General features: G+C 55.9%; 58 protein-coding genes and 3 pseudogenes (2 of these 61 cut by a window edge). 33 read left to right on the top strand and 28 right to left on the bottom strand.

Annotated features, from left to right (window positions below; genetic code table 11):
* Window positions 1-398, top strand: the 3' portion of a protein-coding gene (locus WH7805_RS00930) for an HD domain-containing protein (protein WP_006041030.1). It extends 247 nt beyond the left edge of the window; the window shows 398 of its 645 coding nt (coding positions 248-645); its start codon lies beyond the left edge, outside the window; its stop codon occupies window positions 396-398.
* Window positions 399-405: 7 nt separating this feature from the next.
* Here WH7805_RS00930 and WH7805_RS00925 read toward each other — a convergent pair whose 3' ends face one another.
* A complete protein-coding gene (locus WH7805_RS00925; protein WP_038004849.1) occupies window positions 406-705 on the bottom strand; it encodes a hypothetical protein in 300 nt (99 codons plus the stop codon).
* 262 nt (window positions 706-967) lie between these two features.
* On the opposite strand from WH7805_RS00925, the gene WH7805_RS13500 reads away from it, so the two are divergent.
* From WH7805_RS13500 to WH7805_RS00905, 4 genes are all read left to right on the top strand, one after another.
* Window positions 968-1,468 carry a hypothetical protein gene (locus WH7805_RS13500; protein ID WP_006041028.1) on the top strand — a complete coding sequence of 167 codons (501 nt, stop codon included), beginning with the start codon at window positions 968-970 and terminating at the stop codon, window positions 1,466-1,468.
* A gap of 124 nt (window positions 1,469-1,592) precedes the next feature.
* Window positions 1,593-2,318, top strand: a complete 726-nt coding sequence (locus WH7805_RS00915) for a C-terminal helicase domain-containing protein (protein ID WP_006041027.1) — start codon at window positions 1,593-1,595, stop codon at window positions 2,316-2,318.
* Between the two features lie 2 nt (window positions 2,319-2,320).
* Window positions 2,321-4,126 carry a DUF262 domain-containing protein gene (locus tag WH7805_RS00910; RefSeq protein WP_006041026.1) on the top strand — a complete coding sequence of 602 codons (1,806 nt, stop codon included), beginning with the start codon at window positions 2,321-2,323 and terminating at the stop codon, window positions 4,124-4,126.
* A gap of 3 nt (window positions 4,127-4,129) precedes the next feature.
* The gene (locus tag WH7805_RS00905) at window positions 4,130-5,437 is read left to right on the top strand and encodes a DEAD/DEAH box helicase (protein ID WP_006041025.1); all 1,308 of its coding nucleotides are present in this window, start codon (window positions 4,130-4,132) and stop codon (window positions 5,435-5,437) included.
* 51 nt (window positions 5,438-5,488) lie between these two features.
* On the opposite strand, the gene rmuC is transcribed toward WH7805_RS00905, so the two are convergent.
* Window positions 5,489-7,087 carry a DNA recombination protein RmuC gene (gene rmuC, locus WH7805_RS00900; RefSeq protein WP_006041024.1) on the bottom strand — a complete coding sequence of 533 codons (1,599 nt, stop codon included), beginning with the start codon at window positions 7,085-7,087 and terminating at the stop codon, window positions 5,489-5,491.
* A gap of 217 nt (window positions 7,088-7,304) precedes the next feature.
* On the opposite strand from rmuC, the gene WH7805_RS13660 reads away from it, so the two are divergent.
* The 6 genes from WH7805_RS13660 (at window position 7,305) to WH7805_RS00870 (ending at window position 11,101) form a co-directional block, all read left to right on the top strand.
* Complete coding sequence (locus tag WH7805_RS13660; protein WP_071933721.1) at window positions 7,305-7,553, top strand: hypothetical protein; 249 nt, start codon at window positions 7,305-7,307, stop codon at window positions 7,551-7,553.
* Between the two features lie 58 nt (window positions 7,554-7,611).
* On the top strand, window positions 7,612-7,920 hold the full coding sequence (locus tag WH7805_RS00890; RefSeq protein WP_006041022.1) for a nucleotidyltransferase family protein: 309 nt from the start codon (window positions 7,612-7,614) through the stop codon (window positions 7,918-7,920).
* The gene (locus WH7805_RS00885) at window positions 7,917-8,249 is read left to right on the top strand and encodes a DUF86 domain-containing protein (protein WP_006041021.1); all 333 of its coding nucleotides are present in this window, start codon (window positions 7,917-7,919) and stop codon (window positions 8,247-8,249) included. The genes WH7805_RS00890 and WH7805_RS00885 overlap by 4 nt, the downstream gene beginning before the upstream one ends.
* A gap of 5 nt (window positions 8,250-8,254) precedes the next feature.
* Entirely contained in the window at window positions 8,255-9,076 is an 822-nt protein-coding gene (locus WH7805_RS00880) for a DUF429 domain-containing protein (RefSeq protein WP_038004841.1), read from the top strand.
* Between the two features lie 51 nt (window positions 9,077-9,127).
* On the top strand, window positions 9,128-9,538 hold the full coding sequence (locus tag WH7805_RS00875; protein ID WP_006041019.1) for a YccF domain-containing protein: 411 nt from the start codon (window positions 9,128-9,130) through the stop codon (window positions 9,536-9,538).
* A 693-nt stretch (window positions 9,539-10,231) separates the two neighbouring features.
* The gene (locus tag WH7805_RS00870) at window positions 10,232-11,101 is read left to right on the top strand and encodes a Coq4 family protein (protein ID WP_232198910.1); all 870 of its coding nucleotides are present in this window, start codon (window positions 10,232-10,234) and stop codon (window positions 11,099-11,101) included.
* 415 nt (window positions 11,102-11,516) lie between these two features.
* On the opposite strand, the pseudogene rimK reads toward WH7805_RS00870, so the two are convergent.
* The 5 genes and pseudogenes from rimK to WH7805_RS00845 all read right to left on the bottom strand — a co-directional run bounded on the left by rimK (window position 11,517) and on the right by WH7805_RS00845 (window position 16,860).
* Window positions 11,517-12,422 (bottom strand): annotated as a pseudogene (gene rimK, locus WH7805_RS14860) (30S ribosomal protein S6--L-glutamate ligase).
* 149 nt (window positions 12,423-12,571) lie between these two features.
* Window positions 12,572-12,973: pseudogene (locus WH7805_RS14850) on the bottom strand (ATP-dependent zinc protease); the annotation flags it as partial.
* Between the two features lie 198 nt (window positions 12,974-13,171).
* Complete coding sequence (locus WH7805_RS14240; RefSeq protein ID WP_232198909.1) at window positions 13,172-14,299, bottom strand: NAD(P)/FAD-dependent oxidoreductase; 1,128 nt, start codon at window positions 14,297-14,299, stop codon at window positions 13,172-13,174.
* A 46-nt stretch (window positions 14,300-14,345) separates the two neighbouring features.
* Window positions 14,346-16,454, bottom strand: coding sequence for a CTQ-dependent glycine oxidase GoxA (gene goxA, locus WH7805_RS00850; RefSeq protein ID WP_232198908.1), 2,109 nt, complete (start codon window positions 16,452-16,454; stop codon window positions 14,346-14,348).
* The gene (locus WH7805_RS00845; protein ID WP_083773550.1) at window positions 16,417-16,860 is read right to left on the bottom strand and encodes a RidA family protein; all 444 of its coding nucleotides are present in this window, start codon (window positions 16,858-16,860) and stop codon (window positions 16,417-16,419) included. The genes goxA and WH7805_RS00845 overlap by 38 nt, the downstream gene beginning before the upstream one ends.
* Before the next feature lie 405 nt (window positions 16,861-17,265).
* Here WH7805_RS00845 and WH7805_RS14235 point away from each other — a divergent pair, with 405 nt between their 5' ends.
* Window positions 17,266-17,448 carry a hypothetical protein gene (locus tag WH7805_RS14235; RefSeq protein WP_156783569.1) on the top strand — a complete coding sequence of 61 codons (183 nt, stop codon included), beginning with the start codon at window positions 17,266-17,268 and terminating at the stop codon, window positions 17,446-17,448.
* Between the two features lie 14 nt (window positions 17,449-17,462).
* On the top strand, window positions 17,463-17,621 hold the full coding sequence (locus WH7805_RS14230; protein ID WP_156783568.1) for a hypothetical protein: 159 nt from the start codon (window positions 17,463-17,465) through the stop codon (window positions 17,619-17,621).
* Window positions 17,622-17,627: 6 nt separating this feature from the next.
* Here WH7805_RS14230 and WH7805_RS00840 read toward each other — a convergent pair whose 3' ends face one another.
* The gene (locus tag WH7805_RS00840) at window positions 17,628-18,068 is read right to left on the bottom strand and encodes a RimK/LysX family protein (RefSeq protein WP_038004160.1); all 441 of its coding nucleotides are present in this window, start codon (window positions 18,066-18,068) and stop codon (window positions 17,628-17,630) included.
* Window positions 18,069-18,207: 139 nt separating this feature from the next.
* On the opposite strand from WH7805_RS00840, the gene WH7805_RS00835 reads away from it, so the two are divergent.
* Window positions 18,208-19,065, top strand: coding sequence for a phosphatase PAP2 family protein (locus tag WH7805_RS00835; RefSeq protein WP_232198907.1), 858 nt, complete (start codon window positions 18,208-18,210; stop codon window positions 19,063-19,065).
* Between the two features lie 45 nt (window positions 19,066-19,110).
* On the opposite strand, the gene WH7805_RS00830 is transcribed toward WH7805_RS00835, so the two are convergent.
* Together WH7805_RS00830 and WH7805_RS13490 are read right to left on the bottom strand one after the other, a co-directional pair.
* Window positions 19,111-19,455: a hypothetical protein gene (locus tag WH7805_RS00830; RefSeq protein WP_006041006.1), complete on the bottom strand. Its 345-nt coding sequence runs from the start codon at window positions 19,453-19,455 to the stop codon at window positions 19,111-19,113.
* A gap of 44 nt (window positions 19,456-19,499) precedes the next feature.
* Window positions 19,500-19,925 carry a cupin domain-containing protein gene (locus tag WH7805_RS13490; RefSeq protein ID WP_006041005.1) on the bottom strand — a complete coding sequence of 142 codons (426 nt, stop codon included), beginning with the start codon at window positions 19,923-19,925 and terminating at the stop codon, window positions 19,500-19,502.
* Window positions 19,926-20,193: 268 nt separating this feature from the next.
* On the opposite strand from WH7805_RS13490, the gene WH7805_RS00815 reads away from it, so the two are divergent.
* Both WH7805_RS00815 and WH7805_RS14845 read left to right on the top strand, forming a co-directional pair.
* The gene (locus WH7805_RS00815) at window positions 20,194-20,637 is read left to right on the top strand and encodes a hypothetical protein (RefSeq protein WP_156783567.1); all 444 of its coding nucleotides are present in this window, start codon (window positions 20,194-20,196) and stop codon (window positions 20,635-20,637) included.
* A gap of 26 nt (window positions 20,638-20,663) precedes the next feature.
* Window positions 20,664-20,804 (top strand): hypothetical protein, encoded by a 141-nt coding sequence (locus WH7805_RS14845; protein WP_232198906.1) that lies wholly within the window; start codon window positions 20,664-20,666, stop codon window positions 20,802-20,804.
* Here the strand turns inward: WH7805_RS14845 and WH7805_RS14840 are convergent.
* A complete protein-coding gene (locus WH7805_RS14840; RefSeq protein ID WP_232198905.1) occupies window positions 20,794-21,162 on the bottom strand; it encodes a hypothetical protein in 369 nt (122 codons plus the stop codon). The genes WH7805_RS14845 and WH7805_RS14840 overlap by 11 nt on opposite strands.
* On the opposite strand from WH7805_RS14840, the gene WH7805_RS13485 reads away from it, so the two are divergent.
* On the top strand, window positions 21,161-21,763 hold the full coding sequence (locus tag WH7805_RS13485) for a hypothetical protein (RefSeq protein WP_232198904.1): 603 nt from the start codon (window positions 21,161-21,163) through the stop codon (window positions 21,761-21,763). The two genes, WH7805_RS14840 and WH7805_RS13485, sit on opposite strands and share 2 nt — an antisense overlap.
* 45 nt (window positions 21,764-21,808) lie before the next feature.
* Here WH7805_RS13485 and WH7805_RS00805 read toward each other — a convergent pair whose 3' ends face one another.
* Window positions 21,809-22,882, bottom strand: a complete 1,074-nt coding sequence (locus tag WH7805_RS00805) for a phosphotransferase (RefSeq protein ID WP_006041002.1) — start codon at window positions 22,880-22,882, stop codon at window positions 21,809-21,811.
* 152 nt (window positions 22,883-23,034) lie between these two features.
* On the opposite strand from WH7805_RS00805, the gene WH7805_RS00800 reads away from it, so the two are divergent.
* Together WH7805_RS00800 and WH7805_RS00795 are read left to right on the top strand one after the other, a co-directional pair.
* Window positions 23,035-23,235, top strand: a complete 201-nt coding sequence (locus tag WH7805_RS00800; protein ID WP_006041000.1) for a hypothetical protein — start codon at window positions 23,035-23,037, stop codon at window positions 23,233-23,235.
* Window positions 23,236-23,257: 22 nt separating this feature from the next.
* Complete coding sequence (locus WH7805_RS00795) at window positions 23,258-23,647, top strand: hypothetical protein (RefSeq protein WP_006040999.1); 390 nt, start codon at window positions 23,258-23,260, stop codon at window positions 23,645-23,647.
* 38 nt (window positions 23,648-23,685) lie between these two features.
* Here the strand turns inward: WH7805_RS00795 and WH7805_RS00790 are convergent, their stop codons facing one another.
* A complete protein-coding gene (locus WH7805_RS00790; RefSeq protein WP_006040998.1) occupies window positions 23,686-24,126 on the bottom strand; it encodes a tellurite resistance TerB family protein in 441 nt (146 codons plus the stop codon).
* Between the two features lie 729 nt (window positions 24,127-24,855).
* On the opposite strand from WH7805_RS00790, the gene WH7805_RS00785 reads away from it, so the two are divergent.
* The 3 genes from WH7805_RS00785 (at window position 24,856) to WH7805_RS00780 (ending at window position 26,114) form a co-directional block, all read left to right on the top strand.
* Complete coding sequence (locus WH7805_RS00785; RefSeq protein WP_232198903.1) at window positions 24,856-25,050, top strand: hypothetical protein; 195 nt, start codon at window positions 24,856-24,858, stop codon at window positions 25,048-25,050.
* 57 nt (window positions 25,051-25,107) lie between these two features.
* Window positions 25,108-25,284, top strand: a complete 177-nt coding sequence (locus WH7805_RS14625) for a hypothetical protein (RefSeq protein WP_006040995.1) — start codon at window positions 25,108-25,110, stop codon at window positions 25,282-25,284.
* 116 nt (window positions 25,285-25,400) lie between these two features.
* A complete protein-coding gene (locus WH7805_RS00780; RefSeq protein WP_006040994.1) occupies window positions 25,401-26,114 on the top strand; it encodes an SDR family oxidoreductase in 714 nt (237 codons plus the stop codon).
* Between the two features lie 49 nt (window positions 26,115-26,163).
* Here WH7805_RS00780 and WH7805_RS00775 read toward each other — a convergent pair whose 3' ends face one another.
* Complete coding sequence (locus WH7805_RS00775) at window positions 26,164-26,568, bottom strand: hypothetical protein (RefSeq protein WP_006040993.1); 405 nt, start codon at window positions 26,566-26,568, stop codon at window positions 26,164-26,166.
* 92 nt (window positions 26,569-26,660) lie between these two features.
* Here WH7805_RS00775 and WH7805_RS00770 point away from each other — a divergent pair, with 92 nt between their 5' ends.
* The 3 genes from WH7805_RS00770 to WH7805_RS13475 all read left to right on the top strand — a co-directional run bounded on the left by WH7805_RS00770 (window position 26,661) and on the right by WH7805_RS13475 (window position 34,328).
* Window positions 26,661-28,841 (top strand): mechanosensitive ion channel family protein, encoded by a 2,181-nt coding sequence (locus WH7805_RS00770; RefSeq protein WP_006040992.1) that lies wholly within the window; start codon window positions 26,661-26,663, stop codon window positions 28,839-28,841.
* Between the two features lie 842 nt (window positions 28,842-29,683).
* Window positions 29,684-30,088, top strand: a complete 405-nt coding sequence (locus tag WH7805_RS13480) for a calcium-binding protein (RefSeq protein WP_006040990.1) — start codon at window positions 29,684-29,686, stop codon at window positions 30,086-30,088.
* Window positions 30,054-34,328, top strand: a complete 4,275-nt coding sequence (locus WH7805_RS13475; protein WP_156783565.1) for a calcium-binding protein — start codon at window positions 30,054-30,056, stop codon at window positions 34,326-34,328. Before WH7805_RS13480 ends, WH7805_RS13475 begins: the two co-directional genes overlap by 35 nt.
* Window positions 34,329-35,032: 704 nt before the next feature.
* Here WH7805_RS13475 and WH7805_RS00750 read toward each other — a convergent pair.
* The 5 genes from WH7805_RS00750 to WH7805_RS00730 all read right to left on the bottom strand — a co-directional run bounded on the left by WH7805_RS00750 (window position 35,033) and on the right by WH7805_RS00730 (window position 39,173).
* Window positions 35,033-36,631, bottom strand: a complete 1,599-nt coding sequence (locus WH7805_RS00750) for a hypothetical protein (RefSeq protein ID WP_006040988.1) — start codon at window positions 36,629-36,631, stop codon at window positions 35,033-35,035.
* A 216-nt stretch (window positions 36,632-36,847) separates the two neighbouring features.
* On the bottom strand, window positions 36,848-37,375 hold the full coding sequence (locus tag WH7805_RS00745; RefSeq protein ID WP_006040987.1) for a hypothetical protein: 528 nt from the start codon (window positions 37,373-37,375) through the stop codon (window positions 36,848-36,850).
* Window positions 37,376-38,192: 817 nt separating this feature from the next.
* Window positions 38,193-38,405: a hypothetical protein gene (locus tag WH7805_RS00740; protein WP_232198902.1), complete on the bottom strand. Its 213-nt coding sequence runs from the start codon at window positions 38,403-38,405 to the stop codon at window positions 38,193-38,195.
* Window positions 38,384-38,914, bottom strand: a complete 531-nt coding sequence (locus WH7805_RS00735) for a thermonuclease family protein (RefSeq protein ID WP_006040984.1) — start codon at window positions 38,912-38,914, stop codon at window positions 38,384-38,386. Before WH7805_RS00735 ends, WH7805_RS00740 begins: the two co-directional genes overlap by 22 nt.
* Before the next feature lie 49 nt (window positions 38,915-38,963).
* The gene (locus WH7805_RS00730; RefSeq protein WP_006040983.1) at window positions 38,964-39,173 is read right to left on the bottom strand and encodes a hypothetical protein; all 210 of its coding nucleotides are present in this window, start codon (window positions 39,171-39,173) and stop codon (window positions 38,964-38,966) included.
* 496 nt (window positions 39,174-39,669) lie between these two features.
* On the opposite strand from WH7805_RS00730, the gene WH7805_RS00725 reads away from it, so the two are divergent.
* Window positions 39,670-43,335, top strand: coding sequence for an S-layer family protein (locus WH7805_RS00725; RefSeq protein WP_006040981.1), 3,666 nt, complete (start codon window positions 39,670-39,672; stop codon window positions 43,333-43,335).
* 157 nt (window positions 43,336-43,492) lie between these two features.
* On the opposite strand, the gene WH7805_RS00720 is transcribed toward WH7805_RS00725, so the two are convergent.
* Entirely contained in the window at window positions 43,493-43,726 is a 234-nt protein-coding gene (locus WH7805_RS00720; protein ID WP_006040980.1) for a hypothetical protein, read from the bottom strand.
* Between WH7805_RS00720 and WH7805_RS14835 the strand changes: the two are divergent.
* Window positions 43,725-44,873, top strand: a pseudogene (locus WH7805_RS14835) (iron-containing alcohol dehydrogenase); the annotation flags it as partial. The gene WH7805_RS00720 and the pseudogene WH7805_RS14835 overlap by 2 nt on opposite strands.
* A gap of 25 nt (window positions 44,874-44,898) precedes the next feature.
* Here the strand turns inward: WH7805_RS14835 and WH7805_RS00710 are convergent.
* The 3 genes from WH7805_RS00710 to WH7805_RS00700 are packed head-to-tail and all read right to left on the bottom strand — an operon-like array spanning window position 44,899 to window position 49,246.
* On the bottom strand, window positions 44,899-46,605 hold the full coding sequence (locus WH7805_RS00710; RefSeq protein WP_038004150.1) for an alpha-keto acid decarboxylase family protein: 1,707 nt from the start codon (window positions 46,603-46,605) through the stop codon (window positions 44,899-44,901).
* A gap of 24 nt (window positions 46,606-46,629) precedes the next feature.
* Window positions 46,630-47,604, bottom strand: coding sequence for an SDR family NAD(P)-dependent oxidoreductase (locus WH7805_RS00705; RefSeq protein ID WP_038004143.1), 975 nt, complete (start codon window positions 47,602-47,604; stop codon window positions 46,630-46,632).
* A gap of 10 nt (window positions 47,605-47,614) precedes the next feature.
* Window positions 47,615-49,246 carry an FAD-dependent oxidoreductase gene (locus WH7805_RS00700; protein ID WP_038004141.1) on the bottom strand — a complete coding sequence of 544 codons (1,632 nt, stop codon included), beginning with the start codon at window positions 49,244-49,246 and terminating at the stop codon, window positions 47,615-47,617.
* Between WH7805_RS00700 and WH7805_RS00695 the strand changes: the two genes are divergently transcribed.
* Entirely contained in the window at window positions 49,208-51,094 is a 1,887-nt protein-coding gene (locus tag WH7805_RS00695; RefSeq protein WP_006040975.1) for a gamma-glutamyltransferase family protein, read from the top strand. The two genes, WH7805_RS00700 and WH7805_RS00695, sit on opposite strands and share 39 nt — an antisense overlap.
* A gap of 76 nt (window positions 51,095-51,170) precedes the next feature.
* On the opposite strand, the gene WH7805_RS00690 is transcribed toward WH7805_RS00695, so the two are convergent.
* Window positions 51,171-51,596 carry a DoxX family protein gene (locus tag WH7805_RS00690; RefSeq protein WP_006040974.1) on the bottom strand — a complete coding sequence of 142 codons (426 nt, stop codon included), beginning with the start codon at window positions 51,594-51,596 and terminating at the stop codon, window positions 51,171-51,173.
* A 122-nt stretch (window positions 51,597-51,718) separates the two neighbouring features.
* Between WH7805_RS00690 and WH7805_RS00685 the strand changes: the two genes are divergently transcribed.
* Window positions 51,719-52,084, top strand: coding sequence for a hypothetical protein (locus WH7805_RS00685; RefSeq protein WP_006040973.1), 366 nt, complete (start codon window positions 51,719-51,721; stop codon window positions 52,082-52,084).
* A gap of 22 nt (window positions 52,085-52,106) precedes the next feature.
* Entirely contained in the window at window positions 52,107-52,496 is a 390-nt protein-coding gene (locus tag WH7805_RS00680; protein ID WP_006040972.1) for a putative quinol monooxygenase, read from the top strand.
* Window positions 52,497-52,502: 6 nt separating this feature from the next.
* On the opposite strand, the gene WH7805_RS00675 is transcribed toward WH7805_RS00680, so the two are convergent.
* On the bottom strand, window positions 52,503-52,769 hold the full coding sequence (locus tag WH7805_RS00675) for a hypothetical protein (RefSeq protein ID WP_011932768.1): 267 nt from the start codon (window positions 52,767-52,769) through the stop codon (window positions 52,503-52,505).
* Between the two features lie 157 nt (window positions 52,770-52,926).
* Between WH7805_RS00675 and WH7805_RS14620 the strand changes: the two genes are divergently transcribed.
* Window positions 52,927-53,091, top strand: a complete 165-nt coding sequence (locus WH7805_RS14620; protein ID WP_006040970.1) for a hypothetical protein — start codon at window positions 52,927-52,929, stop codon at window positions 53,089-53,091.
* 25 nt (window positions 53,092-53,116) lie between these two features.
* Here WH7805_RS14620 and WH7805_RS14220 read toward each other — a convergent pair whose 3' ends face one another.
* From WH7805_RS14220 to WH7805_RS00660, 3 genes are read right to left on the bottom strand one after another with little or no spacing between them, the layout of a single operon-like run.
* On the bottom strand, window positions 53,117-53,305 hold the full coding sequence (locus WH7805_RS14220) for a hypothetical protein (protein WP_006040969.1): 189 nt from the start codon (window positions 53,303-53,305) through the stop codon (window positions 53,117-53,119).
* 34 nt (window positions 53,306-53,339) lie between these two features.
* On the bottom strand, window positions 53,340-54,131 hold the full coding sequence (locus tag WH7805_RS00665) for a J domain-containing protein (protein ID WP_038004136.1): 792 nt from the start codon (window positions 54,129-54,131) through the stop codon (window positions 53,340-53,342).
* A 55-nt stretch (window positions 54,132-54,186) separates the two neighbouring features.
* Entirely contained in the window at window positions 54,187-54,852 is a 666-nt protein-coding gene (locus WH7805_RS00660; RefSeq protein ID WP_038004802.1) for an SDR family oxidoreductase, read from the bottom strand.
* Between the two features lie 89 nt (window positions 54,853-54,941).
* Here WH7805_RS00660 and WH7805_RS00655 point away from each other — a divergent pair, with 89 nt between their 5' ends.
* Entirely contained in the window at window positions 54,942-55,145 is a 204-nt protein-coding gene (locus WH7805_RS00655) for a hypothetical protein (RefSeq protein ID WP_006040966.1), read from the top strand.
* A protein-coding gene (locus WH7805_RS00650) for a PhzF family phenazine biosynthesis protein (RefSeq protein ID WP_006040965.1) crosses the window boundary here: on the top strand, window positions 55,142-55,329 show its start. The gene runs 595 nt beyond the window's last position; only the first 188 of its 783 coding nucleotides appear in the window; it begins with the start codon at window positions 55,142-55,144; its stop codon lies off the right edge, out of view. Before WH7805_RS00655 ends, WH7805_RS00650 begins: the two co-directional genes overlap by 4 nt.

Below are 55,329 nucleotides of genomic sequence, written 5' to 3'. Positions count from 1 at the left end.
TGGACTGCACCGACACCGCGCCCGATGCAGCGCCTGGGGAGAAAGAACCCTGGCTCCTGCGCAAAACCCGTTATCTGGCCTCACTGGAGCACAAACCCCTGGCCTCACTACTGGTGACCGCCGCAGACAAAGCCCACAACGCTGGCGACATGGTGCTGGACGCCCGGTGCGATCCAGGCATGTGGAGCAAATTCAATGCCGGCCTCGATGGTTCCGCCTGGTATTTGATGCGCATGCACCAGGAGCTGGTGGATCGCCTCCCAAACAGCCGCACAGTGGAGCGCCTGGGGGAATCGGTGAACGAAATTCTGCAAAGCCCGCCTTATCAGGCCCTCGTGCCAAAAGGCCACAGCAGCGAAGCATGGGCCAGTCACTATCCCGAGCGCCATGCGCAGTGACCCAGGGTCACTCCAACGCGCCGGCCTCAACCCTGCTTCGAATCACATCCAAGAGACTCCACAGCGACGGCCAATCCGTGGACAGGCCTCCGCTCCAACGATCACTGCGCACCAGCCAAAACAGCAGACAGCGCAGCTCACTAAGGCTCAGATCAGACCAATCACCAGACAGGCGCTCTGAAGGCTCCTCACCACCCAAGAACGCATAGCCATTGAACGTATGCGCGAAGCCAATCAAGCTGCGCCGATTGTCATCAGCAGCCGGAATGCGCTCAGCAATGAGCTCACGGTTTGGAATCTCACGCATAGCCTCACTCGTGATTGGGGAAAGAGGGATGAACTCCTCCTCCAGACTTGCCGAAGAACAGCCAACAAACATCCCTCAGTTGAGGGATGTTTGTCATGCTCACCCGGGGGACAATGAAGAAGCGAGATTTGTTGAGGATGCAGATCGAAGTTTTGACTCGCAACACCTCAAAAAGCTTTCCGCCACCTCGATAACCTCACGACTTTGCGCCAAGAGTATCTCGACGTGAATTCGATCTTAAATCCTTTATCCGATAAAGCCGATGAACAACAGCAAAGTACGCCAGCTCATCCAAGAGTTATTCAAGATCTCCAATCAGCTGGAAGCCGCGTTACCCGGGAGAGGGCTTTTGCCTGCAGGGCAACAACTGGGAAACCTTGGAGAACAGCTGATCGCCGATCGCTTTGGGCTGGAACTCACACCACCGATGCGAAAGGGTATCGATGCCCACACCGCCGACGGCACAAAGGTACAAATCAAAACCACAACGAGCCGAGGGGTTGGCATCCCGCTTGGGCATGGGCAACCTGATGACGACATTTATTTGTTAGCAGGCCTTCTTCAGGCCAACGGCACTTGCGAAGTGATCTTTAATGGCCCCATGGTGCTCGCCTGGAGCATTCGGCAACCCACACCAAAAAGCGGTGGCGTGGCGTTTGTGTCAAGAGGCCCACTCGAACGGTTAGCACGAAAGATTCCACTCGAACTTCAGCTGCAACCAAGCTGCAGCGCATTGGCTTACCAAAAGAAGGCGCTGAATTGAGCTTCGAGGGCAACTCCATCAAAACATCCCTCAATTAGGGGAGACAGGGCCTCCCTGTACTCACCCATTTGGGTGATGTGAGAAACGTGCCAATGCAAAAGAATGAAAGAGCCAACAAACAGCCATGCCCAACCGCCTGATCACACCTAGCCAGCTGTCGCTGTTCAGCATCAGCCCAGTGATCGAGGCGTGGTGGCAGGAGCTGGAAGCACGCAAGCTGTTTGATGGCAGCAAGCCCGCGGTGAGTGATCACTTTCATGAGGGCCGCTTGCATGCCAGCCCCGCAAACAGCGCCAATCGCATCACATGGGGCAAACCCTGCCAAGGCAGGGACGGACAGCTATACCCAAATCAACGCCTGGTGTTCGATCCGGTGGCGCACAGCGGCAACAGCGTCTGCAGCGACGAAGAAATCGACCGCATCGAAGCATTGTTGGATGCCCTGCTGGGGGGCAGCTACAAACACGCCAAAGCTGGAGGCATCGCAGCAGGCACTTTCACGCCAGACAAAATCCTGGTGTCGGCGCCCTACAACGTGCAGGTGAACCGGATGCAGCAACGGCTGAATGGCAAAGCCCGGGTGGGCACGGTGGACAAGTTCCAGGGCCAGGAGGCCCCAGTTGCCATTCTTTCCTTAACGGCGAGCAGCGGTGAGGAGGTCCCACGGGGGCTGAGCTTTCTGCTGGAACCCAACCGTTTGAAAGTGGCGATCAGCCGAGCGCAATGCCTCTCGATCGTGGTGGGTTCACCCAGCCTGGCCAGCGGAATTGCCAACACGGTGGCGGAAGCCGAGCAGATCAATCGGTTGTGCCGCGTGATCGAGAACAACACAGGTGGAGGCAATGAATAACCATGGCGCAGCGCTATTCCGTTACACCACACCCCATCGAAACTTTGCTCACCTGGGTGAAGAGCAAGGAAATTGCGATTCCTGAAATTCAAAGGCCCTTCGTCTGGGAAGCCACCAAAGTTCGAAATCTTCTGGATTCCCTTTATCAGGGCTATCCGGTTGGGTACTTGATCGCCTGGAAAAATCCCACAATCAAGCTGAAAGACGGATCATCTTCAGCGGGAAAACGAATTCTGATTGATGGCCAGCAACGCATCACCGCGATGATGGCAGCGCTACTCGGCATGGAAGTTCTCACCAAGGCCTATGCACGGGTCCGGATCAGGATTGCGTTCAACCCCTTGGCAAAAGAAGACGAGCCCTTTTTCGAGGTCAGCAACCCTGCCATCGCCAAAAACGTTCAGTGGATCCCCGATCTTTCAACACTGTTCCAAGCCGATGCCGACCTTCTTGAAGAAATCGACAGCTATATGGAGCGAAACCCAAGCGCGGACAGAAAGTCTGTCGGCAAAGCACTACAGAATCTGCTCAAAATCACAAGCAATCATGTTGGCCTGATTGAACTTGCAGAAGATCTCGACATCGAAACGGTCACTGAAATCTTCATTCGCGTGAACTCAGCAGGCAAAGAGCTATCGCAGGCTGATTTTGCGATGTCCAAAATCGCCGTCAACGAAAGCTACGGCGGCAACACACTGCGCAAAGCCATTGAATATTTTTGCCATTTGGCCGTTGCCCCGGAATTTCACAGCCAACTTGAGAAGCACGATCCCCTCTTTGCCGCAACACCTTTTTTCCAAAAGATGAGCTGGCTCAAGGATGTGAATGATGACATCTATGACCCCACATATACAGACATGCTGCGGGTGGCCTTCACCTCAGAATTTGGACGCGGCAAGCTGCAAGATCTCGTCGCCTTGCTTTCAGGAAGAAACTTTGCCAGCAAGCAATATGAAGAGGAGATTGCTGAGGAATCATTCCAAAAATTAGAGCAAGGAATCAACAATTTCATCAGCAAAACCCACTTTGAGCGGCTCACGATGATCCTGCGCTCAGCGGGTTTCATCACCAGCGATCTCATCCGCAGCCGCAACGCCGTCAATTTCGCTTACATCCTCTATTTGCGTGGCAGACAAGAGAACTATCCAGCCAATGAACTCGAAAGCCTGGTTCGCCGCTGGTTTGCCATGTCGGTTTTAACAGGGCGCTATTCAGGAAGTCCTGAATCAACCTTTGACTTCGACATTCGCCAAATCACCAGCCAAGGCCTGCTCAGCTTCACTGATGCTGTTCTGGAAAACGAACTTCCCGCCACCTTCTGGTCAGGGATGCTTCCGCAACTGATGGTGACCTCGTCCTCCATCAGCCCTTACTTCATTGCCTATCAAGCTGCTCAGGTGAATGCCGGAGACCAGGGATTCCTGTCGTCGCATATCACCGTGCGCGATTTGATGCAAAACCATGGAGATAAGCATCACTTCTTCCCCCGCAAACACTTACAACGCCAGGGCTTTTCCCGCGGCCAATACAACCAAATCGCCAACTTCGTGATTACGCAAACCGAAATCAATATTGCGATTTCAGATAAAGCGCCCGAGCTCTATCTCGGCCAGATGCTGGAGCAGTGCTCTGGTGGCGCTCAGCTATATGGCGGCATTACCTCGCGGGCCGAGCTTGAGCGCAACCTCGCCATGCATTGCATCCCCGCATCCGTACTGGACACACCGACACTGGATTACGAGGCGTTTCTGGAAGAACGGCGCAAGCTGATGGCACTGAAAATCAAGACCTGGGTGGAGAGCCTTTAACCCATGCCCGAAGCCGTCCTCGCCCCAGGAGCACGCATCGAATGCCGCAGTGCTGAATGGCTGGTGAGCAGCCTTGGCCGCAGCAGCGATGGCCAGCAGGTGGTGGATGTGGTGGGCGTCTCTCCGTTCCTGAGGGAAAAAGAGGCTCGCTTCCTGGTGGATGTTGAGAAAGCCGCCGGCAGCTTCAAGGTGCTGCAGCCCGAAGCCACCGAGCTGGTGAGCGACCCGTCGCCGCAATACCGCGACAGCATGCTGTTCATTGAGGCGCACCTACGCCGCACCATCCCCACAGACGCATCCCTGGCGGTGGGGGATCGCGCTGCCATGGATGCCCTGCCCTATCAGTTGCAACCAGCAGCCAAGGCACTGGCGATGCCTCGCCAACGGCTGCTGATCGCCGACGCTGTGGGCCTGGGCAAAACGCTGGAGTGCGGGATTCTCTGCAGTGAGCTGATCCGGCGCGGGCGGGGCAAGCGCATCCTGGTGGTCACCACCAAGAGCATGTTGGTGCAATTCCAGAAAGAGTTCTGGACGCGCTTCTCGATCCCACTGGTGCGGCTGGATTCAGTGGGCATTCAACGGATCCGCGAGCACATCCCCACCAATCAGAACCCCTTTCATTACTACGACAAGGCGATTGTTTCGGTCGACACCCTCAAGAACGACCGCGATTACCGGTATTACCTCGACAACGCCAACTGGGACATCATCGTGATCGATGAGTGCCAGAACGTGGCCGAGCGCGCCAAGGGGGCGCAGAAGAGCCAACGGGCGAAGTTGGCCGAACGGCTTGCCACCCGCTCGGAAACGTTGATCCTGCTGTCGGCCACACCGCACGACGGCAAGCCGGAAAGCTTCGCGAGCTTGATGAACATGCTCGACCCCACGGCGATCGCCAACCCGAGGGATTACGGCAAAGACGACATCAAGGATCTCTACCTGCGCCGCTTCCGCAAAGACGTGCTGGCGGATTTACGCAGCAACGTGAAAGAGCGCGACACCAAGGATGTGGAGTGCCAGGCCAGCGAGCAGGAAGAGCGGGTGTTCGCGCTGCTCAAAGACCTCAAACTCCCCGACAGCGACCGCAAAGCCAAAGCCGGTCAGCTCTTTAAAACCACCCTGGCCAAGAGCCTGCTCTCCAGCCCCATGGCGGCTCTGGAAACGGTGCGCAACCGGCTGAAGCGACTGGAGGCAGCCGTCACGGAGGCACCGGCGGATACCGCTGCCCTGCAGGAACTCGCCCCCTTACTAGTTGCCATTGATTCCGAGGGGTTCTCGAAATACCAGCGGCTGCTGGGGTTAAGCGCGTAGTGATCAGCTACAGCGGTAAGCCGTCAGCGCTGATCCATTAAGGCCAGAGACTTACTCCCCCGCCTGAATCTCCCGCACCATCTCATCGATCTGATCAGCCACATCAATCTCACCGCTTTGCCCCGCCAGCTCCGCAAAACGCCTGCCCTGGGGCAACAGACGGCTCTGCGCTGAACCCACCGCCGCATTGAAGCTCTTGTTCAAGCGCGTGAGGTTGCTGCCGATGTCGTTGAACTTGTCGATGAAGGTGGAGAAACGCTTGTGCAGCTCCACCGCCTGCGCCTGAATCTCATCGATGTTCTTGGCGATCTCCGCCTGCTGAATCGTCATCGCCAATCCCTTCAAGATCGCCAACAGGCTGGTGGGGAAGGTGAGGATGATGTTCTTGCTGAAGGCGTACTCCAGCAGCTGCGGATCCCGCTCCAGTGCCATCGACAGGGCTCCTTCCACCGGGATGAACAGCACCACCCCATCCACCACCTGGCCCAGGCTGCTGAGCTTGCCGGCGTAATCCTTCTTGCTCAGCAGATCGATGTGGCTGCGCACCTTCTTCAAGTGCTCCGTGAGTGCTGCCTCCCGCTGGGCTTGATCATTGGCCTGCAGGGCATCGAGATAGCTCTCGATCGGTGCCTTGGAATCCACGATCAAACGGCGTGAGCCAGGGATCGTGATCACACAGTCCGGCCGGTAGGCGCCCTCTTCGGTGCCCACATGCACCTGCTCGTCGAAGTCGCAGTAGGCGATCAAGCCCACAAACTCCAGGATCCGGCGCAGGTTCACCTCGCCCCACTGCCCTTTCACATTCGGAGAACGCAGCGCCGAGGTGAGCTGCTGGGCTGCGCCTTGCACGTCTTCACTGCGCTGGCGCAGATCGCGGGTGGTTTCCGCCAGCACCGTGAGCTTGGCGTTGGAATCCTTCTGCAACGCCTCCACCTGCTGGCGTAACTGCAGCACCTCCTTTGCGAACGGCTCACTCACCGTTTCCTTGGTGCTCTTGAGCAAGGCTTCGCGGGAGCCATCCAGCATCTGGCCGCTAAGCGAACGGAACTGGGTGAGCAGATCCGTGCGGGCCTGCTCGAGGAACTGGGTTTGGCTTTCCTGTGACCTCAACATCTCTGAGACCTCAGCGGTCTTTTTGCTCAGTGCCTCCTTGGCTGTGCGGAGTTGCTCGAGGTCTGCGCTCAAGCGTTGTTGAACCTCCCGCAGGCCATCGCGTTCTTCGGTTAGGGCATTGAGCTCTGTGCGGGCTTGGTTTTGTTGAGACTTCAATCTCTCGGCAGCCTCGGCGGCTTGCGTACTCAGGCTCTCCTTCTGAACGCGGGTTTCCTCTAAGGCTGTTGTTGTGATGGCGACGGATGTCTTCAGTTCATCCCTCTCTTTGGTGATGGCAACGAGCTGAGTGCGGCTGACTGCATCTCGTTCACGCGCCTCTTGCAGTTGCGCCTGCTGGTTTCTCAGTTCCTGGTTCTGCGCCTCCAGCTGTCGGCTGAATTGCTCCAGGCCCTGGTCGGCCTTCAGCAGCCGCTCCTCCAGCAAGCGCGCTTCACCAGAACCACCACTGCTGCGTCCCTTGCTAAAAACCCGGCTGAGCATGAAGCCAGCGATCAGCCCGGCCAGCACGCCGGTGATGAACAGAAGGGTTGGGGCCATCGAGCGAGCGGTCTGTTCCCGTCAGATTGCAATGGCTAATTGACTTTGTCCTCCCTCAAGTGAGGGAGGACAAAGGATGGCTTCATCCCCCAAGTGGGGGGACCAATGCTTCAACCCAGGCTTCAAGCTGCAAGTTGCGTTGTCTGATGTCGTCGAAGAGCAATCCCAGGAGACAGCCCGGGCATTCATTCAACAGAGCTGCAGAGAGAGGAGGCCCATGCCCACCGCTAGCGTTGAAAGCAACGACAGCATTGCTGGCAGCAATCGAGCCATGGAAGCGGAGGTGCGCGCGATGCATCGCCATTGGATTGAACCCGTGAAACCAGCAGTAGCCACAGAGGGGCTGGGCTCACGCATTCACAACCATTTCGGCCGCCTCTGGGGCGTTGAGCTTGAGATGCCATCACGGAATGACACCCCCAAAGCCCCTGATCTCACCCGTGAAGCCACATCCACGCTTCCTTGAGCAGCGTGAGCGACAAAACAGCCGATTCACCCGATACTGATGCCAACGCCCTGTCGTGATGAACAGTGCTGCTGCTACGCCAATTCGCCAGCGACTGGAGGCGCTGAAACCTCAGGTTCTCGAGGTGGCCAGACGTTATGGCGCCTCCAACCTGAGGATTTATGGCTCAATCGCCACAGGCCAAGAGCACCCGGCCAGCGATCTCGATCTGCTGGTTGATCTCCCCAAAGGACAGTCTTTACTGGGCTTGATCAGCCTTCGGCAGGAGCTGGAGGATCTCCTGGGCTGTCCAGTGGATCTGACTGAAGCGGAAAACCTTCACCCGCTGATCCGCACTCAGATCCTGGAGCAAGCTCTGGCCCTGTGAACAAGGATCGTCTCTACCTTGAGAGCATTCGCGACTGCCTGGAGCGCATCGCTGATTACACCACTGGTGGAGAGCAGGAATTCTTGGCATCACGACTGATCCAGGACGGTGTGGTCCGGAATCTGGAAGTGATCGGAGAAGCCACTAAAAACCTCAGTACTGAGCTGCTGGAGGCCAACCCTGCAACTCCCTGTAGACAGATTGCAGGCATGCGTGATGTGCTCATTCATGACTACCTGAAAGTGAATCTTTCCCGTGTCTGGCTCACTGTTTCCACCGATCTTCCCGATCTGAGAACAACCGTGACACGGCTCCTCAATCAGGCTTGAAACTGATGGCACCTCGGGTCGTCCTCGGCATCGATGCCGCCTGGACGGCCCACAACCCCAGTGGTGTGGCCCTGGTGCAACGGGCTGCTGAGGGTTGGCAGTGCCTGGCCCTGGCCCCCAGTTATGAGGCGTTTCTTGCCCTAGCCGCCAGCCAACCTTGGGACCAGAACCGGAAAGCCCAGGGCAGTGAACCCGATCCCGAAGCGCTGCTGGCGGCCTGCCAACAACTGGCGGGACAACCCGTGGACTGCGTGTCGGTCGACATGCCCCTGGCAACGACTCCCATCACCAGCCGCCGGGCCGCCGACTCCGCCATTGCCAGCCGCTTCGGGCCGAAGGGTTGCGCCGTGCATAGCCCATCAGCCGAACGTCCCGGTGCCATCGCCGATCAGCTGCGCGAACGCTTCGCCGAGCTCGGCGTTGCCCTGCACACCACAACTACGGCTCGCCAAGGGCCGGCCCTGATCGAGTGTTATCCCCATGTAGCCCTGCTGGCCTTGCTCAATCGCGACTATCGCGTGCCCTACAAGGTGAGCCGCTCGGCTCAGTACTGGAAGGCGGAGCAGCCACCGATTGCTGAGCGGGTCAGGCGCCTGCTCGGGGAGTTCAACGCCATCCACCAAGCCCTCAGCCAGCGCATCAGCGCCATCCCGCTCACCCTGCCCCAGCCCAATGAGGTGACCACGCTCTCGTCACTCAAGCCGATGGAAGACATGCTCGATGCCCTGATCTGCGCCTGGATCGGCATCGAACACCTCGACGGCCGCACCGTTGGCCTGGGGGATGCCACCGCGGCGATCTGGGTGCCGGCAAAGCTGATGGAGTGAGCAGACTATGGAGGAAAGCGGCAGCCCCCTCTCCGCACCCATCAACGAACCATGATCAGCGCCCTGCTCAACATCCTCTGGGTTGTGCTCGGAGGGTTCGTGATGGCCCTGGGCTGGTGGCTGGCGGGCCTGCTGTGCGCAATCACGATCATCGGGCTGCCCTGGGCGCGCTCCTGCTTTGTGATCGGAAGATTTTCGCTCTGGCCGTTCGGGCAGGAAGCTGTGAACCGCAGAGACCTGAGCGGCCGGGGAGATCTGGGCACCGGTCCGCTGGGGTTGCTCGGCAACGTGCTCTGGTTTCTGGTGGCTGGCTGGTGGCTGGCGATCGGCCACCTCAGCTCCGCCCTGGCCTGCTTCATCACCATCGTGGGCATTCCCTTCGGGATCCAGCACATGAAGCTGGCCTTGATCGCCCTGGCGCCGGTGGGGATGACGGTGGTGCCGGCAACTGGATCACGGTGAGCAGCCCTTAGGGCTTTTTCTCTGAGGAGGCGTGGAACCCTCCAACGCATCACCACCGATCCACAAGCAGAGTTGAGAGCGCAGGTTGCGAACGTCCAAAAAAAAGGAGGGGCCCTAATCCCTCCTCGCAAGACGCATTGCTCCCCTTCTCCAAGAGGGAACTCCACCAATGTGATGGAAGAAATACCGACGCGTCGTCACCATCACGACAAAACGACTCTGATGTGAGGCAACCAAGAACGTCGAGGACTCCCTCGGTCCTCCAGCGATGTCGGTGAGAGGTCAGCCCGTCTACGACAGGAACGGAGTGACCTCTCGTATTGCTCGCTTCCGACACCCCTTCAGGATGGATCAGGGGTCATGCCGTAGGCCGTTGCCGGCGTAGGGCGAAGTGTCGGGCCTTTCAAGCTGCTGGGGCCAAGGTTCCAGGAGATGGCGCCGGATCGAGGGCAAGCCCATGGATGGTGCGAAAACTTGTGGAGCAGTGGCTTGAAAAGTCAGGCGACTTCTCGATTGTGCTGCGGTGGAGTGTCGGCTGTCATCAGCGCCTCCGATCTCGATGAACACACTGTCAACGCGCCGCCAGCACTTGGCTACCAGCCTTAACGCTCATTGCCTCCACCCCTGAAACCGGCGAAAGTCAGAACGGCGTGCCTGAAGAAACAGCAGTCAGCGCAGATGTGGCCTTCGCCATTGGCGCCACGACTGACGCCGACCGACTGGTCAAGCCAATCCCTGTTGACTCAGCAAAGTCTTAGAAACAAATCACCCATTCGGGGGAGGAAATCGTCTGGGGTTCCAGCGACATTCATTGCAGAACTTCATCAACTTATGGCTACAGAACAAAAACACTACGCACGCTCATCATTTTCCAAGGGTGTCACAAAGCTAGGGATTTCAATTCTGCAGACAGCAAAGCAGCCTGAAAGAGCATTTCAACACGGCCGATATTTTGGAATTCCAGCCAATACCAAACTGGCAAAAGACACTTTTGAGAGGGCTCTGGCCACCCCAGAAGTGAAGAACCTACTGGCCAACCGGCCTTCACAAACATGGCCAGATCTTGAGCAAATGGCTGCCATGCCCAAAGGGAGTCTTGGATGGTGTGTGCATCGCCGATTGGAGAAGCTTGGGATCTCTTTTTTAGTTGATCAGTCTCAGGTGCCCGAATCCCAAACGGATGAAGAGTTCGTCATAACGAGAGGTACGCGTCTGCACGAAATTCACCACACGATTCTTGGTCTACCGATCACAGTGGCCGGCGAAGCTGCTGCGACGGCGTTTTATGCAAGCACTGGCTCAAGCCCCTTTCATATCGGAATTCTTTCGTCTTGGATGCTGCGTGGTGCCTACGAACCAGGTGAGCGCAGGCTGATCTGGGATGCAATCGGTTTCGGCATTGCAATTGGCCAGGAGGTTCCTGAACTGTTCTCGCCTCGCTGGGAAGAAGGCTGGGAAAGGCCGATCACCGATTGGCAGGATGAACTGGGACTCAGTGAGCTCCTGAGAACCTCTCCATTCCAGGATGAATTTGCAAACATCTATGGATTAAACCTCGAATGATTGAGGTCTGAAGATGCGGGCTCTGCCGTGTGGTGGGCCATGGGAGAGGACATCAATCCTCAACAGGCCCTCTGGCAGATCCCGCCCACGACCATCGCCAACCTCAAGCACCACCATGGCCTGCGCGCTGGCGGTTACAACCAGCCCCACCGCCGACCCACAGCTCTCCACCTTCCCTTGCCAAACCCTCTGGTGAGATTCAAGGGGGCCTCAGGCATCGACACCACCAGGGGAGACCACAACCCCCCGGTGGTATGGCCCTGGCCCCCAGTTACGGCGCTTTTCGCGATAGGCGCCATGAAATCAAACTCATCCAAATCACCAACACCAGCAGTGCCAGCATCGAAGGGCTTTAAAAACAGAGCAACACCAATCTGGTTGAAAGATGGTTGAGACGAATCCAGCAGGATCCAGATCAACAAGCAACCAGAGATTCAGCCAAGCGTGGACGGACCCAGCCGAGTTTTCGCTCGATGTCTTGAATCATCAAGCCGGCCAAATCCTTGCCTGTAGCCGTTTCAATGCCCTCCAAACCAGGGCTTGAATTCACCTCCAACAGCAGAGGGCCTCGCTCGGAGCGAATGATGTCAACTCCGGCGACATCCAATCCGAGGGCACGGGTCGCTGACACTGCCAATTTGCGTTCTTCCGGGCGGATGCGCACGGCCTGGGCCGATCCACCTTGATGAATGTTGGAGCGAAAATCTCCGGCCGCAGCCGTGCGTTCAATGGCGGACACAACTTTGCCGCCGATCACGAAACAACGCAGATCTTTTCCACCTGCTTCCTTGATGAATTCCTGCACCAGAAGGTTGGCGTTCAGGCTTTTCATGGCGTTGATCACACTTTCCGCCGCTTTCTGAGTCTCAGCCAACACAACACCACGCCCCTGGGCCCCCTCCAACAACTTGAGGATCAACGGGGCACCACCCACCATCTTGATCAGGTCTTTGCTGTCGAGAGGTGAGCTGGCAAAGCCGGTCACCGGCATGTTCAGGCCGTGCCGCACAAACAACTGGGAGGCCAGAAGCTTGTCGCGCGAGCGCTTGATCGGTTCTGCGGCATTGAGCACGTGGATACCCATCGCCTCGAACTGCCGTGTGATCGCTCAGCCGTAGAAGGTGACACTGGGGCGTATCCGCGGAATCACCGCATCGATGCGCTCCAGCACATTGCCTCCCCGGTAATGCATCTCAGGGTTCTGTGGATCCAAGCGCATGTAGCACTGCTTGACATTGAGGAACTCCATGCGATGGCCCCGTTCCTCGCCGGCCTCCAGAAGACGGCGGTTGCTGTAGAGCTCCGGGTCCGAGGCCAGCAGGGCATGCGCAGACCATGGCGCTCCGTGCGCAGAGGGGCGTACATCGCCTCGAGCTCGTCCTGGCGGAGATCACCGAGTTGGTGGCTGCCCTCGGGATCCACCAACACACGGCCCACCATGGCTTCACGGCCGAGCAGCATGCGATAGCCCATTGCATCGCGGTTGGTGAGGGTGAGCTCAATCGGCCAGCTCTCTTCACCGAGCACCAGCTGTTCACGAATCACGTAACGGGTTTCGGTGATGCCACTGGTGTTGCGCACACCGCGCTGTTCGAGCACAGGCGACTCATGGCGGATCACCACGGAACGGTCGTTTTGAAGCGGATGCACTTCAAAACTGATCCACCGGGCTTCATCGCGCTGAAACGGCACGATGTTGAAGGCATGCAAGGAGGATGTTGCTGCGGCGGAGTCAACCCTTGCCTTGATTGCCGGCAGCCCAAGCCCTGGCAGAGAGCACCACTCCTCACTGCCGACAATGATTTTTTTGGTCAAGGCCGCGAACGGTCCTATCGAAAGACACAAAATCTTAAGTGGCGTTGAGGTCTTCACTGCAGCTGACAGACCCTCAATCCAGGCGCAGATCAGGCCATCGAGCCTGCCCGGCACTCATGGATCCGGGCCCAGAGCAAGGTGGTGACCGATCACATCGCCACTGATCCTGAAGCCAGAGCCTTCCTCGACCACTGGGCTACCTCGGAGACCAGCTCTCGCTAAAGACTGGGGGGAGCGCTTGGCCTGTATCAACGCTTAGAACGATTGGCTGGGATGGTCTGATTGCTTGTTGCAAAGGCCGTGCAGATGGCAACGCTCACGGCGGGCCGTCCAGAAAGGATGGTCTCTAAATCTGGTTTCCTGCTCGTAAATCTGTTGACGATCGTTCAGGTGATGAATCATGGATCGCTCAATTGCTTTGCGGTAAGCATTGCATCGATTGCTTGACCACTGTTGGTGCAAGTGATCAACACATTCGGCAACTTGTAGGCCACTCCAGATGGCATTAGTTGATCCGTGGGATGAGAGTGGATCAAGACAGATTGCTGCATCACCAGCGAGAAGGAACGCGTGCTCGCTGGTCTGACTGGAAACATGCACGGTTTGTTGCTGGTACTGAACGCTGTGATGGCGAATAATTGGTGCAGAGAATTGGGAGAGATTGAGGTCTTTGATCCAGTGTTTTAAGTGCGTTGTTTCATTAAGTTTTTGTGCGATGTAGTGAGTTGTTTTCACGTCACGAACGATTGATTGCTTCAGGTCTGTTGCAAAGAAGAGTGAAAGCCCGCCGCGCAGGCGTGGTGCTGCGTACCACCATCCCGATGGTGCTGCTTCAAGAAAAGTCGAGTGAATTCTTGGGTTGTCAGTATTGCTCAGTTGCCAGCACAAAACATGAAACCGATCAATTGAGCTGATTTCAGTTTTTGAATCGCGAAGCGCCGATCTAGTACCTGTCGCATCAATGACAAATCGACTTCTAAAGCTTTCTCCATTCCTAAGTTTTCCAGTTAATTCTTCTCTATCTTGTGTGAGTGATCTGATTTTGCTCGACTGTCTGTTGATATTTTCTGTATTCGTGGCCAACTGAAGCTCATGGATCAGTCTTTGCTTGTCAATCAGGATAAGATCTTTTTGATGTGCTCCGTTGAACCTGCCGAGCCGTTGTGTGAGGTGAGTGGACCCCCAGCAGGAGTAATGCGATGATATTGGAATTGCACATTTCTTCAAAATTGGCTCAATTTCGACTAGTTTGTCGAGCGAGAGAAGGCCGGAAAGTTGCACGCTTTCAGGCCAGTGGCTGTCTAATTCCTTGATTGCAGGTGCAATCCACCTCACGTGATGACCAAGTTGGTTGAGACTCAAAACCGCACTGATACCACTCAACCCATTGCCTGCGACGACAATGCTTGACTTAGTGCAAGTCAAGATCTCAGGATTCCTCTTGGTTTCGTCTGTCGTAAGGTGACATCATGTCCATCTGACCCCTAGAAACTTCGACGAAAAAATCTCCTGTCAAAACTGGGTTAAGCTTTTTAGATTGATCCTTGGCAGCGGGTGGTTTCCTGATCACAAATCCCAATCTCTGCCACAGTGTAATAATATTTTCTAAGCCATCCCAATAGCTTTGATTGGCATGATACCCAACACCTGCAACGCTTCTGGACCAGCGAACACGTTGATTGGCGTACATAAAGCGTTCGTCTTCGCTCAAGCTTGTATCGATGGCTCTCAGGTAAAACTCTTCGGGTAAAACATCAATTGGTAACAGTGCAGGCCACCAGGTAGCGGTTGGAAAATCTTCTTCAAAGTCAACTGATTGACAGCTAAACGCATCGCATTGCCAGGGAATGCCCATCCATCTGGTCAGGTCTCCTGGCATTTGTTTGCCGATTGGAGATTCCGTCAAATTTGTAGTGAGCAAGATCTTGGGTGTGAGTTCCGGTCCAAGATCCTGGATGAGTGATGAGCGATTGCCAAGTGCAATGCGGTAGGGCTCTATTTTTGAGTTATAATATTTTTGATATAGGGTCGCATGCCGTAAGTTATAAGTTAATTCGACTCCTGGATGAAAGCCTCCTCCTGAACAGGATTCGAGAACCGCATCTGTGAGCGCTTGAGGCTGTTGATCAAGTGGTATGTCTTCAAAAGACGAGATGATTTCATCTTCTTCATCGAGATAATCTTCGACAAAGTTTCCATCAGCCCACTGTTTCAGTTTCTGTGCCTGAAGGTCCGTGATGCGGAGCATGAAGAGAGGGCTTTCCTTATAATTAACTCCATCTCCAAGCATCCAAGGCAATTGCTTTGCGTTGCCATCGGAAGCCATTTTTTGGCTACTCTGTTCTGAGTTGACCGGTTGCCTGATTTTGGAAAAAATTGATTGGCGTAGCTTTTGGAACTTGCTGTTTTTGCTTGCTAGCTTTTTTAGGTATACCGGGTCTGATAATGGGCCAAGATCTATCCACGCAGAACGTAAAAGAGCAGCTTGTGTTACCCACTTCATCAAATCTAATCGTCTTAAAATAGGATAGATGTCTTGCCTAAATGAGACGAGCTGAGGCTTGCTTTCCCAGCCGTTTTGAACATTAAGATTTTCGATAACATCTTTTAATGTGACGATTGGTGGAATTTCTGGGGCGAAATTAGGTCCTGCACAGGCAACCCAGGCCGAATCTGCTTTGAGTGCAAGGCTGCTGTTTTTTAGCCGAACAGTTGCTTTCACGGGTCCATCGCACCAGTCATCAATCCAGTCGGCGTTGTCCGCAAAACTTGTGATTTTTGCCCCTGATGGGCTTAAGGATTTTCCGTCGCCTGGGTAAACAAGCAATCGGCCTTTTTCGTCTGTCCTTAGTTCTCCGAGAAAGACCTTTGTTTTGCTCTGAAATACCCCTTGAGCTTGATATTTGGATTCACCTCCAGCTAAATTTGTGTTGATGCCATTAATAGATATTTCGCCGCCATCAACGATCAGTTGTTTTTCTCTTTCTTGATTTCCTTGAATTTCTGGATTTCTTTTGGCCCCGGGGATCCCTGGCGCCAAATCCCCGTTGTCCAGGGGATTATGGAATTCGTACCAGCTTGCTTTCGAGTTGGCAAGGTGAACTGACCATTCTATTTCGGCATCTTCTCCAGTAATCTCTTTGATGACTTGGTTGTCTTTGTTGAAGGCGTAGATTCTGAAGCGTTGTACTTGTTTTTTGATTAAGGAGTTCCCTTCTTTGTAGTTATCATTGTCATGTGGTGGGATGCCAGGTATTTCTGGAGAAAGGAATGACTTCGTGCTTCCTCCCACCCTGGCCAGCCCGATCGCTGGATAAATGCGCAGACTTTGAATCGTTTGATCATCAACTCTCTTGGACTTCCGCTCGCCTGAGATTGATGGCCTTGCTTGTAGGAGAGTTCCTGCGACAGTGATCGTGCTCAGACTGAGAAATTCTCGGCGGTTCATTGGTGATCTGAATGGATTGGAATTTGAACGACTGATTGGTTGTGACTTTGGATTATAAAATTGCTGTGCACTCGACTTCAATTGCTGCATTCATCGGAATGGCAGGGACTACGATCGTCGAGCGTGTTGGTGGTGAAGTTGGGAAGTAGCTTGTAAAGACTTTATTCATTTCGGGAAAATAATTAATATCTGATAGAAGTACGACGCACTTTGCGATGTCAGAGCGCTTGCCACCGGCTCGTTCGAGCATCGTGATGACGTGCCTGAAGGCAGCTTCTGCTTCCTCTTTGATTCCACCGGTAACCAGCGTTTTGCCGTTCGGCTCCAGGCCAATAATGCCTCCTACAAAGATCATGTTCCCTGCTCGTGTTGCTCCGGAGTAAGGAGCTGCAGGTGTTAATGGGGATTTGAATGTTTTAACTTCTCCAAGGGCCGGGATGGCCAGTAATCCTGTTCCCGCAAGGGCTGCAGCTGCCAGTCGTGCTGAGAGAAACATGGCGCAATTTAGTTTTTATAGATACATTTTGATTTTGACCTTCTTCCTATGCAAAATCTTTTGTAAATTTTAATGTTTCAGCGCCAATCTCTGTTTTGTGTTGGGTTGTCAATGTTCTTTCCTGATTGGGACTCGTTCTTGCAGAGAACAGCGATCCGTTGCTTCTGTTGTCGATACCGTTTTGCTTCTGGATCAGGCTGCTGGGATCTACCCGAATTTGATTGTCTGCACGACAGGCATGTTGTTGGACCTGTTCTTCAACGGAACTTTTAACAGTAGACAGCGTTCTGTCATTGCGTTCACCTCAGGGTGAAAGCCTCATCGCTGGAGGGGGCAAGGAATCCTTCAGGGTTTTGCTTGCCTCACCGCAGCGTCGTTTTGTCGTGGTGGTCACGACGCGTCGGTATGCCTTCCATCTCAATGGTGAAATTCCTTCTTGGAAAGGGGGGGATGAATGCGTCTTGCGGGGAGGCTGATGCTGTGGCCGAACCCGCGGGCTATCGGCGGATCCGAACGCCCCGTGCTGGCCTCTACCGCTACAGGGTGCTCAACGGTGATGCTGTGGATGTGCGCTTCTGCGTGTTCTGAGTTGCTTCAACGCAATGGCTCAACGCAGCAGCAGCTCCGTGGCCAGGGCACCCAGCGCCGCGCCTTTGAAGAACTGCGCCCAGGTCAACCCGTCGGTGTCCAATCCGAAGGTGCGCATGTGCCGGCGTCGCCTGGATGCGGTGCTCTGGGAGCCAGGATTTTTCTGCTGTTGATGAATCTCACCAGAGGGTTCGGCACGGGAAGGTGGAGAGTTGAGGGTCGGCGGTGAGCAACACCAACCGATTCAATTCAGCCTGGGCAGCCAGCATGCGATCCAATGCATCGCGGTTGGTGAGGGTGAGCTCAATCGGCCAGCTCTCTTCACCGAGCACCAGCTGTTCACGAATCACGTAACGGGTCTCGGTGATGCCACTGGTGTTGCGCACACCGCGCTGTTCGAGCACAGGCGACTCATGGCGGATCACCACGGAACGGTCGTTCTGAAGCGGATGCACTTCAAAACTGATCCACCGGGCTTCATCGCGCTGAAACGGCACGATGTTGAAGGCATGCAAGGAGGATGTTGCTGCGCCGGAGTCAACCCTTGCCTTGATTGCCGGCAGACCAAGCCCTGGCAGGGAGCACCACTCCTCACTGCCGACAATGATTTTTTTGGTCAAGGCCGCGAACGGTCCTATCGAAAGACGCAAAATCTTAAGTGGCGTTGAGGTCTTCATTGCAGCTGACAGACCCTCAATCCAACGGATTGATAGCGGCACGCGTCCTGCATTCCGGCTATCAACCCACAAGATCTCGACGATGACGATGGCCAGGCTTTGCCGCAGCTCAGCTGTGATGACGCTGTTGATCGCCCTGCTGGCGGGGATCCCCGGGCCTGCCAAAGCCGCCACCCCCTGTGAACTCGGGCCCGGATCACCCGCAACGGTGCCGGAGATCAGGCCGGGACTCCTGAAGGGCTATCTCGAGAAGGAGGCGATGGCCAATGCCCTGGCCCTGCTGGATGGTCCACCGCGTGCGGGCAGCGCCGCTGCAGCCCTGGATCAAGCCAAGGCCAACGCCAGCTTTGGGCTGCGCGACTCGCCCCGCTGGACGCTCGCCGCCAGAGATGCCGATCTGCAGTTCCCGGAAGCGGCCATCAGCTTCTCCTGCGCTTTGGGCGTACCGATCAATGCAACGGACACGCCCAGACTGCTGCTGCTGATGCGCCGCAGCATGACGGACCTGGGGCTCGCCACCTACCCCGCCAAGAACCGCTACCAGCGCCAGCGCCCGTTCATGGTCAACAACCAACCCATCTGCACGCCTGCGGATGAACAGGGCTTACGCGGCGACGGCTCCTATCCCTCGGGCCACACCGCGGTGGGCTGGGGGTGGGGATTGATCCTGAGCACGATCGCGCCGGAACGCAGCGACGAGCTGATTGCCAGAGGCCGGGCGTTCGGTGAAAGCCGCAGCATCTGCAACGTGCACTGGCACAGCGATGTGCAGGCCGGTGAGTTGATGGCCTCGGCGACCACCGCCAGGCTTCACGCTGATCCTGTCTTCCAGGCTGATCTCCAGGCAGCACGCCAGGAAGTGGAAGCGCTCAGAGCCAGGCAGGCCCAGCCCAATGGCGACTGCACCCTGGAGGAGGCAGCCTTGGCGAATCGTCCCTAGGGGAAGGCAAACGCGCGCACCATGGGGCCAGGGGCGTCTTGTGCGTCAGGCGAACTTGCGGGGATAAGGGGTGGTCCCGGCCAGTTCAACGTTGATCTCACGGCAGATGTTCAACAAAGCGCCGGTCCCCATGTCGGGGCCGTTGGGGCCATCGATGAAGGCCTGGAATTCAACGTCGCTGATGCCATCACGCACTTCCCAGATGCAGAAGGCAGGCCCTTCAAGACCTGTGGGGTTGAAGCAATGGTTGTAGAAGCCAGCTTCAAGATTGCGGGTCACGGCGTCGTCCCAGCCACCACCGGGAGCCAGGGCCTTTTGAACGGTCTCAAACCATTTCTTTGAGGTTCTGGCACGAAATTCGTGCTGAACATGAAAAAAGCGGGATGCCACTGATTTGTTCTGTAATGGGGATGAATGGGAGGGAGAGCGGTGAATCAACCAGCGATGTTGACGCCTTCCTTGGTCACGATCTCGACCACCTTGGCCATGTCGTTCAGGTCTTTTTCGTTGGCCTTCAGGCTCTTGAACACGGATTCGACACCGCCAGGCTGACCAACCATCACGTAGCGGCAGAAGTCACCGTTGGGTGTAGGGGCGTGAACAACACCAGCCTTGACCTGATAGCAACCACCCGTTCCCACAACGGTGGTCTCACCATTGATGTTGAGGTTGAGCTCCCCCTCCAGCACGAGATAAGTCTCATCCCAGGCGTGGGTGTGAGGGGGCTGGCCAACACCGCCGGGTGTAGCGAATTCGGCAACGCTGTATTTTCCGTCGGTTTGCTCAGTGGTGAGCCGCAATGTGATGGAGTCTCCCAGCACATTGCACACTTCTGGTTCCTGGTTCAGCGGGCCGGGCATGTTGGTCGAGACAAAGCCCTTTGCTTTTAGAGGATTCGCTCGTTCTGCGCTGTACTGCACCGAACACAAGAATCACCAGCACAATGCCCGCCCTGGTCTTCAGCCCTGGTGAGCCATCGGCCTGTCGCTGATCAATCCCTCAACGGCCAGCCAGTGCCCAAGCCGGTGCGTTGGCGCAGAGTCGCAGTGATTCTTGTCGGCGAAACATCTGCACGTTTCAAGTGATTCATCAGCGAGGAAGGCAGCGCGGTGTGCAGGCTCACCAAGGATGATGACCACAAGCCACGGCATCACGCACACGATGAAGCGCATTGCACTGGGGATGAGTTGGGCACTCCTCATCGGCGGGTTGAACAACATCACGGTGAGCAGTGCCGCAAAGGCCATGGCCGCCGAGCCCTGGGTGAACTGCCTCTACAACAACAAAAGCATCGCCTGCCGGCGCACCTTTCTCTGCACCGGTGCCCCCTGCAACCGTTTCAAACTGGAGTGGAAAGACGGCATCCACGACACTTACACACGGGTCAGAGACGGCGCTGCACGCAATGTGGGCTTCTACAAAGACACACGGGGAGGGGAATGGATGCTGAGGGGCTATGCCGGCAGCTTCGGGCTTGTCAATCAAACCAACGGGAACACCATCATCGTTGGCATGACCCTGAAAGAATGCCGCAACAGTTCTGCCCTGGGCGATCTCTGCGGAGCGACGTAAGTACAAAACAATGGGTCAGGGTTGCCATGGCTCAGTCCACCGGGTCCCAGCAACAACCAGTGCACCCTCGGCCCGTGAAAACGGCCATGGTGTCGTATCAACTGCCCCGCCTGAATCTCCCGCACCACCGCCTTTTGCAGATCTCTCAAATCCGCCTCAAAAGTTAACAATGAGGCCTATACAAACCACCAGCCAGACCATCTCAGACGAAATCTGATTTTTTGTTGTTGTTTTGAAAATCAGCGATGTCTGCGCATCGCACCTTGTGCATACTTCAATATAGAGCGATTCCTCAAGGCCTGAAGTATTGGATCTTCCTGAAGTATTGGATCTTTCTGTATTGAGGTGCAGGATCAATGCAAGATCCAGGCGCATGCCTTGGATCCGATCCAACGGGCCGAGAGAGCGATCAATATCACTTGAAAGTGACCTTGAAACAAACAAGACGCACGTCTTGATCAATCGGCTGCAGGCCCTTGCCCATAGGCCCCTGCCCTTCGCCAGCATAAAAAAACCGTCTGCCATGCAGACGTTTGATGATTCCCATAACGTCCTTCACGAACTCCTAGATGGCGTCCTGAATGGTCAGCTAAAAAACCAGCAACAAAGCGGAATCCAACACCGATCATTCGGCAAAGAAGCACAGTCAAGATCGATCAAATGTCCATTAAAATCGCACGCCAGCTTCGTTCAATGGGAGTGGGAGTATCGCTCAGAGGGTGAGACTGAATTCGGAGAGATTCGCGCCGAAGGCACCTTCACAACGAACGACGACCTGGATGGAGATGGCTGGTTTGAAATCGTGTCGATTAGCGGTCAATACAATCATGACACCATCACAGGATTATTCCCTGCAGGTGAATCAATTCCCGGAAATTCACCCTTTGAAGGAGATAATCTAATCCGAGTGAGCGATGGCAACAATCCACAACCTGAGGCGCAGCTTTCAGGACATGGGTTTCAATTTGCCCTCGATGATGGCTCGTTCGTGAATGTCTTTTTCGCATCGTTCCTTGAGACCCCTGGTTATCTTGAGTTTCACAGCAGAGACCCTTTCCCAGAGGGAGCGGTGTTGCCGAATACTGAAATCGACGTGTGGTTTGAAGCGAAACCTGATTTTGCTTGAGCAGCACACTCCGGTGGCACGAGGGTGACCACAGGGCGGGGCCACTCAGCCGAGCGACTCCAGCACCTCGATCGCCTCTAGCTCCAGAACGAGGGCGCAGCATCGCTCAATCCATTCATCGTTCAGCAAAATGGCCCGGGAGCCGATGTTGGGATCCAACTGCCAGTTGTGCAGCAAAAGAACGGAACTCAAGCAACGCAAAGACGCGAGTTGCACGTCAGCCCAGGCATCGCTGAGTGTGTAATCCTTCACGCCATGAGTCGTCAGGCTCTGATGCCAGAGGGCGCAGAGATCACGCAGCCGTCCTCGTCGGGCGGGCATCGGTACGCTCCCGCCGATCAGGTAAGCGAGATCCATCGCAGCCATCGAGCGTGTCGGAGTGCCCCAGTCGAGGACAACAACATCACGCTGCGAGGTGTTGCCAGCAAACAACACATTTTCAACCCGCAGATCCGCGTGAACCAGGGTTACCGGCCGCTGGGCGATGGCCTCGTCGATGGCCTGTGAATGCTCGATCACCAAAGCGATCGCCTTGAGCGCCTCAGGTTCAACACGCAGCTCGTAATCATTCAGGAAGTTGGAATGGAACGCAGACAACGTCTCGGTGCTGCCCTGAAACCAGAACTGATGATCAGGCAACCAGTCATGGTTCAGCAACGTTGAGGAATTCCAGAATTGGGCATGCACCCCGGCAATGGCATCGAGAACCTGCGAACAGGCCTTGGCGTTGACTCCACGAACCTGGTTGCCAACGGCCATCATCGAAAGGTCCTCCAGCAAGAGCCAACGCCCCGCATCGCTGAAGCCATTGCCCGTTGCGTAGGCATGAGGCACCAACGATGCCAGTTGAGGAGCAAACGCTCGATAAAAGCCCACCTCTCTGCGAAAACAATTGAGGTGAAGGGCAATTTCCCGGCAATGCGGGTCATCACTGTCGATCTTGAGAATCAACGCGTCAGGCAGAGCGTCGGAAGGTCCGCGCGGCCGAAGGCGCATCGTGTTGGATGTGAATCCCTGGGGAACTCCCAAAGGCTCAATCTCAAGGGCATCAACACCAAGATTTAATTGCGCGCTGAGCCAATCCGAATCGATTGAAACACCCGATGGAAGAACCGGCATGAATGGGTCGCCTTGAAGAACACTGAACCAGCCCTGATCACAAGAGCTGCGCAGGAAGTTGAACGCTAGCGAACCCTTCAGCCATCAAAAGCAGAAACAAGCTGATGCGGCACGACAGCGTCATTACAGTCATTGCAAACCTCACGCAGCCCATGGCCAAGCTTGCAGAACTCAAGCTCAAACGTGTTCAACAGCTGAATACGGCCGACAGCTCATTCATGATCCGCAAGCACAAAGACGTGCTCAATTGGATGATGCGAACATTTGGGCTGGACACCTACGCGTTGACCTGGGCACAGTTCTTTAAGGGGGTGGGACTTGGAGCCCTGGCCATGTGGCTGTTGCTGCGATGAAACAACTGATCGGTGAACGCTGATGAAGGCGAACGTGCCACTGCTGGCAGCAGTTCTGAGCTGCGCGGTCTTCGGGACAGCGGTCTGCAAGTCCGCCGTCACCCCAGTGCTGGTGTCGCAAACCCAGCAGCAACGCAGTGATCGCGTTGTGGGCGATTGGTCATCCTCCTCGGGTGCCGACATCACTCTTGCCTACACGGGCAAGGCCGAGAGTCTCTGGATCCAGGTCTTCCCCAAACCGGGCCGCGCCGATCCACGTGTGGATTACACAGCCCGGTGGTTGAGCAACGACCTCTTCACCTACACGGATCGGAGTGGGTCCACCATTGAAGGCCGCATTTCAGCGACCGGAACCATGATTGAGCTCAGAGGAGCCGATGGCTGGAGTGGAACCTGGCGACGCAGACGCTGATCCACAACCGAACGATCGTGCCAGCAGGGAGAGGGGCCCTAGACCAGAACGGAAGGAGTGGCCTCGAGCGTGCTGCTTAAGGTGAGGCTGGCATGAAAAATTTCAAACACCGTATCGATGCGCTGCGCTTCAAATTTAGAGATCTCCAATGTCACAGCGAGGTGATCAAGAAAGCGTCGTTCCTCTGGTTCAAAAGGGCCATCGGAACGCATCAGTTCTGAGGCCATCGCATAGGCCGTCATGCACTGCGCTTTGGTGAGACACTTTGCCGCTTCAAGCATCATTTGATGAGCCCCGACAGAGCGCCGTAACTCCAGGAGTTCATCTAACAGAGCAATCATTTCGCCATCAGCCATCCGACAAAAAGGCTCGCGATAATCCAAGGCATGGCGAAAGGCCCGCGTGCCCGCTTTTGTGAAATGACTGTCCCAGGACACAGCTGCAAACCCCACAGCTGCAAATGCCGTCAGAGAATCCATAACCAGGTGATGGAGAACTTTCGTTATGACCTCAGCTCAAGAACCGTTGTTGTGGCAGCCACTACAAGCCTGAAGACTTAAGTGATTATGCCTATCGATCGCAAGTCTCTCAATCACAGCCAACGGTATCCCTGTCATCGAGAGGAGCGCTGATTCCGCTTCAATTGCAACCAAATCGCTTTCTCCAGCGCAGTCAGCTTTGGCGCTGCCTCATTCAGCACGGAAGTGGCACGACTTTTTGCGGTGTGGATGTACTGCGTCGTGCGGTCAAGCTTGTCGAAAGACATAGCCAAAAACGAATGCTCCCCTCAGTGGTAGTCACGATCTGCTTGCAGCCGATGTGTCCACGATGACCGAATGGATGATCAACCCAGCTGGTTCAAGCCTTGGATGACTGCTGAGCAGTGGCCCGCAGCTCATGCGCGAGCAAATCCTTCGCCAAGAGGGTGAGAGCAACACCCATCAGCGCAAGAGCTGAACCCTGATTGCCGTCAGACACAACAGCTACATTCCGGGAAAGCTCCAGATGTTTTTCCCAAGAGAAATGCATCCAGCCCAGTCGTCAGAGCACTTTATAAACCCATCAGCACTTCCGATGTGCGTGATCAGCCGCACACAGAAACCTTCCGTAATGACAGCAATGTATTGAGCTGACCATGTTTTCATGCCATTGGTTGCAAACACTACGTTTTTAATTTGCTGCATCCAAAGTTCTGGATTACGTTCCGCTTGCAAAGCCACAAGCCAATGGAACCGATAGCGTTGACTCTGGGCCAGAAATTTGAAATCGAAAAATTCTCACGCGAAATTGACAACTCCGACGATCTGCAGGCATTGCGCAGTATCGCTAAAGACCTTTTAGTTGCCTGGAAACAGCAGCAAGCCGCCTCAGCCTGGGCTCTGCGTCAGCGCCAGGGTCTCTAAAATTCTGTTCACACCATTCCGATTTCTTCGTTTCTCAGAACATTGAACAACAATCAAATGGTCACCACAATCTCGATGGAAATTGATGCCTTGCGTCTACTTCACCGTGCTGTGGCAGAAGCTTACGCAAACTGGCCCGGTGGCGATCCCAACGAGCAAGCCTGCCTGCTCAACATGAAAACCCAGCTGTATGCAGCCTTGATGGATCATCTCCTCGAATGCGGTTCGATCTGAAAGATTTCAAAAGCAGCACCGGGTTGAAACCAGGCTCCCACGGCAGATGTTGGAAACCTGTCCATGGGCAAATCAATCAAACATTGCCAGTTTGAAGGCTGACCTGGAGAACAGACGTGGCCTCAGAACTCGTGGTGATCACTGGCGCAGGAGCCGGGATTGGTCAGGCACTGGCCCGTGCTTTTTCTGCAGAGGGACATCCCTGCATGCTGATCTCCAGGCACCAGGAGGCTGATCCGCAACTCTCAGACCGGCCGGTTCTTTACCACCAGTTGGATGTCAGCGATGCTGGTGCGCTTGCGGATGCAATCACGGCTGCAGAACGCCAGTACGGGCCGACAGGTTGCCTGATTAACAACGCTGGAATGATCCACATCGGCGGAATCGAGAGCTTGAGACTGGATCAGATTGCAGAAGAGATCAACACAATGATCACCGGGGTGATCAATGGCATTCACCACGTGTTGCCGGGAATGCGTGAACGCAGGAGTGGCACGATCATCAACATCAGCTCGATTGGTGATCGCAAGCCAGCAGCTGGTGCTCCTGTGTATCACGCCTGCAAACATGCCGTGCGCTCACTCGGTGAAAGCATGAACATGTCAGAGGCAGAGCACAATGTGCGAGTGATGAATGTAGCTCCCGGTTTGATTCAAACCAACATTCATCAGAGCATGGGAATCAGCTTCGAGACGTACTGCGAGATGCTCGGCAACCCCACTTTTATCACCCCAGACGAGCTCGCGAAGATCGTGCTGTTCTGTTGGCATCAACCAGCACACATCTGCATCCGTGATATTGCAGTGATGCCCACCGACTGCGCCTTTTAGCACCGTCCATCGATCCAGGGGACGCTGGAACCATCCAACTAACAGGCTGCTACGGAGAATCATCGCGCCTGCGCAACCGTGCCCCATCCCACGACTGAGCAGAAAGGATGGTCCTCAGCTGGTGCAGCACCGCTTGCTTGGTTTCGTTCCAAGCAAGTGGATTGATGGCGATCAGATATTCATGCTGCACTCCAGTTCCTCTGATGCGGGACGCCACGATCACCAGATCGTCGTAACCAAGCGGGAACAAAGCATCCGGCGATGAACCGAGAATGCCTTCCGAAATGAACAAAAGAAAATCAAACAACACCGGGTTGAAATATTCCTCGTCTGCGCGCAGATCACCGCAGGCAACCATCTGCTCCCTGGTTTGCGGCGTGTAAGTCACAAACGAAAAACAAAGTGGGTGACCCGTGGCTTGCAGGTACAAACCCCTGAACCGTTGACGACCCATCAGGAAGCATCTCCATTCATGGATGATCGCTTCAAAAAAATCGTAAAAGAGCAGGCGTTCATTAGGTTGTCAGTGATTAGCGAACCGTTGGCGTGCGAACGAACAAGCGCTTGATGGCCTTCCTGGCCGGTCTGCTGAGCGTCATCATTCTCTCCGGTGTTCCTCTGCGCGCCGCTTCACCGTCATCGGTCTTACAGCCCCTGGGTCTGCGCCACGCGAGTTCCCTTCCGGTGATTCCCCTTGAGGATCAGCCGTTTTATCCCGACCTAGTGCAACGTGCTGAGCTTTGGCGGCATACCCCCCTGGGACAGGTGGTGGGTAATTCACCCAAAGAGACCCTGCTCAACTTCTATGCGGTGATGGCCGATGTCGGCCTTCTGATCGAACGTGTTGAAACCTCCCATCGCAATGACCCCGGGCTGTTCTGGAACCGCCAGGCCCGGGCCGAAATCGAAGAGGTGGAGATGCTCTTCAATGCGGCGGTGGACGCTCTCGATGGCACGTCCTTTGCGCTCGGCGTTCGTCCCTACCTCAAAGACGAAGCAGCCATTCAGTTGAAGCATGTCCTTGATTTCATCTTCAACAGCAGCCGGCAGATCATCTCCATCCCAGACGCCAAGGCCATGAAGGCGCTCAATGACGTGCGCTCCAAAGACACCCAGTCATGGACGCTGCCGGGATCCTCGATCGTTCTCACCAGTGAGCTGGCTGACAAACCGATGAACAGCGATTTTCTGTTCTCGGCCTCAACCGTGGCGAATGTGGCTGGCATGTATGAACAGGTGAAGCAGCAGGTTACTGATCTCGATGATCAGACATTCTTCACCCGAAACTTCTACCAGGATTTTGTCCACACCCCTGGCCGACTGTTTCCGCCCAAGTGGTATCTGAATCTGCCGGCTGGTGTACGCGCAGGCCTGGAGGCGGAGGTGCTGTTCGGGCAAACCCTGTTCCGGCTGGTGCTCTCGATCGTCGCCATCACGCTGCTCCTGCTGCTGATCACGCGTCTTGCCCGCTTGCTGATCCGCTCGTACAAAACAAGATCGAATGATGAGCGACTGATCTGGACCCTCGATTCCCTGGCCTGGAAGCGGGTGGTGTTGGTGTTGCCGATGGTGATGGCGACCAAAGCGGTTGAGGTGTTCATCGACCTCTACCTCAACTTCACTGGCACAGCTCTCGTGGTGCTCACCGTGCTATTCGAAGCGGCCTATTTCAGCCTGTTCGTCCTGCTCGTGTTTCTGTTTCTCGAAGCGCTGGGACGAACCCTCTCTGAAGGCCTGGTGCGGCTTTCCGGGGATCAGGACATCTGGCGGCTGTCGAGAACCAGCAACCGGGTGATGCCCATCTGCCGAATCCTCTCCGGAGTTGTGGCTGTGGCACTGATCTACAAACTGCTGTTGCAGCTTGGTCTCTCACCCAACCTGGTGCTCGCACTCTCCACCGTGCCCGGCCTGGCGATCGGCCTTGGTGCCTCCAAGTTGCTTAGCAATCTGTTTGCCGGGTTGTCACTGCAGACCGACCGACCGTTGAAGGTGGGAGAGTTCTGCGAGATCGGCGACAAGCAGGGCTTCCTCACCAAGATCGGCCTGCGTTCAGTGGAGATCGAAACCGTTACGGGCAAAGTCACGATTCCGAACGCCGTGGCTGAGGACTGCATCGTCAACAACCTCTCCCGCCATCCAGCGGAACCAGGATCTCCGCAACGGCAAGGTCTTGATCTGAGTCTCGAGCTCGACCCCAACGATCCGTTCAGTCCGGATCAGATGACAGATCTGCTGGCATTGGCCAGGGCCTACGTTGCGAACCGGCCGGATCTGATCAACCCCTGCCTCACCATTGAGCTGGAACCTGGCTCACCCCAGCGATTGCGTTGCATCGCCTTGATTCACGTGGAGAACTGGCGTGACTACATCGATCTGCAGGAGTCACTGACGTTGGCCTTCAATCAGCTCATTGACAGAGTCGATCGTTCCCACTTCGTGCTTGGGGTGTCGTACGACAGCACCAATGAACAGCTCGCGGCCGTTCCTGGGATTCTTCGCGAGATCATCGCGCGAACGCCGGGCTTTGAACTCAAAGCCTGCCGGCTTATGGAGATCGCCGAGTTCAGTTACAACTTCAAATGCCATCTGATCTGCCCAACGCTGAACTACAAACAGTTCAAGGATTCGATCGATGCCATCAACAAAGAACTGCTGCGCGAGCTTGCAGCGGCTCAGATCGTGATTCCCTTCCCTACCGCGATCGAGATCCAAAAAGATGAGGTCTGATCAGCAGGTGCGGTACGCCTCGATGAAAACTGGATAACACGGGATCCAGGAGTGAATCGGGGACGGCAACAGCGCTGTTGGGGGGGGGCAGACGTTCGCTTCAGCAAGCTGATCGCGGATCTGAACCAGGACATTGAGCAGCTCAGCACATCAAGGATCCAGAGAGATGGACGCAGCATCGAGAAAGCCGCTGGCTTCTCTAGAAACAACAGCAGGTGGCTCCATGGCATCGACGTTATTGCCATCTCGCCAGTTCTTGCTCAATCAACGACAGCGGTGCCGCTTTGCCAAAGAAGAAGGCTGACCTCGCAGACGAACAACGCAGCACAAGAACCATAAAAGCGATAATTCTGCTTGCGTAAGCCGTGGCGTTGCAGATCCAAAGCCGATGAAATCCATGCCTCAAGAGTTGTTTAAAACAAAACATCTCAAGCTGCGTTCAAGCACTGGCTCGATTCGTTCGTGTCGCACCTCAAAACTGGTACATTTCAACTGACCGCCTGACAGGCACAATCAATTCACTTTGACCTTACTGGCCTGATGAGACCCAAAGACGAATGGGCGTCAAACGAAAACATACCTAGACGGTAGCAAAAGCGGCATAAAGCAAGATTCACACCGACCACTCAGCGAATACTATACATTTATGAAGGAAAATATTAAAAGATAATCAAACCAGGTAATCCATAAAGCAGAAACCTTCACAATGTTCTCATTTAATACTCATCAAAAAATTTTTATAAAATCTTGACCAATAATAATTAGGTAGCTAAGCTAACGGGACCTTCTACTGCATTGCAGTAAAGGATCCGGACCCTTTTTGTTCTTCAGAATTTTCCCAAATGGCCCTTGTAGTTGGAACTACTGGCAACGACGACATCAATGCCGCATTCGCACCACCTACCACGCCCAATGCCGATCAAGTCTTTGGTCTAGAAGGTGACGACTCCATCGCAAGCCTGGGTGGAGATGACACAATCGACCCCGGTACTGGCGACGATACTGTTGATGCCGGTACAGGGAATGACACCATTATTGGCGGACAAGGAGATGACCTCCTCTTTGGCGGTAGCAACATCAACACACTTACCTATGAGGGAAGTGCTCTTGCCGTAACGCTATTCACGCAAGGCCGTATTGAAAAAGAGTTTACAAACAGTTCTCTCACAAGTGCTTCTGCCGGAACCGATCAATTAGTTCCATTGACGGGATTTGGCGCGTTTACCCCCCCCCTTCACTACAGCTGACCTCGTTCCTTCGATCCAAACCATCGTTGGCGATTCAACGCAAGTCAACACCATCAGCGGTGTAGGCAGTAGCAACGGTGCATTTGACATCAATCTACTGTTACCGACTGCTGATAATTTCACCGTCAATATTGTTAGCGGAACCTTAGCACCTGCTTCACAAAGTTTTAGAGTTGAAAATTTCTCCAATGTTATTGGCACGGTCAATAACGATGTCATTATTGGCAGTCTCGGCGACAATGTTATTTCCGGCAGCGAAGGCTTTGACGAGCTCGATGGCTCAGTAGGAAACGATACACTCGACTACAGCGATTTGGCTGCTGATATCAACATCGGCAATTTCCAAACCATTACGATTGCCAACCCAGACGCACTAACAGTTGGCCTTATTCCAACTATTACTGTCGATACAGCTTTAGCTTTTAAAGATTTCGGCATGGTGACCGAAGCTGATGGCTTTAGCAACTTCGAAACGATTGTTGGTTCCGACTCTGGCACGAACACGATTGATGGCACTCTGGATGAGCAGCTCAGCAATGTCTACGACGTTGATCTCTCCCAGGGATTACTGACAGTCGGTGACATCAACGACCCTGAAGGAGACAGAACCTTTAACGTTGTCAACTTCACCGATGTGATCGGCACCGTTAACGATGATGTCATCGTTGGTAGCGACGTCGCTAACACCTTTGGTGGAAGCTTGGGCAATGATTTCTTCGACGGTGGCGAAGGTTTTGACACTGTTGATTTCAGTGCAGTTAAGGACAACTTAGACAGCAAAGTCACCCTTAACGCTGGTGGCACGATCGAATTTGATGGGCCCTTCGGCGTCACTTCCACTAGCCAACTCTTCAACATCGAGAAAATTGTTGGTAGTGCCGGCAGCACTAACGATCTGATTAATGCTGCTACTGACGTTCCCAATAAGGCGTTTATTAACGTCAATCTGGGTAGTGGAGGCGTAACGGCTAACTCAGGAATCCTTCAAATCAATTTCATCGATCCTTTACTGCCGTTTATTCCTGAGAGCGGGCAGCTGACGTTCGATATTGAAAACTTCGAAAACGTTCGCGGTACCGACAACAGCGACACCATTATTGGCAGTGATGGGGCCAATACTTTCTTCGGATCCGGAGAATTTGATTTCTACAACGGTGGTCTTGGTTTTGACACCCTTGATTATTCTGATCTAGGTGCAGCTGTCACTTTGGGTGGAAGCGGCAGCATCGTTAAGGATGAGCTTGGTCAAGATCAGATCCTTAACATCGAACGAATTATCGCTGATGGAAGCTTCACCAACACAATTGATGGTGAGCTGAATTCCGCAGGTAATGCAAGATTCGATGTAAATCTTGGTGCTGGTGGAACTGCAGCGGGATTTGGAATTTTAACAATCACACCAATTGTCGCCAATCCATTCTTCAGTGGTCCTGTTAGCTTCGACATTCAGAATTTCGACAATGTCGTCGGAACTGTCAATAATGACTCGATCATCGGCAACGATGACGACAATGATTTCACCGGAAGCACTGGTGATGACACTATTAGTGGCTTGGGTGGTAACGACACAGTTGATTACAGCGAACTAGAAGGCGCCCTCACCCTTGGCGGAAGCGGAGATATCGCCAAAGGCGTTGTTGATGCTAACGGCATTGGATCCCTCGGAAACGATCTGCTTATAGGCACCGGTGCTGGCACACCAGCCGATCCAATTGTCAATTCCATCGAAACCATCATTGGTAACGAGGAGTTCACAAACACCATCAGCGGTCAACTCAATGTTAATCCCTTAAATACAAATAGTTCCTTCAATATTGATCTTCGTGAAGATGCAGAAGGCTTCCAGTCACTGATCGTCGATATCAGCACACCAACAGTTGGGCCTCTCGACTTCGCTCTTCAAAACTTCAGCGATGTTATCGGTACCGGAGCTGCTGACATCATCAGAGGTTCGGATTCCGCTAACTTTTTGGCTGGTGAAGGTGGAGACGACATCATCTTTGCTCGTAAGGGCAACGATAATGTTGATGGTGGTGCCGGTAACGACACTCTGAGAGGTGACAGCGGAAATGACATCGTTTTGGGTGGTGAAGGTAACGACAAGATTGATGGCGGCGGCAATGCTGACGTCTTGAGTGGTGGTATTGGTAACGATTTCATCACTGGAAGAAATGGCGCTGACCTCATCGATGGTGGTACTGGTGACGACACTCTGTTAGGTAATGCCGGTAATGACACCATCTTCGGCAGTACTGGTAACGACAGGATTAACGGTGGTGGCCGTAACGATACCCTCGATTACAGCAATCTCGGTGGCGCTGTAACCCTGGGTGGCAGTGGAGATATCGCCAAAGGCGTTGTTGATGCTGCTGGCGTCGGATCACTCGGAAACGACCAACTGGTCGGCGAAAGCACGGCACCATTCACCAACACGATCGAAAAGATCATTGGTAATGCGAACTTCACCAACACCATTGATGGTCAACTGAACGCTGCAGGCAACGGCTCATTCGTCGTTAACCTCGCCGAAGAGACACTGACAGTTAATGTCAACACAACCAATGTGGGCCCCTTCAACTTCCAAGTTGTCAACTTCGACAACGTGGTGGGTACTGACAACAGTGACTTGATTGTTGGTAACGACAACAACAACGTTTTCACCGGTTCCTCAGGATTCGACCTTCTTGATGGTGGCGACGGTTTTGATACCGCTGATTACAGCGGACTTGATACTGACATCACCCTGAATGCAACTGGTCTCGTCGACAAAGGAGATCTCGGACTTGACCTTCTGAGGTCAATCAATGAGGTCGTCGCTGATGCAGGTCAGACCAACACAATTGATGCAGCTTTTGGAGAAATCTCACAGATTTCTGCAGACCTTGGAGCAGGCACTCTCGAAGTTGCCTTGTTCACCCCCAATGTTGGTCCTCTGTTCTTCGACGTTGCAAACTTCGACGATGTGAGAGGCAGCTTCAACAGTGACTTCATCACTGGAAGTGCCACCGACAACGTCTTCTTCGGAACGACCGGCAACGACGCTTACGACGGAGCTGGTGGTGTCAACACACTTGATTACAGCAATTTCGGTGGTGCTGTAACCCTGGGTGGAAGCGGAGATATCGCCAAAGGCGTTGTTGATGCTGCTGGCATTGGATCACTCGGAAACGACACCATTGCCAACATTCAAACCATCATTGGTGATGCGAACTTCACCAACACCATCGATGGTGAACTGAACGCTGCTGGCAACGGCTCATTTGTCGTTGACCTCTCCCAAGAGCTGCTGACAGTCAACATCAGCACACCAGGTGTTGGGCCTTTTACCTTCAACGTTGAAAACTTCGACAATGTTGACGGTACCGACAACACCGACAACATCAAAGGCAACGACAACGACAACGTCTTTGGTGGCAGTGCAGGCAACGACGTCTTCAACGGATCTGGTGGTACCGACACCATCGACTACACCGGTCTGGGTGCAGGCGTGACTCTCGCTGCAACAGGCTTCGTCCGTAAGGGTGGAGTCCTCGGCGGTCTTGGTGAAGACAACTTCACGAACGTTGAGCGGATCGTTGCTGATGCAACACAGGTCAACACCATCGATGGCGAAGTTCCCGGTGGAGCGACCGCCTCTCTTGCTGTTGATCTTGCTGCCAATTCTCTGACAGTGAACGTCAACCTGCCTGCGGTTGATCCAATCAACTTCGAAGTCTTCAACTTCGACAATGTGGTGGGTACTGACGTCGCCGACACCCTCAGTGGTGACGATGGTTCCAACATCATCGCTGGTGAGGATGGAAACGACGTCCTCAACGGTCGCGGTGGTGCAGACATCCTCACGGGTGGTGCAGGCGCCGACGAGATCAATGGCGATGCAGGTGCTGACAACCTCGTCGGTGGCGTTGGCAACGACAGCCTCTTCGGTGGCGAAGGCAACGACGTGATCAATGGCGTTGGTACTGACTTCGGCGCCAATGATTTCGATCAACTCACTGGTGGCATCGGTGAAGACCTCTTCGTTCTCGGTTCTGCCGATCAGGTCTTCTACGAAGGCATTGGCTTCGCTCAGATTCTCGACTTCGAGACCGGAGTGGATACCATCCAGCTCAGTGGTGCGTTTGGCGATTACAACTTCTCCAACAACAACACCATCACACAGAATGGTGACCTGATTGCCACAACGATTGGCAATTTCAATGTCGCGACCGATTTCGACTTCGTTGACGTTCTCATCTGATCTGTCTTTGAAGTGATTCCAACCCCCGTTGCTTGCAACGGGGGTTTTTTTTTGCGTGTCTACAGGAGCGTTGTTGGCATCGCTCAAACACTGAACGTCCAGAGCGTCGTTAATTCCAACAAGCTGAGTCGTGCGTTGGCGAACAGTAGAGCTCAAAGAGAGTCATTGAGCATTGGTCTAACCCATGGAGATTGCATTGCTGAGGTCGTCTCGTCACGACAACCGAGGGGACATGTACACGACTGATTGAAGCAAGCTGTTCTAGTCGTATCATTATCTACAGCTCTGTTTCAATGAAGTTCTGATCACGACGCGATCGTTGATGAACTTAGAGAAAGCAGCCCAAACATCACGACCTTTGATCGACCAGGAACAACAAAACAGCACACAAAGCAAGAGCCAACACTGCCGCTAGCTAGAAACACGAAAACGCTGGCCAATTCAGGTCAGCTCATCGCGGACCACTCAAAAGTGACAAGACTCACGACACCACATAGAGAGTGCCGGAGTGTTCAAAGATGGGAACATCTGTCCCCCGCACACTACACAAAGCGCTTCATGCCAATTGTTCACCAGTGGCTCAAGTCATGGCTGAAGTGCGTTGTTGTGTCGACAGCCAACCGAGAAAAGAAAACCATCAAAAAAGCCCGCCGAAGCGGGCTTGCAAAGCTGAATAAACAGTCCGTTAGAAGCCAAAAACAAGCTCAGACAAACTGAATTTGATTCTCTGCGTTAACGATGTAAGTTCCGTCTTGCAGAAGCAGGAATTGAGTGTCAGCGAAACCGCCAACCTGCTCAATATTGGCCAGGTTCATTGTGATGCCAGCGGAAACCAGTGTGCCAGCAGCGGAATCAAAGAGATACTCTCCTTCACCCAATTGAAGAGTGTCAAGGCCACGACCACCATTAAAGAAGCCCGTACCAAAACCGAGAAGTTGGTCGTCACCAGCCCCTAACTTCGTCAGTCCGTCGCCATTGAAGCCTCCGAAGGAGGCATCAACGAGGTCGCTGCCACGACCCATTTTGATCAAGCCAAAGTTCGTGATTGCAGAATTGTCTTCAGTGGACAAACCCCATCCCAAGAGAGAGTCTTCACCAGTTCCAGCATTGATCACACTGTTTTGATCAACAAAAACACCAGCATTAATGAGGCCTCCAGAAGCGAGACCTTGGATCGCATCTTCTCCGCTACCCAATCGAAGTCTTGATGACACAAGAGCGACCCCAGAAACCTGTTGCCCGCCTTGAGATTCACCTAGACCAAACACAAAATCTTCCCCAGCTCCTGCGTCAATCTCTCCCTGCAAGCTGATCACTCCTGAGGCCGATGTCGCGCCAGCAGCCAGTGCCTCACCAAACAGACCATCTTCACCGGAACCAAGCTTGATGAGAGAGATTTGATTAGTGATACCTGCAATCCGACCGGAATCAGTCACAGCATTCACAACAGCCACCCCCTCGATGATATCTTCACCAACACCGGCATCAATCAAGGAGTTACCACGATTGAGGATGCCGCTCATCTCGCCAGATTCCGCCAAACCGGTCAAATCGTCAGCAAAGCCGATAATCTGATCTTCACCTAAGCCTGTACGAATCACGGCGGAGTTGTCATTATTGATTCCAACAACACCATCGGTTCCGGCTGCTTCACCATCAATCAGGTCATCACCACGACCTGTGATGATTTCACCACCACCGCTATTTTCAATGCCAGTGACATCGCGAAGACCCAATGCATTACCGATAATCTGATCGCCTCCAACGCCGGTTGTCAGCAGACCTTCATTCAAAATGCCATCAACACGGATCGACCCTGTTGCTGTTCCGCTGACCAGGTCTGTACCGAAACCAGTACTCAGAAGGCCGCCATTCGCCAAACCACCTGTGATCGCAAGGATATCAACCTGACCAGATACAAAATCGATGACACCTTCATTGCTGAGGAAGCCGGAGAAAATGTTATCTCCCAACAAACCATCATCAAAAATTGTCCCTTGATTCAGAACAATTGGAGAGAAGATTGAACCATTTAAGCGAAACTCCTCCCCTTCGTCGACTATAAAAAAGGGCTCCACAATTATGTCTCGACCCTGAACAAAATTCTCAACAATAACTCGAACCAATTCATTCTCTACGCCAACAGGTGAAGCATTAAAAAACTCACCATTAACCTGATTCTCAATAGCCTGAACTTTGTCAAGCAACTCTTGAAGAACAGCAGGATCCAGGGGTTCCAGGCCCAGAGTACTGATGACCTCCTCAATTTTAGACAGAGAAAGGCCAGGAATGACTGCAGCCATGATTGAAAATCGAGGAAAGAGAGGACATTTTCTCAATCAATCTGAGGCAAAGATTGCTCAGACTGTTAAAGATTTAAACAGCGCCAGCACAAACAAGGCAACCGTTCAGGAAAAGATTAGCAAGATTCAGAACAATATTCGCAATCGAAAAACAACGAGTTGTGAAGAAGCAAGCAAGCAAATCAAAGCTTTTTGTGAATATCTGAGCAATAGCAATTACCTGTTGTACATCAGAAATCGACGGCAGCCTAATTTCACCTTCCAGACGCCCTCAGCAGCCCGAATCAGGGGCAGATTGTTGCGCTCACGGCCGTAATAAAGATCAGAACCAAGCCCAGTGAAGAGAAAACCGTCAATGCCGGATGCGGCTCCAACGCTTCTGGCCGGATTTGGGCCAATGAAAGGGATCAGGTACTCCGCTCGTCCGGTATCGCCCGCATGATTCCAGATCGCCGATCCATAGCCCTGAAAACGTGATGCGGTGAGTTCAGCCTTGCGCTGGCCCGCCTGGGTCAAGTCCCCCCGCCAGAGCCCAAGCGGTGCACCGGGTTGCCGTGGCAAGTGCCAACGGATCTCTGCTTCAGGTAAAACCGATGACTGAAGCACACACTCCTCAAAATCCTGGCTGGATCCCCTGGAGCCAGCTCCAAAGCAAGCATCGGAAAGCACAAAAACCGTGACCAGCCCCCCAGCGAGCACCCGTCGGTTGATGATCACCCTGAACAGCTCGAAATGATGCCGCATAGGGATTTGATAGCCGATCAAACACCTGTTGGCAAAAACTGGCCTGGCGTATCAATCGAGAACACTGCATCGAACACGGTCCAACCACGTTATCCGCGCCATGTTGAAGAATATCCTGATCAGCATCGGCCCCAGGGGGCAGATGGCCTCGACTCACCATTGTTGAACAGAGGGCCATCGAAGCACCGACACATTCGACCACCGAACAGAAGAACCTCAAAGCGACGTCCGAGCGCTGGGTCTGACAGAAGCAACACAGAGCTCGGTTGCACGAGATCAATGACCAAACACCTCAATCACCACAATGGTCATCATCAGTGGTACCAATGCACAAAGAACAATCATGGCTAGTGACTGTGGCTACTCACACGGATACGCGTGACCGACCGGTAGTGCAGTCTTGAAGATGGCCACAGCAACAATGATGATCTCAGCCACAATGGACTTTGATCATGAACATGACAAGGAGCTGAAGGATACTGGGCACGAATAAGTGTTGTGCAACGAGTACATCTCCTGGGATAGCCAACACGGACCCGATGTGTATGGTGCGGATGAGCTGAAGCAGCTGTCGCACCGAAAAGGGTGGAACTAAGGATTGTGAAAGCAGAAATAATTTTAAGTGGAACATGCATAGTCAGAGAAGGTAAGTGAGTCGCCACTGATTGGCGATATCCACACCCTCACTGATTCACGCGTCAGTTCTGATGAGAGCGATCACCCGCATGAGTGAGATCCATCACAAGCACTATTTGTTTTCCTAACCAGTACATCTAAAAACCGACAAGGAGCATTGCACTGGCAGCCGCCAGGACAATCAAATGCCGCGAACACCCTCAATGCACTTGGCACTCGCCTTGGGCTGCCATTCAATGATGCGTTTGGCATTCTCTGAACACTGTTCCATGGATGCCTGGGGAATCTTCTCCATGGCAGCAGTGGTTCGGTGAGCGCCATAGGTCGCCCAGGTGATCACAAGCCAGGTGATGGGTTCCATAACAGCTGTCTTCAGGGCATCGATCGTAAGCACATCGGCCGTGAGATCACCGCATGGCCTGCCGCCACCATGTCCTGCTGAACATTGATGCCGTTCACAAACAGCTCAGCAATAGTGAGGCCGTCGCGATCCGTGTTGATCCGTCTGATGACGACAGACTGGCCTTTCACCAGCGTGTTGAGGTGATCGCGGGATGCATCGGCATCCGTGTTGTCGTACGCGTAGGCCTGCATCGATGTCGCACGAAATCGAGGCATCTCCTTCCTTTGCGGAGCATCAATACAGGCGAGCCTGATGCGTTCGCCTGCGGTGGTTTGGCAGGTATCGCCTTCATCGCAGCTGCGGATCGTGACCTTGTCAGCCGATGCAGATGCTGCTTCGAGGCCAAGGGCCAGAACAACACCAAGCGCGCGCGCGATGGATATCAGCCTGCCCCCAGAATTCAATGCGACTGGCTCCTGGCCACGATCCCTCGCTCCAGTCAAGCTGAATCCATGCAACACCGCGGACCAGAGCCGCTGCCGGCTGCTGGAGATGAACATCGATGAAGTCCATCTGCAGCCGGCCTATCCGGCACACTCACGATCCTGGTCACCGGCTCCGGTCTTCTGTTGCTGATTCGGCAGCCGCAGAGAAGGCCTGAGGATCAAGGTTGAGATCGGGTTTGAGGCGCAGCACCATCCACAGAAGCATGGCAGCACACTCGTCGTCGCTGGCTCCATAGTCGTACTGCCAATCTTTCACCATCGCCGCCAGCTCCTGCTGGGCAGAGCTGATGAATGCGTCGGTCCATTCCTCCATCACCGGCCTCCGATCTGATCAGAACACGCAGAAGCGCACATCCGAAGCGTCACCCATGACCATCTTGCAGCGGCAGGCAGCAACTGCATCCCTTGATGCATTGAGCGCAACGCCAGCGAGAGTGCCATTGCGAAGCGATAGCAAAGAAACAACGCATCCAAAGCCCTATCACAAAACCCTTCGACCACCATCAAAAGACGATGAGATCTACTAAAGATCCTCACTAAAAGACACTGAACGAATCCAAATCAAGAAGACAATATGAAATCCAAATGCTGAGACAATAAAGCAAATTAAGGTAGAAAAAGATTGCAAACGATAATTCAATTGCAGCCTTTTACGAATCAACATTGACAGAAATTTGATGGCTAATTTCATTGTCAACAACCTTAACGACAGTGGTAGTGGCAGCTTACGAGACGCCATAGAGCGAGCAAACGCTAACAATTGTGCTGACAGCATCACGTTTGCCGAAGGATTAAGTGGTGTCATCACCTTGTCGAAGGCACTACCTGATATTTCCGACACTCTGAGCATCAATGGTCTGTCATCCGGTCAGACGAAACCAATCATTCAACTTGATTTCTCCGGCAACCGGGGAATCAGCTTTGCTGCAGGGAGTGATGGATCATCACTGATTGGCCTTTCCCTAGTTGGTGCATCGGCAGCAGGCCTGACGCTGATCAGTTCCAGCAACACAGTTCAGAACAATTACATCGGTGTTGATCTCGACGGCCTAAATGCCATTGGCAACGAAGGGAATGGCATCACGATCACGGCCAGCTCAACAAGCAACCTGATCGGCAGCATCACGCCAGGCAATAACACCACCTGGAATGACCTTTCTGAAGCAGAGGATTACGACATCAACGCGATCCAGGGCATCCGCGATACCAACAACGGGACGGAGCCTTACATCCTCTGCGGAACTGGCACAGAGGGCAACGCGAGCCAGAGCATCGGCGTGGTGCGTCTTGGTGCCGCCAATGGCAATGGCCCCTGGAACAGCGTCAATGCTGCCAACGCCTTCGGTGGCAGCGATCGCTCCATCACCAGTTGCTATGGACCGGAACAGCTGGATGCCAACACGGTTCGCGTGGTAGGTGCATACAACAGCAGTGGCGACATTCCCCCTAACGACACATCTGCGTTCATCTACACAGGCGCCATTGATCAGGCCAATGGAACCACAGAGGGATTCATCGAGTACCAGTATCCCGGGGCAAAGTGGACGTTTTTTCACAGCACCCAGGAAGGCTTGGTCGTTGGCAACTGGGATGACACCAAAACCATTCCAGACACCGATCAGCCAATCATCGGTGCTGGGAAAGCCTTCATCTACGAGGTGAGCAGCGGCATGTCGATTGCCGACATCGTCTACCCCGGCTCCAAATCCACAACCGCGTATGGCATTGCCAAGGTCAACGACGATCGATTCGCGATCACTGGCTCTTACAGCCTCGATGGCGAACCCGACGGTGTGGCCCATGGCTATCTCGTGTATTACAGCCCAAGCGACAACAGCCTGACCGAATGGACCAGCTGGGATGTGAATAACGAGACGCTGGGGAACATCGCCAGCCATGCCGATGGCATCAGCTACAACAGCAGCGACAACACATTCACGCTGGCGACCGTCGCCTTCGATGTCACCACCGGTGATCCACTCAACGGCTATCTGATGACTGTGCAGCGCACTGCCGATGGAGGATTCGGGGAGAAGCGTTGGACCGAGGTCAACTACAACAATCAGTCCGGCGGCGTGACGATACCAACCTCTGTAGCCGGCGATGTGATGACCGGTGCCTATGTGGCCTCCAATGGCAGCGAAGCAACCTGGTCATCAGAGACCAGCTTCGTTCTGGATCCAAGCAATCTGATCAGCGGCAATGGAGGCAATGGCATTGCCATCCTCGGCTCGAGCACAGCCGTTGAAACGAACAACACCATCGCTCAAAACCGAATCGGCACCAACGCCGAGGGCACCACTGCATTGGCCAATGGGGAAAACGGCATCTTGATCGATTCCAGCAATCGAAATCTCATCGGTGGCACCTTGAGCGGAGGCAATGACCCCACCCAAGGGAACACGACACCACCACCCCTCGGCAATCTGATCTCTGGAAACAGAGGCAATGGTGTATTGATCCGCAACGAAGCATCAAAAAACACGCTCAGTGGCAATTTCATTGGCACATCCGCCACAGGAAACTCCAAACTGGGCAATGGAGGGGACGGCGTAGCCATTCTCAATGCAGACAACAACCAGCTTCTGGGGTGTCAACTGGAAAGTTCACCATTTGTTTATTACAACGTGGTGAGTGGGAACGAAGGGAACGGCTTACGCATCACGAACAGCGATCATTCAATTATTCACGCCAACTTCTTCGGACTGGCTGCCAACAATCTCGACCCATTAGGGAATCAACAGAATGGCGCCCTCATCGAAGGAGATTCAGCGAATACTCAATACGGCGGTGTGATCCCCCTTGGCAATGTGAATTCAGGAAATTCTCTGAATGGCATTGAAGTGAAGGACACAGCCAGTGGCTTTATCACCTTCAACACCTTCGCAGGCACCACCGCGTTTGGAGGCATTGCTCCGAATCAACGCAATGGCATGCTCTTCACCAGCACTGGTGGCGACAATACGGTTCGTACGAACGTAATCGCTGGCAATATTAATCATGGTATTCATATCACTGGCGGCGCGGCAGGCATCACCGTCGATCCAAACATCATCGGACTGAATACCACTGGCGATTCAGCCACATTTACAGATTCTAATGGTGAGATTATATCTTATGCCAATGGACTCGATGGTATCCGCATTGATGGCGATGCTGAAAACATTTCAATCGCTGGTACCAATTCATCCGTTATCCCCCAAAACACAATTTCCAACAACAATGGATATGGGATCCGTATTGCCGGCAATGCCAAGCAAGTCCTGGTCGCGAATACCGCAATCGGCACTGGATCGATCATTGAAAAAACAGAGGAACAGTTTGGCAATGCTCAAGGAGGCATTTTCGTTGGCGGCAATTCCAATGCAATCACCCTGGGAGATTCCAGTGGTCAAGGCAACGCAGACCTGGTGATAGCTAATAATTCAGGCAATGGCTTAACGATCGAAGGCACGCTCAATAATCAACTCTCAAATACAGTGTTTAAAAACAACACTGAGTATGGCCTGAGCTTCCTTGGCCTCAACAGAATCGAAGCCGACCAACAAATCAATCAGGGAGTAACTTACCTCGACAATTCTTTCGGCGCAGTGGCGATCGCCCCTGGTTGGGCCAACCTCAGTCTGAGCAAGGAGATTGACACAAACAGCTTCAGCGTGGCCTCCGACACGGACATCAGTCTGTTGCGGCAAGACACCTCCGATGCTGTGGTGAACTTCGGCTTACAAAGTCAATCAACAGGCACCATTTTGCCGCTGACGCCACTCGAGGCAGCCAGCAGCCAGTCGTTAAACCTTGAGAAGATCGTCGAGAACACTTGGTCACAAACCGAGGGAGTTGCTCTTGGTGGCCGCATATCCACAGCGCTAGCGGAGGGTACCTGGATTCCGGTTGCCACCGACCAGAATGGCAACGTCTTAGATCTGCAAAATTTGTCACTTGCAGGAAACAGCGCGACTGCAACATTTTCAGGGGATATTCAAGCGGTGTACTCAGTTGGGGGGACAGGGGTACTGGCAACCGCGGCTGAGGAACCTGTGGCCAGGGTCACAGCCACGATCCGGCGCTTAGGTGGTTTCGACAATGGGCTCGCAATTTATGAGTCTGACCCTCTCACTGGAGCAGTGAATAATCTCCTTCCAGGTGATGCTGGCTACTTACAAGCAGCTCTCGACAACGCAAAGCAGGCTGATCGAGTCTTCTCAGCATCGCAACTACCTGGGTATAAGCAAAGCGGCACTATCGATTTCACTGTGTCAACACAAAGCAACTACGGCATCTTGATCATTGTCGACGGAGATGAATCACTTCTCTACAGCTCGTACGCAGCAGCCAACCCAGGTGAAAGCAATCAATTCACGAGCTTCACAACACCAGGGGGTGGACTGACGATCGGGATCGAGGATCTGCTGACCAATGGAGTGTCAGATCAGGATTTCAACGACTTAATCATTTCGCTTCCTCCAGCTATTTAGCTTTGAAATCAACAGCAATTCCGATCAAAACAGCCACTTATGGCTTCAACTGATCCAGGAGGGTTCGGGTCAGCGCCAACTCGCAGCGCATCGTGAAAATGCCGTATCCCCGTGCCCTGAAACGCCACAGATTTGGAGGGTCTGAAACACCTAGTGGCTACCTCACGGGCTTCCAGAAGAAGCGCCTCCAGTGCCTGAACCAGACGTAGGTCCATCGCCTCTGCGCTAAGGAGAACACCTCAGAGGCCCGCGTCGCGGGAGGCAGCAGAGGCAGGAGGAAACTGGCGAGCGCCAGGGGGAGGGAGACATGAGCAGAAATCAGACCTCGCAGGCTGTTCACTCCTTCATCCTTCAGAACCTGCAAACTGAAGTTAAGTGCGCCCCCGCCCATGTTGCTGATGCGGGCTTATCAGCGCCTGTTCCAGGGCCTGGCGCTGCTGTTGCCCTTCCCTCAACCCCGCAAGCTCATCGGCGCCGGTGCCCTGCGGTCATTGCCGGCGCAGATGCGAGGGCGTCGCTGGCAACGGCCACTGCTGGTCACCAACCAGCAGCTTCTGCAATTGCATCTGCCCCAGCCCCTGCTGCAGGAACTCGAAGCGGACGGACGGACCTGCCGGCTGTTTGATCAGGTTCCCGACAATCCCACCATTGCAAGCGTGGAGGCTGGATTGCAGGCCTACCGCGAGGGCCATTGCGACAGCCTCGTGGCCGTGGGCGGCGGCTCGGTGATCGATTGCGCCAAGGCCATCGGCGCCCGCGCCGCCAACCCCTGGCTGAGCTGCCGGGCCATGGAGGGGCTCTTCCGAGTGGTGCTGCCGCCACCGCCCTTGGCCTGCGTACCCACCACCGCCGGCTCCGGATCAGAGGCCTCGATCGCAGCCGTGCTCACCGATGGCCAACGGCAACGCAAACTCGCCATAGCCGATCTCAAGCTGCTTCCAAAGATCACGGTGATCGACCCCGAACTGATGCTCGGTCTACCGCCAGCGATCACCGCCGCCGGTGGCCTCGATGCCCTCACCCACGCAGTGGAGGCCTACATCGGCCGCGGGGGAACCCCCTTCAGCAACCGTCGCGCCCTCGATGCCACCGCCGCCATTAGCCGCTGGCTACCGCGGGCCTATTCCCATGGGAGCGACATCGAGGCCCGCCTGCAAATGGCCCTTGCCGCCCATGCCGCTGGTGAGGCGTTCACTCGCACCAATGTGGGCTATGCCCATGCCCTGGCCCACGCCCTCGGCTGCGCCTACGGCATCCCCCATGGCCTTGCCAATGCGCTGGTGTTGCCGAGTGTGCTGCGCTTTTCCCTACCAGCCTGCGAGCCAAGGCTTGCTGCGTTGGCTCGGGCCGCAGGGCTGGGCCCATCGCAAGACAGCGACCAGAGGCTCGCGAGGGACTTCATCAACTGGGTGGTCGCACTCAACCAGCAGCTGGGAGTGCCTCCATTGATTGCACCGCTGTGCAGCATCGACATTCCCCGAATCAGCGCCGATGCCCTCAGAGAAGCCCACCCGTCCTATCCGGTGCCGCGGTTGATGGGCCGCAGCGATTGTGAAGCCCTGCTTACTCAGCTGCTTCCGGATGCGGCGTCGCCGTCTGGTGCATGGTTTCGATCAACGTCTCCGCCAACGGCTGGCTCTCCTCAGGAGGAATCATCACCTCGAGGTAAGCGCCGCCGTCATGGGCATTGATCGCCACCAGCGCCTGCTCCAGCTCCGCCACTGTGGACACGCGGCCGCTCCACCAGCCCTGGCAACCGAAGGCCTCGGGCAGCTGGGCATAACGCCAGGGCGGCAGGTCGTTGTAGGCATGCCCCGTTTCACTGAGCAGGGCCTCCACGCCGTAAAGCCCGTTGTTCAGCACAATCACCACGGGCTTGGCCCCGGTGAAACCCATCACACCGATCTCCTGCACGGTGAGCTGGTGCGCCCCATCACCGGTCACGAGCACCACCCGTCGCTCGCTGTCGGCCAGGGCACACCCCAGTGCCGCCGGCGTCGCCCAGCCGATCGAGCCCCAGAGGGTCTGGCTTTCAATCGCCACCCCATCGGGCAGGCGCATGGCATTGAGCTTGAGCATGCAGGTGCCGGTGTCGGTCACCAGCAGATCCGTGGGCCGCAGAAACCGCTGCAGACGCCCATAGAAACTCGCCGATCCCGTGGGCTGATCTCCTTCACCACGCAAGGGGAGCAGGGGCTCAGGCTGCACAGGGCGCTGCTCCCCCCAGTGGCTGGGCCTGGAACCAGTGGCCTGAAAACGCTTGATCAACCCCGCCAGCACCTCACTGATGCTCACGCTGGTGAACACCTGATCACCCGCCTGAACCCAGTCGGCATGCAGGGAAATCACCCGGCTTGCATCCAGATGACCGCTCCAGAGGCCTGTGTTGAGGTCCTCCATCACCAAGCCGCCGAAATCGATCAACAGGTCGGCGTCTTCCACGACGCCTTGGAGGGCCGCCGGTGTGGAACGCGCGCCGTTGTACATCCCCAGGAAGGCGGGATGCCCCTCGCTCAGCAGCGACTTGTCCATCGGCGTTGTGGCATAGGCCAAGCCTGAAGCCTCCAGAAACGCGGCAAACGTCTCCACCAAACCGAAGCGCTTGAGGGTGACCGTAGGCATCACCAGAGGACGGGCCGCCTCGGCGAGACGCCCCATCACCAAATCGAGCACAGCCTCCAGCTCCACAGCCACACTGGCGTGTTGATCGACCGCGCCCATGGGTGTTCCCTGGATCGGCGTGCCGGTGATCGGCATCAGCGCCAGATCCATCGGCACCGTGAGGTAAGCAGGCCTCGAATCCTCGAGGGCCTTGTCGATCACCCGCTCCAGTTCCACCACCACGTTCTCGGGGGTGAGCCTGGCACTCACGCAACCAGCTGCAGCCGAGATCGCCTCGAAACGGTCGTAACGGGTATCACCGAGGGTGTGGTGGCAGATCAACCCTTGGCGCACGATGCGCACGCTGGGGGTGCCCACCAGGTGAAACACAGGCACTCTCTCGGCCATGGCGCCCATCACGCCATTGAGGGCACTGAGTTCTCCAACGCCATAGGTGGTGCAGACAATCCCTGCTCCACGACGACGGGCATAGCCATCAGCGGCGTAGGCGGCATTCAGTTCATTGGCCGATGGCACCCACTGCAACCGCGGATGCACCTCCACCGCATCGTTTAAAGGAAAGGAGTAGTCCCCAGGCACTCCGAACACATGGCCGATGCCGAGATCCGCCAAACGATCCAGCACGTAGGTCACTACAGAGGGAGACATCAGCAACGATCGGGGATCACGGCGTCAGTTTGGCGCTAACGCTTCACAGATCAAGTCGTCCGAGAGACGAAACAGATCGACGGCCTTCTGAAGATCGGCACCCTCGGCACTGGTTTCAGCCTCAGAGAAGCGATGGACACCGGGACGCACCAACCGGTTGCTCCAATAGCTGAATCCTGATGCTGCATAGCCAGAGTCGGTGATCAGATCCGCCAACAACCGACCAGCGGTCTGCACGGATTCGGTCACCCGAAGAACATCACGGGCCACCAACGCAAACAGCAGCATCCCCAGAGGATTGCTCTGGCGGTTGTGGCGGAAGAAGCCCCCGCTGCTGCGGGGAATCACCAACCCGGGGCTCCAGGCAATCACTGGCATCATCGCGTCAAGCTGGCGGTTGAGTTCGCGTCCCAGCAGCACGTTGCAGAGTTTGCTGTCTTTGTAGGCCTTGTCGCCATCGAAGCTGGCACTGCCATCGAGCATTGCAAAACCTGCGCCGGCCTTCAGTCCTGCCAGATCGCCCAGATCCGCCGGTTGGCCCACGCGCCCACCGCCGCTAGCGGGGTTGTGCACATCGGAGGCGGTGATCACCAACCGGGGCTGCGATCCCAACCGCAACAGCGGCAACAGGCGCGTGGCGATCAGCTGATGGGCCAACTGATTCACCGCAAAGGTGATCTCAAGGCCCTGGGGCGAGAACACCGGCGCCTCGGCCCCCGCCCGTTGCTGCCCGGCATTGAGCACCAGAGCATCCAAGGGTTCAGCGCGATCCAGCAACTGATCACAGGCGCTCTGCACACTGCGCAGGTCGGCGAGATCCGCTAACAGCCAGCTCACCTGGCTCGGCATTGCACCAGCTGCGACCAATTGCGATCGGGTCTGCTCGCCGCGCTCTGGCGTGCGGCAGAAGAGCGTGAGTTGATGGCCGCTCAGGGCAAGCCGCCGGGTGGCCTCCAAACCGATGCCGGAACTCGCTCCGGTGATCAGGATCCGCTTCATGCCAACCACGTCATGCCAACCACGGCCAACGCAAGCCCAGGGTCTCCGCCGTGCTCATCACCTGGGCATTGAGTGCACGTCCCAGCAGCACCTGGGGTTCATCGGGTCGGATCGGAATCACCTGGTGCTGAGTGCTGCCAGCAGACTCCGATCCCTTGATCACCCTTCGCCGGAGCAGGGAATTGGCCGCCTCCAGCCCGCACACATAGGCCCGCTCCTGGCAAAGCCCTTTGGCGCCGAATTCCCGAGCCCCCATCCGCACCCAGTCGCCGGCGCACACCAATGAAGGGATGTTCGTCTCCAACGGCGGCCGCTGCCGGAAACTCCCCGGTGAGAACCAGGCCACCGACCCCGGATAGCGGCGCACCTCAGCCTCCAGCACATTGGCGGTGTGAAAGGCGGGATTGGCCACCGGCAACAGCTCGCGCATCAGCAACGCCACGATCTCCTCATCACTGAGGACCGCGATCGCCGTGGCGTTGTAGAAGTCGCTGGCGATCACTGATCCCCGGGGTTTCTCACCTCCCCACAGGGCTGCTTCCGTCTCCTTCTGCAGCTGATCGAGCATGAAGAAGGTGCCGCCCGCCCCCTGCAAGGCCTCGAAACGAGAGAACACGTTGGCGGGATCGGCAACCTCCAGGTAGGTGTCCAGCCACAACCGCACCGACACCACATCAATGGCCCCGAGATTGCCGGCATCCACTAGTTCAGGGGCTGCAGCAGCACAGGCCGGCGAGTTGCCCAGTAGTGCACCCATCCCCTTGGCACCCACCGTGAGCACAACCGCATCTACGGCCTCGATCAGTCCCTCGTCACCAGTGGCAACAGCCCGGGTGTCCACCGATGCAACAGCCTTGGTGTCTGGATGGAGATTCAAACGCGTGGCCAGGGTTCCGCCGAGCACCTGCAGCCCGTAGCGATCGATCAGCCGCTTCGCCAAGGGGGCAATCAACTGTTCCGCAATGCTCCTGGAGCGAATCCAGCGCACATCGAAGGAATCCTGGTGCGCAAAGGAGTAGTAGTAAAGAAGCTCCATCGTCACCGCCGCCGAGAGTTCTTCCGGCGGCTTGAACAAGCCCACCAGGAGCGTGGGACGGAGAAAGTCGTTGATCATCCGCTCACTGATTCCGAGGCTTCGGAACAGCGTCAGCGCATCGATGGTGTCGTAGCGCTCAAACACCTCGGCGCTGCGGTTGAGATCGAGCATCGCGTAGAGGAGCCCGGCAATGCTGAGGCGGTCAGCCACGGGAAGCCGTTTGAAGTTGGTGGTGGTAGCCAACACCTGCCCGATGGGACTGGGCCATCGCTGGGCATCACCGAACACCGGGGCTGTGGCTTCCAGTCCATCGGGCGACCAGAAGGCGCTGGTAGTGAACTCCGTGAACACGTTGCTGAGCCCGAGCTCAGCGGTGAGGGCATTGATGTTGGGGTAGTCCTTCCAGAACCCGCGGGTGCCGGCTTCAAAAGGTTTGCCGCTGCTGGTGGTCAGGGGGGTGCTGCCCGTGGGATCCGCCATCCCATCCAGCATCGTCACGCGCACTCCGGCTTCACAGAGGGCCTTGGCGGCACCCCAGCCTGCCCACCCCGCACCGATCACCACAACATGCGACGGGTTGGGAGTCGATGGGACTGCCTCTGTCATGGTCTGATCCTGCAGCCGATCCCGAACCCCACGCTAGGCAGTGCAGGTGCCTGTCTCGCCAGACTCCACATCAGCCCTGCCAATCACCGCACCACCTTGGTGATCCGCATCCTGCTGCTGTTGCTCTCCCTCAGCCTCACCCCCGGCAGCGCAGCTCCGGTGAGTCGCGAGGATCCCGAGCAAGCGGACACCAGAAAACAAACCATGTCCACCGCCGCCGGTTCGGCGGTGGTCGTCACTGCCAACCCCTTGGCCAGCAAGGCAGCCCTGGGCGTTCTTGCCAGCGGTGGCCACGCCGTGGATGCCCTGGTCGCAGCGCAGGCGGTGCTGGCTGTGGTGGAACCGCAGAGTTCCGGACTCGGAGGCGGAGGCTTCCTCTTGCACTGGGATGCCCGTCGTCAGGCCCTGGAGGTTTTCGATGGCCGTGAAACGGCCCCGGCGCGCAGTCGCAGCGACGACCTTCTTCAGCCCTCCGGTGAACCGCTGTCCTACCGGGCGGCCACCCGCCATCCGCATGCGATCGGAGTGCCCGGAACCGTAGCCCTGCTCTGGGAGGCCCATCAACAGCTGGGGCAACGGCCATGGTCCAGCACCCTCACGCCTGCCATCCGTCTGGCCCGCGATGGGTTCCTGCCCAGCCCGCGGCTGCGCCGCTCCGTGGCCCTGGCCCAGCGCCTCGGTGCCAGCCATAACCATGCTTTTCAACAGCTTTACCTGCCTGGCGGAACGCCGCTGCCAGCAGGCCGTCTGTTCCGCAACCCAGCCCTGGCCCGCACCCTGGAGGTCCTGGCCCAGGAGGGGGGCCGAGCCTTTTACCAAGGCCCGCTGGCACAACGGATCCAGCGCGGCGTCAACGCTCTGCAGAGTCAAGAACCAGGCTTCAAAGGCTGGACCGCCGCGGATCTTGCCTCCTATTCCGTGGTGCGCCGAGCTCCCCTCTGCCGGGTGCAAATGAAACACCGCGTCTGCACAGTGCCCCCTCCGAGCAGCGGCGGACTGGCGGTGTTGCAGACCCTGGCCCTGCTCGATGCAACCGGCAGCTTCAACGATCCATCGAACCCACAAAGCTGGCGCCATCTGGTCCTGGCGGAATCCTGGGCCGACGCCGATCGCCTCTACTGGGTTCACGATCCAATTGATGGCACCATTCCCACCCAGGGACTACTGGATCCGGCTTACATCCGGGCCCGTGTCCAGGCCATGCAGGCCTCACCCGAACGCGTGGCGCAGCCGGGTCTGCCGCCAGGGATGAAGCGGTTTCCCTTCGGTCGCCCCGGGCCCGGCACCGAACTGGGCACCTCTCACGTCACGATCGTGGACGGGAGGGGCAATCTCGCCAGCTACACCACAACGGTGGAAACCGTTTTCGGCAGCCGCAATCTGGTGGAGGGCATGGTGATGAACAACCAGCTCACTGATTTCGACTGGCGGCCAGTGGTCGGGGGCCTCCCCGTGGCCAACCGCCGCCGTCCAGGGCGCAGGCCGGTGTCGTCGATGGCACCCACGATCGTGTTCAACGGTGACCAGCCGGTCCTGGCGCTGGGCAGTCCGGGGGGAAAGCGCATCCCCCACTACATCAGTCGGGTGCTGCTGGCCGCACTGCCGTGGGCTGAGCCTCCGGCCCGATCGGTTGGGCTGCCGTTGGTGTCTCCCCAGGGAAACACCCTTGTGATCGAGAGGAAACCGCCGCTCCCCTGGCCCGTCAATCCCAATGAACTCAATGCACCCGGCCGCGAGCTGCGCCTCCAGACCCTGGGCAGCGGCATCGGCTTGGTGCAACGGATCGGCAATCGCTGGCATGGAGCCGCCGACCCTCGTCGGGAAGGAACAGCCCTGGCCCTGCCGTGAAGAGCTTGGCGCTCACGCGATCAGAGCAAGCCATCGCTGGGTTCGGGCTCCCCAGACGGATGCTCATCAGCGGGCTTCAGTGACGCAGCGCCTTCATGCCGTCCCGGACTCGCACATCACGGAAGTTAGGAACCGCTGCGCCGGTGGAGCGCGTGATCGCCAGGATCAGAGCACCGATCAGAGCCAGGTTCATGAAGAAGCCGGCATCGATCGGAAACGTGTGAAAAATCAGGGTGGTGGGCACCAGAAACACCAGCAGCAAGGAGGCACCCAGCCGAGTGTTCGTGCCAAACACCAGCAACAGCGAGCCGGCGATCAGCATCACGATCGCAGCCACCAGCAGCACACCGGCCAGGGGCTCGGCAACTCCCTTGGCTGTGATCGAGGCAGCGGTGTCCGAAAAATTGCTGAACTTGCCTGGTAGGGCGTTCACGAACACCGCTGCCAGACACAGGCGGCCCAGGAAGTCGAGCACCTTGGAGGGGGCCAGGGGATGGAACATCTCGAGCGAAAACCGGACCAACCGGTTCTGTAGCGAATCGAACCTTAGAACCCGGCCCTGCCTCCCTGCAGGGGGCAGCAGAAGCCGCTACAAAGACTCAAATCCCTTGCACTGTCGATGCCATGGGGCAATCCCAATTCCTCACCTTCCTGCTCGGGACCCTGCTGCTTGGCGCGGCTGTACCTGAACAGGCTCTGGCGACTATCAAAGATGAATACCAGCGAGCCCACTCCTGTGACTACTTCAAGGCGCCCTTTGTGAGCGATGTTGGGCTCTACAAGGATCAGAAAGTGCGTTTTTGCATCAGCGCCGATCAGTCGGAGCTGATTTACGTGATGGCGATGGGCACCTCCTGGGTGGTTCCTTTTAATCGCGAGTACCGCACCGATGGAGTCAGGCGCCTTTACACCCTCGAGAAAGACGATCTGGTGCTCTACCAAAAGGAGGACGGCGTGGTGAAGCGCATGGTGCTCGGCCGCCGGCGATGATCGCTGAACCGAATCTCAAGCCATGGCCAGCTTCGACAAAAGCACTCCTTTCATGCTGCTGGCACGGATTCACGTGAAGCCCAACTGCGTGGAGGCCTATCTCGAGCTGGCGCGAACCACCGACGCTGCAGTGCAGGCCAGCGAACCGGGAATGCTCCACCACACCTTTGATCAGGATCCAGATGACCCGCAGGCCTTTGTGTGGTCAGAGCTCTATGCCAACGACGCCGCCTTTGCCGCACACGTGTCGAATCCTCCAGTTCAGGAGTACCTGCAGAAGCACGCCGAACTGGCCGACGACTTCAGGGTGGAGGTGTATGGAACGGTGGGAGACGAATGCCGCACCTTGATGCAGTCCCTCGGTCTCCCCCTGAAGATTTTTGAAACCCAACTGGGGTACAGCCGGGTGTAACGGCCATCAACGCGCCAACTGAAATCCGGCTCCGGGCTTCACTGGCACGCCGCCGTTGCAGAAATTCGAGGCAAACACCTCCTTGTCCTGAATCGTCCAATCAGGCTTGTTGGCCTCATACCAGGCCAGGCTGTCGCTGTAGCAGGTGTTCCAACGGGTGGATTGTTCGGCAATCGGTCGCAACGACAGTGCGATCGATACCGAACTGGCTGTAGCGATGAGGCCCAGCACCGGAAACAGATGGGCGTTGATCATGTCGCGGGCGTTGGACATCTCGAACGGAAGCGTTGGGTTCATTGTGAACCGTGTCCCCTGCATGCGATCCACTCCAACCTGGAGATTTTTCGTTTCCAGAAGTGATGTCGAAATGAAATTTCCTTGAGGAAAGGATCAGGCCAACGCGTAAACCGGGTTCATTCGCTTCAAGCCCATGGCGTTTGTCAGCCGCATCTGCGCCACCTCCCGCGGATCCACCATCGATGCCGTCGGCAATGGTCGCTACCGCGTCTGCGACCGCGACTCCCATTGTGCAGAAGTGAACGGTCTCTGGCAGGCCTACGAAACCCTGCGCCAGCAGGAGCAACGCCCTGTGTAGCGCCTCAACGCTTTTGCTGATCCATTCAATCGGCGTCGGGCTCTAGCCGCTTCTGGGACCGGTTCATCCAGCACTGGAGAACCCTGGAGCCGGATGCGGTCGACGACGAATGGTTGGAGACGTTGCAGGCCGGCTCGCGAGCCATGAAGAGCCGTTGGGCCGTGTTCTCCTTTCTGGCGGGCTGCTGGCGGCGCAAGCTTCCAAACGCGGCCATCGCCACGCTGGATGGCCTGCTTGCACAGCTGGCTTCAGGCCATCAACTGCTGATAGGCCTCGTTCACGCGGCGAAAAGCATGCGCCGATCCACCCACATCCGGATGATGGCGCTTCACCAGGCGACGGAAGGCCTGCTTGATCTGCTCCTGGGTTGCACCCACCTGCAAACCCAGCACCGCCAGAGCCTTCTCCTCTTCGCTCACTGCTGCTGCTGAAGGCTCACGATCCGTTGTGCGCCGGTCACTGCGGGTGCGCCGGGTCTGGCGACGATTGGCCTGGGTCTGGCGACGACTCGACTGGGTCTGGAGCTGACAAAGCTCGCTCACGACCCGAGCCGGATCTTCTTCGAGCCATTCGCTGGCCCGCACGCCGTAAAGGGCAAAAGCGGCCATCACCGCAGCCGTCTTCTTGGTTGTTCTGGGGCCGACAGCAGCAAGCAGATCGGTCCCCAACCCGCTTACCAGACGATCCAGTCGCTGCTGCAGGCTCAATCGAGACGGAAAGCTGTTGCGGTTGAGCTGGTCGATCAGCGCATCAAGAGCAACTTGACGCAGCTGACTCCATCCCGGCTGCCTGGCCATGGCCGCACCCCAGGCCTGGACCTGCTCCGAACTGATCCGTGCAGGTGCCTGGGCTGAGGGCTGCTGCCACTGGGAACGACGCGCGCGCTCGAGCTCCTGTTGCAAGCGCTTGACCTCCCGTCGCAGGGCATCGTTCTCGCGGAGAATCGCTTCCACATTGCTGGTCACCCGCTGGCCAGACGTCGACCTCGGCCAAGAAGCCATATCGCGGTGCGGCGACCATTGGCGCGGATCGAACCCCATGACCCGCACTCCCGAATGTCAGCAATGTACGGCTGGGGATCCTTGCCATCTCAGCTCACCAAGGCAGCACTTCGCCATTGGCATGCCAGAAGGTGCCACTGGTCTCGAGACTGAGCGCATCGATCCGTGCCAGTAGACCGCTCACGGCCTGCTCAGGACTGATGCCGTTGGGGTTGAAGCGGATCATGCGGGTGCTCACCAGCCCAGGATGCAGAATCGCCACAGCGATGCCTCGTGATTTGAGGTCATGCGCCAGCGACTTGCCAGCGCTGTTGAGCGCAGCCTTCGACATGCGGTAGCCGTAGGAGCCACCGGAGGTGTTGTCGTCGATGGAAGCCATGCGGCTGCTCATCAGTGCCAGCTTGCCGCCGCTGGGGATCTGTCTCACCAGGGCCCGCACCAGCCGCAGAGGAGCCAGAGCGTTGACCTCGAACTGACGGCGGATGGACGCCTCATCCAGTTGATCCAACGCGATCGACTCCAGGATGCCGGCATTGAGAATCACCCAATGCAGCGATAGGCCATCGAGGCGGTGGATTAAGTCCGCGGGCATGCCGGGATCCGCCTGATCCAGACCGGCCTCGATGCGGACATCAAGGGCCTGCAGCTCGTGTGAAGGCTCCCGGCACACGGCAATCACATCGAAGCCACGGTCTCGCAACTGGCGGCAGTACTCCAGGCCGATGCCGCGATTGGATCCTGTGACAAGAACCGATGCCATCAACCAATCGCAACCAAGCCACATCCTGCCCAAGCAGGCGGTTCCATCACTTGGAGAGGCTTTGAATGGCGGGATCCAGGCCTGGCTTGATGACTGCTGAACAACCTGCCCGACCTCCGCTGATCACGCTGCTGCTGCGGGCCCTGCGCATTGCCGCCAGCACCGTGGCCCTGGTGGAAGCGCTTCGCAATGACTGGCTGAGTGCAGGCCTGGCGGCACTGGCCTGGCTGGTGTTCATCCAGGTGGAACGGTCCCGGGCTGCAGGCACCGGAGAGGAGCCGAGCGACCCATGAGCATCCGGATTGCGATCGAACAGTTGGCCGCCTTCGCGGAGGCACCATTCCAGGGAAATCCCGCCGCCGTGTGTTGCCTGGACGCCTGGCTGCCGGACCCGCTGATGCAGGCGATCGCCACGGAAAACAACCTGTCGGAAACGGCCTTCCTCATTGGAAGCCGAGGGCGCTATCAACTGCGCTG

Origin of the sequence: Synechococcus sp. WH 7805 (genome assembly GCF_000153285.1) — a bacterium.
Classification (GTDB): Bacteria; Cyanobacteriota; Cyanobacteriia; order PCC-6307; family Cyanobiaceae; genus Synechococcus_C.
This window is presented reverse-complemented; position numbering and strand designations above follow the sequence as displayed.

Coding starts and splice junctions, on each gene's coding strand:
- WH7805_RS13660 (WP_071933721.1), top strand. CDS start 7,305: ATGCCCACCGCTAGCGTTGAAAGCAACGACAGCATTGCTGGCAGCAAT.
- WH7805_RS00720 (WP_006040980.1), bottom strand. CDS start 43,726: ATGGGCGGGGGCGCACTTAACTTCAGTTTGCAGGTTCTGAAGGATGAA.
- WH7805_RS00665 (WP_038004136.1), bottom strand. CDS start 54,131: ATGGGGTTCGATCCGCGCCAATGGTCGCCGCACCGCGATATGGCTTCT.
- WH7805_RS00745 (WP_006040987.1), bottom strand. CDS start 37,375: ATGCGGCATCATTTCGAGCTGTTCAGGGTGATCATCAACCGACGGGTG.
- WH7805_RS14220 (WP_006040969.1), bottom strand. CDS start 53,305: ATGGCCGCGTTTGGAAGCTTGCGCCGCCAGCAGCCCGCCAGAAAGGAG.
- WH7805_RS00705 (WP_038004143.1), bottom strand. CDS start 47,604: ATGAAGCGGATCCTGATCACCGGAGCGAGTTCCGGCATCGGTTTGGAG.
- WH7805_RS00655 (WP_006040966.1), top strand. CDS start 54,942: ATGACTGCTGAACAACCTGCCCGACCTCCGCTGATCACGCTGCTGCTG.
- WH7805_RS00730 (WP_006040983.1), bottom strand. CDS start 39,173: ATGGAGGAATGGACCGACGCATTCATCAGCTCTGCCCAGCAGGAGCTG.
- WH7805_RS00875 (WP_006041019.1), top strand. CDS start 9,128: ATGATCAGCGCCCTGCTCAACATCCTCTGGGTTGTGCTCGGAGGGTTC.
- WH7805_RS00695 (WP_006040975.1), top strand. CDS start 49,208: ATGCGACGGGTTGGGAGTCGATGGGACTGCCTCTGTCATGGTCTGATC.
- WH7805_RS00690 (WP_006040974.1), bottom strand. CDS start 51,596: ATGTTCCATCCCCTGGCCCCCTCCAAGGTGCTCGACTTCCTGGGCCGC.
- WH7805_RS00710 (WP_038004150.1), bottom strand. CDS start 46,605: ATGTCTCCCTCTGTAGTGACCTACGTGCTGGATCGTTTGGCGGATCTC.
- WH7805_RS00845 (WP_083773550.1), bottom strand. CDS start 16,860: ATGTTTCTCTCAGCACGACTGGCAGCTGCAGCCCTTGCGGGAACAGGA.
- WH7805_RS14235 (WP_156783569.1), top strand. CDS start 17,266: ATGCCTTCCATCTCAATGGTGAAATTCCTTCTTGGAAAGGGGGGGATG.
- WH7805_RS00805 (WP_006041002.1), bottom strand. CDS start 22,882: ATGCCGGTTCTTCCATCGGGTGTTTCAATCGATTCGGATTGGCTCAGC.
- WH7805_RS00880 (WP_038004841.1), top strand. CDS start 8,255: ATGGCACCTCGGGTCGTCCTCGGCATCGATGCCGCCTGGACGGCCCAC.
- WH7805_RS14620 (WP_006040970.1), top strand. CDS start 52,927: ATGGCGTTTGTCAGCCGCATCTGCGCCACCTCCCGCGGATCCACCATC.
- goxA (WP_232198908.1), bottom strand. CDS start 16,454: ATGCAGCAATTGAAGTCGAGTGCACAGCAATTTTATAATCCAAAGTCA.
- WH7805_RS14230 (WP_156783568.1), top strand. CDS start 17,463: ATGGCTCAACGCAGCAGCAGCTCCGTGGCCAGGGCACCCAGCGCCGCG.
- WH7805_RS00680 (WP_006040972.1), top strand. CDS start 52,107: ATGGCCAGCTTCGACAAAAGCACTCCTTTCATGCTGCTGGCACGGATT.
- WH7805_RS14625 (WP_006040995.1), top strand. CDS start 25,108: ATGGTCACCACAATCTCGATGGAAATTGATGCCTTGCGTCTACTTCAC.
- WH7805_RS00910 (WP_006041026.1), top strand. CDS start 2,321: ATGGCGCAGCGCTATTCCGTTACACCACACCCCATCGAAACTTTGCTC.
- WH7805_RS00660 (WP_038004802.1), bottom strand. CDS start 54,852: ATGGCATCGGTTCTTGTCACAGGATCCAATCGCGGCATCGGCCTGGAG.
- WH7805_RS00915 (WP_006041027.1), top strand. CDS start 1,593: ATGCCCAACCGCCTGATCACACCTAGCCAGCTGTCGCTGTTCAGCATC.
- WH7805_RS00800 (WP_006041000.1), top strand. CDS start 23,035: ATGGCCAAGCTTGCAGAACTCAAGCTCAAACGTGTTCAACAGCTGAAT.
- WH7805_RS00675 (WP_011932768.1), bottom strand. CDS start 52,769: ATGTCCAACGCCCGCGACATGATCAACGCCCATCTGTTTCCGGTGCTG.
- WH7805_RS00700 (WP_038004141.1), bottom strand. CDS start 49,246: ATGACAGAGGCAGTCCCATCGACTCCCAACCCGTCGCATGTTGTGGTG.
- WH7805_RS00795 (WP_006040999.1), top strand. CDS start 23,258: ATGAAGGCGAACGTGCCACTGCTGGCAGCAGTTCTGAGCTGCGCGGTC.
- WH7805_RS14845 (WP_232198906.1), top strand. CDS start 20,664: ATGGCTCAGTCCACCGGGTCCCAGCAACAACCAGTGCACCCTCGGCCC.
- WH7805_RS00925 (WP_038004849.1), bottom strand. CDS start 705: ATGCGTGAGATTCCAAACCGTGAGCTCATTGCTGAGCGCATTCCGGCT.
- rmuC (WP_006041024.1), bottom strand. CDS start 7,087: ATGGCCCCAACCCTTCTGTTCATCACCGGCGTGCTGGCCGGGCTGATC.
- WH7805_RS00685 (WP_006040973.1), top strand. CDS start 51,719: ATGGGGCAATCCCAATTCCTCACCTTCCTGCTCGGGACCCTGCTGCTT.
- WH7805_RS00735 (WP_006040984.1), bottom strand. CDS start 38,914: ATGTTCATCTCCAGCAGCCGGCAGCGGCTCTGGTCCGCGGTGTTGCAT.
- WH7805_RS00905 (WP_006041025.1), top strand. CDS start 4,130: ATGCCCGAAGCCGTCCTCGCCCCAGGAGCACGCATCGAATGCCGCAGT.
- WH7805_RS00790 (WP_006040998.1), bottom strand. CDS start 24,126: ATGGATTCTCTGACGGCATTTGCAGCTGTGGGGTTTGCAGCTGTGTCC.
- WH7805_RS14840 (WP_232198905.1), bottom strand. CDS start 21,162: ATGGCAGACGGTTTTTTTATGCTGGCGAAGGGCAGGGGCCTATGGGCA.
- WH7805_RS00835 (WP_232198907.1), top strand. CDS start 18,208: ATGACGATGGCCAGGCTTTGCCGCAGCTCAGCTGTGATGACGCTGTTG.
- WH7805_RS00775 (WP_006040993.1), bottom strand. CDS start 26,568: ATGGGTCGTCAACGGTTCAGGGGTTTGTACCTGCAAGCCACGGGTCAC.
- WH7805_RS00890 (WP_006041022.1), top strand. CDS start 7,612: ATGAACAGTGCTGCTGCTACGCCAATTCGCCAGCGACTGGAGGCGCTG.
- WH7805_RS13500 (WP_006041028.1), top strand. CDS start 968: ATGAACAACAGCAAAGTACGCCAGCTCATCCAAGAGTTATTCAAGATC.
- WH7805_RS13480 (WP_006040990.1), top strand. CDS start 29,684: ATGGCCCTTGTAGTTGGAACTACTGGCAACGACGACATCAATGCCGCA.
- WH7805_RS13490 (WP_006041005.1), bottom strand. CDS start 19,925: ATGCCCGGCCCGCTGAACCAGGAACCAGAAGTGTGCAATGTGCTGGGA.
- WH7805_RS00750 (WP_006040988.1), bottom strand. CDS start 36,631: ATGGCTGCAGTCATTCCTGGCCTTTCTCTGTCTAAAATTGAGGAGGTC.
- WH7805_RS13485 (WP_232198904.1), top strand. CDS start 21,161: ATGCAGACGTTTGATGATTCCCATAACGTCCTTCACGAACTCCTAGAT.
- WH7805_RS00815 (WP_156783567.1), top strand. CDS start 20,194: ATGATGACCACAAGCCACGGCATCACGCACACGATGAAGCGCATTGCA.